Annotated in this window: 58 protein-coding genes and 1 pseudogene (1 of these 59 cut by a window edge); 33 read left to right on the top strand and 26 right to left on the bottom strand. The window is 62.5% G+C overall.

Annotated features, from left to right (window positions below; all coding sequences use genetic code 11):
- Together FJ934_RS10580 and FJ934_RS10575 are read right to left on the bottom strand one after the other, a co-directional pair.
- Positions 1-767 carry the 5' portion of an ROK family transcriptional regulator gene (locus FJ934_RS10580; protein ID WP_140609453.1) on the bottom strand. It extends 400 nt beyond the left edge of the window, so only the first 767 of its 1,167 coding nucleotides appear in the window; the start codon lies at positions 765-767; its stop codon lies beyond the left edge, outside the window.
- Positions 768-1,038: 271 nt separating this feature from the next.
- Entirely contained in the window at positions 1,039-2,343 is a 1,305-nt protein-coding gene (locus FJ934_RS10575) for a M23 family metallopeptidase (protein ID WP_140609451.1), read from the bottom strand.
- A 292-nt stretch (positions 2,344-2,635) separates the two neighbouring features.
- Between FJ934_RS10575 and FJ934_RS10570 the strand changes: the two genes are divergently transcribed.
- Positions 2,636-3,643, top strand: coding sequence for a sterol desaturase family protein (locus tag FJ934_RS10570; protein WP_181165582.1), 1,008 nt, complete (start codon positions 2,636-2,638; stop codon positions 3,641-3,643).
- A complete protein-coding gene (locus FJ934_RS10565) occupies positions 3,640-4,785 on the top strand; it encodes a GNAT family N-acetyltransferase (RefSeq protein WP_140609449.1) in 1,146 nt (381 codons plus the stop codon). Before FJ934_RS10570 ends, FJ934_RS10565 begins: the two co-directional genes overlap by 4 nt.
- A 32-nt stretch (positions 4,786-4,817) precedes the next feature.
- On the opposite strand, the gene FJ934_RS10560 is transcribed toward FJ934_RS10565, so the two are convergent.
- Positions 4,818-5,285: a peroxiredoxin gene (locus FJ934_RS10560; protein ID WP_140609447.1), complete on the bottom strand. Its 468-nt coding sequence runs from the start codon at positions 5,283-5,285 to the stop codon at positions 4,818-4,820.
- A 95-nt stretch (positions 5,286-5,380) separates the two neighbouring features.
- On the opposite strand from FJ934_RS10560, the gene FJ934_RS10555 reads away from it, so the two are divergent.
- Positions 5,381-8,767, top strand: a complete 3,387-nt coding sequence (locus FJ934_RS10555) for a DUF3971 domain-containing protein (RefSeq protein WP_140609445.1) — start codon at positions 5,381-5,383, stop codon at positions 8,765-8,767.
- 7 nt (positions 8,768-8,774) lie between these two features.
- Here FJ934_RS10555 and tyrS read toward each other — a convergent pair whose 3' ends face one another.
- Positions 8,775-10,028 (bottom strand): tyrosine--tRNA ligase, encoded by a 1,254-nt coding sequence (tyrS, locus tag FJ934_RS10550; protein WP_140609443.1) that lies wholly within the window; start codon positions 10,026-10,028, stop codon positions 8,775-8,777.
- 369 nt (positions 10,029-10,397) lie between these two features.
- On the opposite strand from tyrS, the gene FJ934_RS10545 reads away from it, so the two are divergent.
- The 4 genes from FJ934_RS10545 to FJ934_RS10530 all read left to right on the top strand — a co-directional run bounded on the left by FJ934_RS10545 (position 10,398) and on the right by FJ934_RS10530 (position 13,994).
- Positions 10,398-11,132 carry a glycosyltransferase family 2 protein gene (locus tag FJ934_RS10545; protein WP_140609441.1) on the top strand — a complete coding sequence of 245 codons (735 nt, stop codon included), beginning with the start codon at positions 10,398-10,400 and terminating at the stop codon, positions 11,130-11,132.
- The gene (locus tag FJ934_RS10540) at positions 11,125-11,457 is read left to right on the top strand and encodes a lipid-A-disaccharide synthase N-terminal domain-containing protein (protein WP_140609439.1); all 333 of its coding nucleotides are present in this window, start codon (positions 11,125-11,127) and stop codon (positions 11,455-11,457) included. Before FJ934_RS10545 ends, FJ934_RS10540 begins: the two co-directional genes overlap by 8 nt.
- Before the next feature lie 40 nt (positions 11,458-11,497).
- Entirely contained in the window at positions 11,498-13,147 is a 1,650-nt protein-coding gene (locus FJ934_RS10535; RefSeq protein ID WP_181165581.1) for a glycosyltransferase family 39 protein, read from the top strand.
- Between the two features lie 190 nt (positions 13,148-13,337).
- Positions 13,338-13,994 carry a phosphatase PAP2 family protein gene (locus tag FJ934_RS10530; protein WP_246671481.1) on the top strand — a complete coding sequence of 219 codons (657 nt, stop codon included), beginning with the start codon at positions 13,338-13,340 and terminating at the stop codon, positions 13,992-13,994.
- Between the two features lie 113 nt (positions 13,995-14,107).
- Here the strand turns inward: FJ934_RS10530 and FJ934_RS10525 are convergent, their stop codons facing one another.
- On the bottom strand, positions 14,108-14,782 hold the full coding sequence (locus FJ934_RS10525) for an alpha/beta hydrolase (protein WP_027042409.1): 675 nt from the start codon (positions 14,780-14,782) through the stop codon (positions 14,108-14,110).
- A gap of 237 nt (positions 14,783-15,019) precedes the next feature.
- Between FJ934_RS10525 and FJ934_RS10520 the strand changes: the two genes are divergently transcribed.
- From FJ934_RS10520 to sufA, 9 genes are all read left to right on the top strand, one after another.
- The gene (locus tag FJ934_RS10520) at positions 15,020-16,198 is read left to right on the top strand and encodes a cysteine desulfurase family protein (RefSeq protein ID WP_140609435.1); all 1,179 of its coding nucleotides are present in this window, start codon (positions 15,020-15,022) and stop codon (positions 16,196-16,198) included.
- A gap of 241 nt (positions 16,199-16,439) precedes the next feature.
- Positions 16,440-17,957, top strand: coding sequence for a Fe-S cluster assembly protein SufB (gene sufB / locus FJ934_RS10515; RefSeq protein ID WP_140609433.1), 1,518 nt, complete (start codon positions 16,440-16,442; stop codon positions 17,955-17,957).
- An 8-nt stretch (positions 17,958-17,965) separates the two neighbouring features.
- Positions 17,966-18,205, top strand: coding sequence for a hypothetical protein (locus tag FJ934_RS10510; protein ID WP_140609431.1), 240 nt, complete (start codon positions 17,966-17,968; stop codon positions 18,203-18,205).
- A gap of 5 nt (positions 18,206-18,210) precedes the next feature.
- Positions 18,211-18,498 (top strand): hypothetical protein, encoded by a 288-nt coding sequence (locus FJ934_RS10505; protein ID WP_140609429.1) that lies wholly within the window; start codon positions 18,211-18,213, stop codon positions 18,496-18,498.
- Entirely contained in the window at positions 18,491-19,246 is a 756-nt protein-coding gene (sufC, locus tag FJ934_RS10500) for a Fe-S cluster assembly ATPase SufC (protein ID WP_140609427.1), read from the top strand. Before FJ934_RS10505 ends, sufC begins: the two co-directional genes overlap by 8 nt.
- A gap of 19 nt (positions 19,247-19,265) precedes the next feature.
- On the top strand, positions 19,266-20,534 hold the full coding sequence (gene sufD, locus FJ934_RS10495) for a Fe-S cluster assembly protein SufD (protein ID WP_140609425.1): 1,269 nt from the start codon (positions 19,266-19,268) through the stop codon (positions 20,532-20,534).
- Between the two features lie 104 nt (positions 20,535-20,638).
- Positions 20,639-21,880: a cysteine desulfurase gene (locus tag FJ934_RS10490; RefSeq protein ID WP_140609561.1), complete on the top strand. Its 1,242-nt coding sequence runs from the start codon at positions 20,639-20,641 to the stop codon at positions 21,878-21,880.
- 5 nt (positions 21,881-21,885) lie between these two features.
- Positions 21,886-22,278 (top strand): SUF system Fe-S cluster assembly protein, encoded by a 393-nt coding sequence (locus FJ934_RS10485; RefSeq protein WP_140609423.1) that lies wholly within the window; start codon positions 21,886-21,888, stop codon positions 22,276-22,278.
- A gap of 101 nt (positions 22,279-22,379) precedes the next feature.
- Entirely contained in the window at positions 22,380-22,760 is a 381-nt protein-coding gene (gene sufA / locus FJ934_RS10480; RefSeq protein ID WP_140609421.1) for a Fe-S cluster assembly scaffold SufA, read from the top strand.
- Between the two features lie 182 nt (positions 22,761-22,942).
- Here the strand turns inward: sufA and FJ934_RS10475 are convergent, their stop codons facing one another.
- Positions 22,943-23,440 (bottom strand): GFA family protein, encoded by a 498-nt coding sequence (locus FJ934_RS10475; RefSeq protein ID WP_140609419.1) that lies wholly within the window; start codon positions 23,438-23,440, stop codon positions 22,943-22,945.
- Between the two features lie 88 nt (positions 23,441-23,528).
- Between FJ934_RS10475 and FJ934_RS10470 the strand changes: the two genes are divergently transcribed.
- Positions 23,529-23,852 (top strand): TfoX/Sxy family protein, encoded by a 324-nt coding sequence (locus tag FJ934_RS10470; protein ID WP_140609417.1) that lies wholly within the window; start codon positions 23,529-23,531, stop codon positions 23,850-23,852.
- 101 nt (positions 23,853-23,953) lie between these two features.
- Here the strand turns inward: FJ934_RS10470 and FJ934_RS10465 are convergent, their stop codons facing one another.
- Positions 23,954-24,871 carry a pseudouridine-5'-phosphate glycosidase gene (locus FJ934_RS10465; protein WP_140609414.1) on the bottom strand — a complete coding sequence of 306 codons (918 nt, stop codon included), beginning with the start codon at positions 24,869-24,871 and terminating at the stop codon, positions 23,954-23,956.
- A 71-nt stretch (positions 24,872-24,942) separates the two neighbouring features.
- The gene (locus FJ934_RS10460; protein WP_140609412.1) at positions 24,943-25,887 is read right to left on the bottom strand and encodes a carbohydrate kinase family protein; all 945 of its coding nucleotides are present in this window, start codon (positions 25,885-25,887) and stop codon (positions 24,943-24,945) included.
- Between the two features lie 280 nt (positions 25,888-26,167).
- Here FJ934_RS10460 and recA point away from each other — a divergent pair, with 280 nt between their 5' ends.
- The 4 genes from recA (at position 26,168) to FJ934_RS10440 (ending at position 31,969) form a co-directional block, all read left to right on the top strand.
- Positions 26,168-27,265 (top strand): recombinase RecA, encoded by a 1,098-nt coding sequence (gene recA / locus FJ934_RS10455; RefSeq protein ID WP_140609410.1) that lies wholly within the window; start codon positions 26,168-26,170, stop codon positions 27,263-27,265.
- Positions 27,266-27,526: 261 nt separating this feature from the next.
- Entirely contained in the window at positions 27,527-30,190 is a 2,664-nt protein-coding gene (gene alaS, locus FJ934_RS10450) for an alanine--tRNA ligase (protein WP_140609408.1), read from the top strand.
- A gap of 7 nt (positions 30,191-30,197) precedes the next feature.
- On the top strand, positions 30,198-31,493 hold the full coding sequence (locus FJ934_RS10445; protein WP_140609406.1) for an SDR family oxidoreductase: 1,296 nt from the start codon (positions 30,198-30,200) through the stop codon (positions 31,491-31,493).
- A complete protein-coding gene (locus FJ934_RS10440) occupies positions 31,490-31,969 on the top strand; it encodes a DUF2269 domain-containing protein (RefSeq protein WP_140609404.1) in 480 nt (159 codons plus the stop codon). The genes FJ934_RS10445 and FJ934_RS10440 overlap by 4 nt, the downstream gene beginning before the upstream one ends.
- A 35-nt stretch (positions 31,970-32,004) precedes the next feature.
- On the opposite strand, the gene FJ934_RS10435 is transcribed toward FJ934_RS10440, so the two are convergent.
- Both FJ934_RS10435 and FJ934_RS10430 read right to left on the bottom strand, forming a co-directional pair.
- Complete coding sequence (locus FJ934_RS10435; RefSeq protein WP_140609402.1) at positions 32,005-32,631, bottom strand: glutathione S-transferase family protein; 627 nt, start codon at positions 32,629-32,631, stop codon at positions 32,005-32,007.
- 82 nt (positions 32,632-32,713) lie between these two features.
- Positions 32,714-33,925 carry an NADP-dependent isocitrate dehydrogenase gene (locus FJ934_RS10430; protein ID WP_096445278.1) on the bottom strand — a complete coding sequence of 404 codons (1,212 nt, stop codon included), beginning with the start codon at positions 33,923-33,925 and terminating at the stop codon, positions 32,714-32,716.
- A gap of 213 nt (positions 33,926-34,138) precedes the next feature.
- Between FJ934_RS10430 and FJ934_RS10425 the strand changes: the two genes are divergently transcribed.
- Both FJ934_RS10425 and murI read left to right on the top strand, forming a co-directional pair.
- Entirely contained in the window at positions 34,139-35,053 is a 915-nt protein-coding gene (locus tag FJ934_RS10425; RefSeq protein WP_140609400.1) for an RNA methyltransferase, read from the top strand.
- Entirely contained in the window at positions 35,046-35,837 is a 792-nt protein-coding gene (murI, locus tag FJ934_RS10420; RefSeq protein ID WP_140609398.1) for a glutamate racemase, read from the top strand. Before FJ934_RS10425 ends, murI begins: the two co-directional genes overlap by 8 nt.
- Here murI and FJ934_RS10415 read toward each other — a convergent pair.
- Positions 35,794-37,014 carry an RNB domain-containing ribonuclease gene (locus FJ934_RS10415; protein ID WP_246671480.1) on the bottom strand — a complete coding sequence of 407 codons (1,221 nt, stop codon included), beginning with the start codon at positions 37,012-37,014 and terminating at the stop codon, positions 35,794-35,796. The two genes, murI and FJ934_RS10415, sit on opposite strands and share 44 nt — an antisense overlap.
- A 320-nt stretch (positions 37,015-37,334) precedes the next feature.
- Between FJ934_RS10415 and FJ934_RS10410 the strand changes: the two genes are divergently transcribed.
- A complete protein-coding gene (locus FJ934_RS10410; protein WP_140609394.1) occupies positions 37,335-37,523 on the top strand; it encodes a DUF3008 family protein in 189 nt (62 codons plus the stop codon).
- Between the two features lie 97 nt (positions 37,524-37,620).
- On the opposite strand, the gene FJ934_RS10405 is transcribed toward FJ934_RS10410, so the two are convergent.
- Positions 37,621-37,818: a hypothetical protein gene (locus FJ934_RS10405; protein WP_140609392.1), complete on the bottom strand. Its 198-nt coding sequence runs from the start codon at positions 37,816-37,818 to the stop codon at positions 37,621-37,623.
- 377 nt (positions 37,819-38,195) lie between these two features.
- Here FJ934_RS10405 and rpsD point away from each other — a divergent pair, with 377 nt between their 5' ends.
- The 4 genes from rpsD to FJ934_RS10385 all read left to right on the top strand — a co-directional run bounded on the left by rpsD (position 38,196) and on the right by FJ934_RS10385 (position 41,124).
- The gene (rpsD, locus tag FJ934_RS10400) at positions 38,196-38,813 is read left to right on the top strand and encodes a 30S ribosomal protein S4 (protein ID WP_140609390.1); all 618 of its coding nucleotides are present in this window, start codon (positions 38,196-38,198) and stop codon (positions 38,811-38,813) included.
- Between the two features lie 134 nt (positions 38,814-38,947).
- Positions 38,948-39,835, top strand: a complete 888-nt coding sequence (gene ttcA / locus FJ934_RS10395; RefSeq protein ID WP_140609388.1) for a tRNA 2-thiocytidine(32) synthetase TtcA — start codon at positions 38,948-38,950, stop codon at positions 39,833-39,835.
- Positions 39,825-40,652 (top strand): inositol monophosphatase family protein, encoded by an 828-nt coding sequence (locus FJ934_RS10390; protein ID WP_140609386.1) that lies wholly within the window; start codon positions 39,825-39,827, stop codon positions 40,650-40,652. The genes ttcA and FJ934_RS10390 overlap by 11 nt, the downstream gene beginning before the upstream one ends.
- 187 nt (positions 40,653-40,839) lie before the next feature.
- Positions 40,840-41,124 carry a hypothetical protein gene (locus tag FJ934_RS10385; RefSeq protein WP_246671479.1) on the top strand — a complete coding sequence of 95 codons (285 nt, stop codon included), beginning with the start codon at positions 40,840-40,842 and terminating at the stop codon, positions 41,122-41,124.
- Positions 41,125-41,199: 75 nt separating this feature from the next.
- Here the strand turns inward: FJ934_RS10385 and FJ934_RS10380 are convergent, their stop codons facing one another.
- The 6 genes from FJ934_RS10380 to FJ934_RS10355 form a co-directional block, all read right to left on the bottom strand.
- On the bottom strand, positions 41,200-42,468 hold the full coding sequence (locus FJ934_RS10380; RefSeq protein WP_140609383.1) for a multidrug effflux MFS transporter: 1,269 nt from the start codon (positions 42,466-42,468) through the stop codon (positions 41,200-41,202).
- 144 nt (positions 42,469-42,612) lie between these two features.
- Entirely contained in the window at positions 42,613-42,948 is a 336-nt protein-coding gene (gene grxD, locus FJ934_RS10375; RefSeq protein WP_140609381.1) for a Grx4 family monothiol glutaredoxin, read from the bottom strand.
- A 154-nt stretch (positions 42,949-43,102) separates the two neighbouring features.
- The gene (locus FJ934_RS10370; protein WP_056562227.1) at positions 43,103-43,336 is read right to left on the bottom strand and encodes a BolA family transcriptional regulator; all 234 of its coding nucleotides are present in this window, start codon (positions 43,334-43,336) and stop codon (positions 43,103-43,105) included.
- Positions 43,337-43,459: 123 nt separating this feature from the next.
- A complete protein-coding gene (locus FJ934_RS10365) occupies positions 43,460-43,984 on the bottom strand; it encodes a hypothetical protein (RefSeq protein WP_140609379.1) in 525 nt (174 codons plus the stop codon).
- On the bottom strand, positions 43,981-46,212 hold the full coding sequence (gene purL, locus FJ934_RS10360) for a phosphoribosylformylglycinamidine synthase subunit PurL (protein WP_140609377.1): 2,232 nt from the start codon (positions 46,210-46,212) through the stop codon (positions 43,981-43,983). The genes FJ934_RS10365 and purL overlap by 4 nt, the downstream gene beginning before the upstream one ends.
- Positions 46,213-46,363: 151 nt before the next feature.
- Positions 46,364-47,776 (bottom strand): PLP-dependent aminotransferase family protein, encoded by a 1,413-nt coding sequence (locus tag FJ934_RS10355; protein WP_140609375.1) that lies wholly within the window; start codon positions 47,774-47,776, stop codon positions 46,364-46,366.
- A 95-nt stretch (positions 47,777-47,871) separates the two neighbouring features.
- Here FJ934_RS10355 and FJ934_RS10350 point away from each other — a divergent pair, with 95 nt between their 5' ends.
- A complete protein-coding gene (locus FJ934_RS10350) occupies positions 47,872-48,123 on the top strand; it encodes a DUF1127 domain-containing protein (protein ID WP_140609373.1) in 252 nt (83 codons plus the stop codon).
- Between the two features lie 7 nt (positions 48,124-48,130).
- Here FJ934_RS10350 and FJ934_RS10345 read toward each other — a convergent pair whose 3' ends face one another.
- The 7 genes from FJ934_RS10345 to purC form a co-directional block, all read right to left on the bottom strand.
- Complete coding sequence (locus FJ934_RS10345) at positions 48,131-48,772, bottom strand: Pr6Pr family membrane protein (RefSeq protein ID WP_140609371.1); 642 nt, start codon at positions 48,770-48,772, stop codon at positions 48,131-48,133.
- Positions 48,773-48,775: 3 nt separating this feature from the next.
- Positions 48,776-49,183, bottom strand: a complete 408-nt coding sequence (locus tag FJ934_RS10340) for a hypothetical protein (protein WP_140609369.1) — start codon at positions 49,181-49,183, stop codon at positions 48,776-48,778.
- A complete protein-coding gene (locus tag FJ934_RS10335) occupies positions 49,180-49,845 on the bottom strand; it encodes a glutathione S-transferase family protein (protein ID WP_140609367.1) in 666 nt (221 codons plus the stop codon). The genes FJ934_RS10340 and FJ934_RS10335 overlap by 4 nt, the downstream gene beginning before the upstream one ends.
- 85 nt (positions 49,846-49,930) lie before the next feature.
- Positions 49,931-50,599, bottom strand: a complete 669-nt coding sequence (purQ, locus tag FJ934_RS10330; RefSeq protein ID WP_140609365.1) for a phosphoribosylformylglycinamidine synthase subunit PurQ — start codon at positions 50,597-50,599, stop codon at positions 49,931-49,933.
- On the bottom strand, positions 50,596-50,850 hold the full coding sequence (locus FJ934_RS10325) for a hypothetical protein (RefSeq protein WP_140609363.1): 255 nt from the start codon (positions 50,848-50,850) through the stop codon (positions 50,596-50,598). Before FJ934_RS10325 ends, purQ begins: the two co-directional genes overlap by 4 nt.
- A 19-nt stretch (positions 50,851-50,869) precedes the next feature.
- On the bottom strand, positions 50,870-51,112 hold the full coding sequence (gene purS / locus FJ934_RS10320) for a phosphoribosylformylglycinamidine synthase subunit PurS (protein ID WP_140609559.1): 243 nt from the start codon (positions 51,110-51,112) through the stop codon (positions 50,870-50,872).
- A 34-nt stretch (positions 51,113-51,146) separates the two neighbouring features.
- Positions 51,147-51,941 carry a phosphoribosylaminoimidazolesuccinocarboxamide synthase gene (gene purC, locus FJ934_RS10315; RefSeq protein WP_140609361.1) on the bottom strand — a complete coding sequence of 265 codons (795 nt, stop codon included), beginning with the start codon at positions 51,939-51,941 and terminating at the stop codon, positions 51,147-51,149.
- Positions 51,942-52,216: 275 nt separating this feature from the next.
- Here purC and FJ934_RS10310 point away from each other — a divergent pair, with 275 nt between their 5' ends.
- On the top strand, positions 52,217-52,537 hold the full coding sequence (locus FJ934_RS10310) for a DUF1476 domain-containing protein (RefSeq protein ID WP_140609359.1): 321 nt from the start codon (positions 52,217-52,219) through the stop codon (positions 52,535-52,537).
- Between the two features lie 170 nt (positions 52,538-52,707).
- Positions 52,708-53,481, top strand: coding sequence for an HpcH/HpaI aldolase/citrate lyase family protein (locus FJ934_RS10305; RefSeq protein WP_140609357.1), 774 nt, complete (start codon positions 52,708-52,710; stop codon positions 53,479-53,481).
- Positions 53,482-53,494: 13 nt separating this feature from the next.
- On the opposite strand, the gene FJ934_RS10300 is transcribed toward FJ934_RS10305, so the two are convergent.
- Positions 53,495-54,049, bottom strand: coding sequence for an alpha/beta hydrolase (locus FJ934_RS10300; protein WP_140609354.1), 555 nt, complete (start codon positions 54,047-54,049; stop codon positions 53,495-53,497).
- Positions 54,050-54,294: 245 nt separating this feature from the next.
- Here FJ934_RS10300 and FJ934_RS10295 point away from each other — a divergent pair, with 245 nt between their 5' ends.
- Both FJ934_RS10295 and FJ934_RS10290 read left to right on the top strand, forming a co-directional pair.
- The gene (locus tag FJ934_RS10295; RefSeq protein ID WP_140609352.1) at positions 54,295-55,107 is read left to right on the top strand and encodes a VOC family protein; all 813 of its coding nucleotides are present in this window, start codon (positions 54,295-54,297) and stop codon (positions 55,105-55,107) included.
- A 170-nt stretch (positions 55,108-55,277) separates the two neighbouring features.
- A pseudogene (locus tag FJ934_RS10290) lies at positions 55,278-55,522 on the top strand (helix-turn-helix domain-containing protein); the annotation flags it as partial.

Genomic DNA, 55,522 nt, shown 5'->3' with positions numbered 1-55,522 from the left:
TTGCCGCAGGGGCAAGCCTCGCCACCGGGAACGACCGGGATATGGCCGATCTCGCCGGCATTTCCCCAGGCGCCGCGCAGCGCGCCGCCGTCATGGACCATGACGCCGCCAAGGCCGACGCCGAAATAGAGGTAGTAATATTCGGAGAATTGAGCGCCGAGCCCGTAGAGACGCTCGCCCATCGCGGCCGCCGCCATGTCGGTCTCAAAGAAGGCCGGCAGCCCGGTCGAGGCCGCCAGCCGCTCGCGCAGCGCCACGTCCTTCCAGCCGGTCATGGTGGTCGGGCCGACAAAACTCATGGATTCCACACCGAACGGCCCAGGCAGCGCCATGCCGACCCCCAGAACCCGTCCGCCGACCCGCAATCTGGTCAATTCGACCACCATTGCGCCGATCAGGTCGAAGGCATGGTCCGGCGTCACATTGGGGGCTTCGCGGTAGGTGCTTTCGACCACGTCGCCGCTCAAGTTGGTCAGAGCGGCATCGATGCCGAGCGGCGTCAGGTGGATGCCGACGGCATAGCCACCTTCCGGGTTGATGCGCAGCGTCGCCGGAGGCAGCCCGCGTCCCTTGGGCTCCTCGCGCAGGGACAGGATATAGCCCTGTTCCTCCAGTTCGCGAACGATGGTCGACACCGTCTGGACGGTGAGGCCGACATGTGTGGCGATGTCGCCACGCGCAATGGGACCGTGCCGGCGGATGGACTCCAGCACGATGCGCCGGTTGTAAGGCCGCCCGAACTCCTGATTGGTCCCCCGCAATGCCATGCTTGCGCCCTCGGTTGACGCAAGGTTCGCACCAAAGATTTATTCAGTCAAATGGAATTCAAAAATAGATCGAGCCTAACACCGATGAAATGCATGTTCACCGGGGCGCGGTCGCAGTGGGGGTTGACGATACTGCCATGGTCGTGGGGCCAGTCGTCCGTCGGTCGGTCGAAACGGAGGCCGCATGGATGAGGAGTAGCCGGCTCGCCGGATTGGCCGCGGAGCGGGGCAGACTGTTCTGAATTCCCAGGCGGACGAACAGACCAGCGCCTCAGAGAAACTGTGCGACCTTCTTGCCGACTGTGAGAAAGCGCAGAGGATCAATCGCCTCGCCATTGTGGCGGACTTCATAGTGCAGGTGCGGGCCGGTCGAGCGGCCGCTGCTGCCGGTCTTGCCGATGATGGCGCCTGCGTCAAGTTTCTGGCCTACGCTGACGTCGATTTCGCTCAGATGCCCATAACGGGTCGCAAAACCGTTGCCGTGATCGACTTCCACCATGCGGCCATAACCGCCGTTCCAGCCGGCCTTGGTGACGACACCGGGCGCGGTGACCCGGGCGACCATGCCGATGGGCGCCCTGAAATCCATGCCCGAATGCAGCGCGGCGGTGCCGAGGATGGGATCGGTGCGCACTCCGAACGGGCTGGTGACGGAATGGCCGGGAGCGGGGTTGGCAAGCGGCAGCTGGCGCGCTTCCTTCTTGAGATGATCAAGCGTGTCCAGCGCTTCGTCCAGTTCCTTGACCTTGCTGTCGAACATCATTGAACTGTCGAGCGGGATCAGCGGTCCGCCGACATCGCTTTCGTTCTTGCCGAAATCGTTGTCGACCGGTAGTCCGGCCGCCTGCAGCGCCTGCTGGATGGCATCGGCGCTTCTATAGGCATTGTCCGCGAGCGTGCTGATGCGGGTGAGTTGGTCGTTCTCGATGGATTTCAGCGACTGGTTGATCGAGACGAACAGCTTGTCGGCACGATCGGCGGCTGAATCGCTGGGCAGCGGATCGGTGCGGGTCGACCACAGGGAGAACGGCCTCGTATCGGCAGCGCCCAGGTCGGCGCTCAGGCTGGCGACCGCATAATTCCGCGCCGGCTGGTTGATGCTGCCGGTCACCTCGGCGCGCTTGTCAGTCTTGGCAGCCGTTGCCGGATCCTCGGCGGGCACCGCTCCGACCTCGTTCTCGGCGCGTTCGAGCAGCGGACCGAGACGGCCGTGACGCTGGCTGAGCTGCGTCTGGCGTTCAAGCAGTTCGCTGACCTTGGTCTCCATCAATTGCTGGTCGAGAAGCTGCCGGCTGGTGATGCGGTCGACCTGCGCACGAAGCGCCGAAATGCGGTCTTCGTAGGCTTGCTGCATGCGCGCCTGGCGCGCGGTGGTGGCGCCGATCAGGTCGTCGCGCAGCACGAGATAGGACGTGGCCAGGAGGTAACCGATGGCGATGGCGGCCAGCGCGGAACCGATGAATGCCGCGAGCCAGGGTCGGATCGTGAAGTGCCTGATCTCATTGCCCCGGGCGATGATGACCGTGTGCGGTTCCTTGCGCTTGCCGAAGATTGCGGACTGACCGGTTGCGTTCACGGGACCAAGCTTTCGTCTACGACACCACGACAGCTGGATTACACATTATTAGGGTTAACAAAGGCTTGCCGGATCGAATGCGTGGCAACGAATGCACGCCGCGCGGGCGGAAGGTTGCATGAAGACCGCCAACTTGAGGCTCCGGTGTCGCGAAATCCTGGCGATCTGCACCAATGTGCTGGCAGGAAGAAGCGACTGTCGCTCGCGCGATAGGGGTTAGTTTCTTAACTGTTTTCGATTGCTTTTAGTTGACGGTTTTCGAGTAAAAGCGTGCCGGGATTTGGGATTCATCATGGCGGTGGGAATACTGAGCGATCTGGTTGGCAAGATCCTCGACAGGATTTCGGGCACTGGTCTGCTGGCGACGGGGCTTTTGCTGCTGACTGCCTTTGTCAGTGCGCTCGTGGCCTATTGGCGCACGGTCGAGAATAAGAGCTGGAAGGAGTTTTTCGAGTTCGTCATCCCGCACGAGGTCATCACCCATCCCTCGGCGAAGGCCGATCTGCTTTTCTGGGTGACGAAGAAGGCCCTGATGCCCTTCCTGATGCTGCCTGCCGGCATTGTCTTCGTCACTGCGGTTGGCTACGCAACCAACTGGCTGTTTTCGACACTCTTCCAATTCCAGCCGCCTCTGGTCGAGGGGCCGGCGGGGCCGGTGACGGTGCTGATCTTCACCATCACCATGCTGCTTGCCTATGACATTTCCTATTATCTCTATCACGTTGCCCAGCATCGCTATCCGCTGCTTTGGGAGTTGCACAAGGTGCATCACTCGGCCGAGGTGATGGTCGGGATCACCAAGGACCGGGTCCACCCGCTCGACGAGCTGATGAATCGGGCTTGGGACGGCCTCATCGTGGGAGTCTGCTTTGGCATCTGGTCGCTGATCTCGCTGAACCTTGTCGAACTGACCGTCTTTGGCGTGAACGTCTATGTCATGCGCAACATCCTGATGATGGATTTCGTCAGGCACACGCATTTCAAGATCTCGTTCGGCCCGCTCAACAATGTGATCCTGTGTCCTCATTGGCACCAGTTGCATCACAGCACCGATCCACGCCACTACGACAAGAATTTCGGCCTGCTGTTCTCGTTCTGGGACCGGCTGTTCGGAACATTGTACGTGCCGAAGCCCGACGAGGACTTCAAGTTCGGACTGATCGACCGCGATGTGCGCGATTATCAGTCGCTCGCAGGCCTCTATGTCATGCCGCTGAAGCGGATGTGGAGGCATATCGCCAGGCGCATGCGCCCTGGAAAACCACGGACCTCACGATCATCGGAAGGGACACGGCCATGAACGCTCCTCCTTTCGTGCTCGCCATCCCGCCGACACGCACCTTCGAAGTCGTAACATCGGCGGAGCGGCTTGCCGAGATCACGCCGGCCTGGAGCGCACTTTGGCGGCGCGTCGGCGGGCTGGTCTTCCAGCACCCAGAATGGATCGCGGCCTGGTGGCGCACGACCCCGCACCAGGAACTGCGCACGCTCAGGATCGGACTGGCCTGGAACGGCGACCGGCTCGATGGCGTGATTGCGCTCGCCACTTTCAAGCGCTCCGGCATCCGCATGCTCGAATGGGCGGCGAAGGATCACAGCGACTATGGCGACGCGCTGTTTGCTCCCGACAACGACCCGCAAGCGCTCTCCCGGCTCTGGCAGTATGTTCTTGATCAGGGTGGCTTCGACCTGATCTATCTCAACCGTCTGCTGCCGGATGCCAGTGTTCGTGCTCTGCTGAACCCGGCCTCGCGCCATGGCAATGCGCTACGGCCCAACCACCGCAGCGAAATCAGCTACCGTGTCGCCGGTCCCTGGCAGGGTGGGGCGAAATGGTTCGAGACGCTGTCCAAGAAGGCCCGGCAAAACTACCGTCGTGGCCGCAAGTTCATGGGGGAAGGCGGCGAATTGTGTTTCCGCCTGCTGGATGCGGACGAGCCGCGCGAGCCTGTGCTCGCGCGGGTTGCGGCGCTGAAGCGCCTCTGGCTCGCCCGGCATGGCCGCGTCTCGGACCTGTTCGATGAGGGCTCGCCCGTTCTCGCCGCGCTTGTTTCCGTGCTGGCCGAACTCGGGCTGTTGCGCATCTTCGTGCTGGAGCTTGACGGCACGATTATCGCCGTCTCCATCAATTTCGAGCAGCACGGCACGATGATGGCTTTCGTCACCACCTACGATCCCGAATACGAGCGCGCCTCGCCGGGTATGGTGCTGATGATTGACTATATCCAGTGGTCGCTCGACCGCGGCTTGGCCAAGGTTGACTTTCTCTGCGGCGGCGAGGACTTCAAGCGCCGCTTCGCCACGCAATCAGTCACGCTATGGTCGATGATGGGCGCGCGCGGTCTGCGCGGCCATCTCGCCGCGCTCGCCGATCATGCGAACCATGTTGCGAAATCCTGGCGGCCGCAGCGGCAGCCGAAGGCGGAAACACCCGACGAGTAAGGCCGGCGCGTGTGAACGTGGCATCGCCGCGCTCAAAGGGCGCGAACCGCCGCGAGCACTTCCTCGGCATGGTCCTTGACCCGGACCTTGCGCCAGATCTGGGCGATCCGGCCGTCGCGGCCGATCAGGAACGTCGCGCGCTCGACGCCCATGTATTTGCGGCCATACATCGATTTTTCGACCCACAGATGGTAGGCCTCGATCACCTTGCGCTCCTCGTCGGCGGCGAGGTCGATGGTGAGGTTGTATTTCGACTTGAACTTGTCGTGCTTCCTGACGGGGTCGGGCGACAGGCCGATCACGACGGCGCCGGCCTTCTCGAATTCCGGTTTCAGCTGTGAAAAGCTGATTGCTTCCTGCGTGCAACTCGTCGTGTCGTCCTGCGGATAGAAATAGAGCACCACCGGCTTGCCGGCGGATGCGGCAAGGCTGAGCGAGCCGCCACCATCCCGCGGCAGGTCGAATTGCGGCGCAAGATCACCCACGTCGAGGTCAGCCATACCGATGCCCTTGTTTGAGGTTACGCGCGAAGCCACACCGATATAGTGTCGACCGGGGATTCGTCCACGAGCGAATTCGTACAACGGAAGATTGCGTGGATCAGGAGCAACCGCAGCACGAAAAGATCAGGTTCCGGCGGGATGAAATCACCGACCTGGGGGCCATGCCGTCCGCGTGCCGCGTTCCGCCGCTCGGCCAGGCGTCGATCGGCCGCGGCTTCCGCATCCTTTCGCGCGTGTTCGCCGGCGCGGTCGCGCTCACGCTGCTGGCCGCGGTGGGCGTTTATCTCATAGGCCTTTCCGGCATCGGGGCAGACCGGCTGCGCATCGAGGCGGAGAGCGCCATCGAGAGGCTGGCGGGCGTCGATGTCCATGTCGCGATCGGGCCTGCTCGCATCACGCTCGACGGTTCGAGCTTCATCGCTCTCCAGGTGAGCGATGTCAGTCTGAAGGCCAGCGACGGCAACGCCATGGCCGATGCGGGGCGCGTGCGCTTCGGCGTTCGCCTTGTGCCGCTGCTATGGGGTGAGGTGCGGCTGACCAGCGCCAGGATCTCCGATGCGCGCATCGTCACGGCGGCCATGCCGTCGGGCGGCGACTGGACCGCTGAATTGCGCAATGGCGATGGGCTGATCGACCCGGAAAAACTGTCCGATGTGGTGTTCGGCAACATTGGCAATGCACTCGATGCGGTGCGCGAGGAATCGATGCATCGCATCGATCTTCACAATGTCGAATTCGTCTTGCCCGAGGCTGGTACGATCAAGTCGATCAAGGTGGCCGACGCCACCGTCGTTCAATCCGGGGCTGGCGGTATCGAGCTGTCGTCGCAGGTGGATCTGGACGGCAAGGCGGTGACCATTGCCGCATCCGCGGCACGCGATGCGATAAACAGGCGCGTAACGGCACTGGATGCCACGATCGGGATTGCCGGCGACGGCAACGAAGTCGCGGCGGCGGGTGGTGGCAAGCTGGGCGCGCTCACTCTGAAGCTCAAGGGAGCGCAAGGGGCGGGCGACACCGCCGCGCGGCTGAAGGCGTCCCTGTCGTCCACCGGCTCGGTGCTCGATCTGGGCCCGCGCGGGCTGCTGCCGGCCGATCTCGATGTCGATGCTACGCTTGTCCACGGCAGCAACAAGATTCAGGTCGACCGGCTGTTGCTCAAGACCGGTCGCTCGACCTTCGATTTCGCCGGCTCGATCGGGCCTAAGCCCTCGACTGGCGCCGCGGGCGAGGAGCCAGCCTACCGCTATGACCTGACCAGTGACGGCTCTACACTGGCGCCTTCGGAATCACCCGAGCCCGCACTGACCTTCCTCGCCCGCATCGCCGGCGTCTATCAGACGAAAAGCCACAAATTGGTGGCCGAACAGATCGCCGTCCGGTCCGCCGCTTCCAGCGAGGTGCTCGGCACCGCGGCCGTGGAATTCGTCGACGGCAAGGCTCCCGGAATCAATCTGGCGCTCAACATCCACGATATGCCGGTCTCTCACGTCAAACAGCTTTGGCCGTGGTTTTCGGCGCGCAATGCGCGGCTCTGGGTGCTGGACAATCTGTTCGGCGGCCGCGTCGTCGATGCCAACCTCCAGTTCCAGGTCGTGCCGGATCGCCTGGGCAACGGCGTGCCGCTTTCGGCGGACGAGGTGTTCGGCCGCTTCCAGATCGAAGGGTCGCGCTTCGACACGGCCGGCCGCATTCCGCCGATACGCGATGCGGTGGGCGTCGTCGGCTTCCACGGCAATGATGTCGATATCGCGCTCTCTTCGGGCACCGTCTTCATGCCCAGCGGCCGCACCGTGGCGGCGAGCAACGGCACGCTGACGATCAAGGCGGCGAACCGCCCGCCGGTCATCGGCGCGCTCGATATCGACGTCGCCGGCGATGCATCCGCCGTCGCCGAACTTGCCTCCTACGAGCCGATCAATGCCATGCGCCATGTCGGCTTGCTGCCCGAAGACCTCTCCGGCGGCGTCACCGGCCATGTCAGGGCGGACATCCCGTTGCAATTCGGCGTCGATACCTCGAAGCTCGATTGGCTGGTGTCGCTCGACTACACCGGCCTGTCGCTGGCCAAGCCGTTCGAGGGGCAGACCGTGACGGCTGCCGACGGCTCGATCACGGTCGACCCGGAAAAGGCTGTCATTTCCGCCAAGGCGTCGCTGAACGGCATTCCGGCCGAACTCGATCTCGTCGAGCCGCTGGCGGATGATGGGCCGGCGCGCAGCCGCAAGGTGGCGCTGGTGCTCGACGACAAGGTCCGTGCCGCCGCCATGCCCGGCCTGACGCCGCTGCTCGGCGGAACAGTCAAGGTCGCGATCGACAAGAGCGGCAGCGGCAACCAGAACGTCTCGGCCGACCTGACCAATGCCAGGCTGGACATTCCCTGGGCCGGCTGGAGCAAGGGGGCAGGGGTTCCCGCCAACGTCACCTTCGTCATGACCAAGTCCGGCGACACCACGACGCTGTCCGACTTCAACCTCGACGGCAAGACATTCTCCATCGACGGCGGCATCGTGTTGGTCAACGGTGCCCTGTCATCGGCAAAATTCAGCAAGGTCACCTTGAACAGGGGCGACGATGTCGCGGTTTCGGTGAAGCGATCGGGCAAGGGCTATGCGGTCAACATCAGCGGCAACGCCCTGGACGCCCGCTCGCTGATCAAGCAGTTCACCTCGGATGTGGACACGGCCACCAAGACCACCGGCGCTGACGCCATTTCGGTCAGCGCCGATGTCGATCGACTCACCGGGTTCCACGACGAGCAACTGTCCAACCTGAAGCTCGACTACAGCGCGGCCGGTTCGAGGGTGAACGGCCTCAAGGTCAGCGCCACGGCGAGTTCAGGCGCCGCCATAGCGGTCAGCAACACGACCGGCGACGGCCGGCGCGCGCTCAACGTGCAATCGGCGGACGCCGGCGCGATCCTCAGGTTCCTCAACATCTACGAGCATATGGAAGGTGGCTCGATCACGCTGGCGCTGACGGGGGCCAGCGACGGGCCGATGAAGGGCAAGGTCGACACCACCAATTTCTTCGTCGTCAACGAACCGAAACTGGCCTCCATCGTCTCGACTACGCCGGCAGGCGACAGCCGCAGCCTTAACCAGGCGGTCAAAGGCTCTCTCGACACCTCGCGGGTCAAGTTCGAGCGCGGTTATGCCGAGATCGAGAAAGGCAGCGGCTACCTGAAGCTGGCCAACGGCGTGCTGCGCGGCCCGCGCATCGGCACGACGTTCCAGGGCATCCTTTATGACCAGAACAACAATATGGACATGACCGGCACCTTCATGCCGGTCTATGGCCTCAACCGCATCTTCGGCGAACTGCCCATCGTCGGCGCGCTTCTGGGCAACGGCCGCGACCGCGGCCTGATCGGCGTCACCTACCGGCTGAGGGGCAACGCCAACAAGCCGGTGCTCGACGTCAATCCGTTGTCGGTGATCGCGCCGGGCATATTCAGATCGATCTTCGAATATCGGTGAGGGGCCCTCAGACTGGCCGCACCAGGACGTGTTTTTTCCTGCCCAGTGAAAGCTTTACCACGTTTTCCGGACTCAAATCCTGGAGTGTGACCATGCGGCGACCATCGCTGACCGACTGATCGTTCAGGCGCACGGCGCCACCCTGGATGTGCCGCCGCGCCTCGCCATTGGACGAAGCCAACCCAGCCGTGACCAGCAGCGACAGGATGCCGACGCCGGCCTCCAGAGCGGCCTTGTCGGCCTCCACGGTCGGCAATGTTTCGGCGAGCGCGCCTTCCTCGAACGTCTTGCGCGCTGTCTCTCCGGCTTGTTCCGCGGCGGCGCGACCGTGCAGCAAAGCGGTGATTTCGGTGGCGAGGATTTTCTTTGCCTCATTGATCTCGGATCCACTGAGCCGCTCGAGCCGCGCGACCTCGTCCAATGGCAATGTCGTGTAGAGTTTCAGGAAACGGGCAACGTCGGCATCCTCGGTGTTGCGCCAGTACTGCCAGAACTCGTAGGCGCTCAGCATTTCCGCGTCGAGCCAGACCGCGCCCGAGGCCGACTTGCCCATCTTGGCGCCGGACGAGGTCGTCAGCAGCGGCGTCGTCAGCGCGTAAAGCTGCGCATCCTCCATGCGGCGGCCGAGATCGATACCGTTGATGATATTGCCCCACTGATCGGAGCCGCCCATCTGCAGGCGGCAGCCGAGACGTTTGTAGAGCTCGACGAAATCATAGGCCTGCAGGATCATGTAATTGAATTCGAGGAACGACAGCGACTGCTCGCGATCGAGCCGGAGCTTGACGGAATCGAAGGCGAGCATGCGGTTGACCGAAAAGTGCCGGCCGACGTCGCGCAGGAAATTGACGTAGTTGATCTCCATCAGCCAGTCGGCGTTGTTGATCATCACCGCGTCGTTGGGACCACTGCCGAATTTCAGGTATGGCATGAAGTTGCGGCGGATGCCGGCCAGGTTGTCGTCAATGTCCTGCGGCGTCAAAAGTTTGCGCGCCTCGTCCTTGAAGGACGGATCGCCGATCATCGAGGTGCCGCCACCCATCAGCGCGATCGGCCGATGACCGGTCTTCTGCAACCAGTGCAGCATCATGATCTGGATGAGTGAACCAGCATGCAAGCTCTTGGCGGTCGCATCGAAACCGATATAGGCCGTTACCGTCTCCGTGGCGAAAAGCTGGTCGAGACCGGCATCATCCGAGGTCTGATGGATAAAGCCGCGCTCGCTCATCGTGCGCAGGAAGTCGGATTTGAAGGCGGACATTTTTTCTTTCCCGAGAGCGTCGGCGCAATCCGGCGCGGACATATGAACGCGCGCGTTTAGCACCCAAGCGCGATCAGCAAAAGTGGAATCCGGTTTTGCGCCTGTTCGCGGCACCAGGAGTTCGTGAGCAGCAAAAAATGGAATCCGGTTTTGCTGGTGCGCCGACCCGGAGTTCCCGATCAGGAAAGCGGCAACGCGATCAACCCTTGTTGAAACGGCGTAGCGCGCCATGGGGCACGAATGCTTGCTTCATCGTTTCGGCTGGCGTAATGAGGCGCCGCGCCACAAGGTTCCTGCAACCCCACGACCTCCAACGGCACCGCATGGCATCCATCGAATGCCATACCCGACGACAGAGCCCCACGCGACATGCCGGACGCATTGATATCCATCGTCATTCCTTGCAGGAACGAGGCGGCAAACCTGCCGCTGCTGATCGACGAGATCGAGACGGCGATGACCGGGCGTGATTTCGAGCTGATCATCGTCAATGACGGTTCGACCGACGAAACCGCTGCGGTGCTTGCCGAGCAGGCGGCACGTCGGCCATTCCCGGTGCGGGAATTGCGGCACCCGAAATCCGCCGGCCAGAGTCTCTCGGTGCGTTCGGGCGCCTGGGCGGCGCGCGGCGGCATCGTCGCAACGATCGACGGCGACGGACAGAACGATCCGCAATACATTCCCGTGCTCGTCGACGCATTGCGGCAGGCCGGCCCCGATTTCGGCGCCGCGCAGGGACAGCGCCTCAAGCGCCGCGACAGCAAGGTCAAGCAACTGGCGTCGCGTTTCGCCAACTGGCTGAGAAACGCCATCCTGCATGATGAGACGCGCGACACCGGCTGCGGCCTGAAAGCGGTTCATACCGATATCTTACGCAAACTGCCGTTCTTCGACGGCACCCATCGCTTCGTTCCGGCCCTGGTTATCCAAGAGGGGTATCGCGTCGTGCATTGCGACGTCATCGATCGCTCGCGCCGGCACGGGAAATCGAACTACGGCATTTTCGATCGCGGCCTGCAAGGCGTGCTCGATCTTGGCGGCGTCTGGTGGTTGCGCCGCAGGCGTCGCAGAATGCCAAAAGTAGAGGAAATCAGGCGTGGTTAACGTGTTACAGGAACTGGTAACCTGGCTTCACCAGGTTTTCATCAAGCAATTCGACGCCTGGGTTCTGCTCGGTTTCATCGCCCAGTTCTTCTTCACCATGCGCTTCGTCGTGCAGTGGCTCGCTTCGGAAAAGGCCAAGCGCAGCGTCGTGCCGGTGGCGTTCTGGTTTTTCTCGTTGTTTGGCGGCGGTCTGCTTCTGATCTACGCCATCCAGCGCCAGGATCCGGTGTTCATCGCCGGCCAGGCCATGGGCATGTTCATCTATGTCAGAAATCTCTGGCTGATCGCCAATGAGCGCAAGGCGGCTATGACCAAGGTCGATTGAGCGGCCCGTCACTTCGAAAATCCATCACAGAGGCTAAAGCATGGCGTTGAACAGGAACTACATTCTTCTCTTCCTGTTCAGCCTGCTGATGACGATGTCGGGATTGGCATCGATGCCGCCGCTCGACCGCGACGAACCGCGCTTCGTCCAGGCCACCAAGCAGATGGTCGAGAGCGGCGACTATGTCGATATCCGCTTTCAGGATGCCTCGCGCTACCAGAAGCCGATCGGCATCTACTGGCTGCAATCGGCGGCCGTGGCACTCAGCGGGCAAGGCGCCGGGGCGCCGATCTGGATCTACCGCACGGTCTCCGCGCTTGGCATCGCCATTGCCGTGCTGGCGATTGCATGGACAGGGACCAATCTGTTTGGAGCGAGTGCCGGTATTGCCGCCGGCCTGGTGATGGCCGCGATCTTCGCCACCGCTTTCGAAGGCCGCGACGCAAAGACCGATGCGATGCTGCTGGCCTGCTGCGTGGCGGCACAAGGCGCGCTGGCGCAGATCTATCTGGCATCGCGCCGCAACGAGCCGGTTGGCGGCCATCTCTGGTGGATCTTCTGGATCGCCCAAGGGGCGGCGATCCTGATCAAGGGCCCGATCGCGCCGCTGCTGTCGGCGCTGACCATCGCGGTGCTGTTCGCCTTCGAGCGTGATGGGCGCTGGCTGTCGAAGCTCAGGGTCGGGCGCGGACTGCTGCTCGTCGTGCTGATCGCGCTGCCTTGGCTCGCCGCGATTACCTGGAAGAGCCACGGCGCCTTCCTGCAGCAGGCGGTCGGCAAGGACATGCTCGGCAAGGTCGCGTCGGGCGAGGAATCGCACGGCCTGCCGCCCGGCTTCTACATGCTGACCTATTCGCTGTTCATGTGGCCGTTCGGGTTGATCGCGGTCGGCGCCGGCCTTCAGGCCCTGAACCGTCTGCGCGACGATATCAGGCTGCGCTTTTGCCTTGCCTGGTATATTCCATTCTGGCTGGTGTTCGAACTGATCCCGACGAAGCTGCCGCATTACGTGCTGCCGGCCTATCCCGGCATGGCGCTGCTGATCGGCTGGTTGCTGACGTTGCAGCCGCAGGACGCCAATGCACCGCTCAAGCGCTGGCAGCAATGGCTGTGGTGGTCGACCGCGTTTGGTCTGGTGGTGGTCAGCCTCGGCCTTGCCGCGGTCTGCATCGGAGCGCCGATTTACCTCACCCACGCTTTCTCCTGGTGGAGCATTCCGGCGGCAGCCGCCGCGCTCGGCACCGGCTATCTCGCGTTTTCCCGGCAGCTGCAGGTGCCGCTGCCCCGCATCGGCGCCGTCGCAGCTTGTGCTGGCATCACCTATGCCTTGCTGTTCGGGGTCATCGCGCCGTCGCTGAAACCGATATGGCTGAGCCCGGCGATCAAGGCGGCGGTGCTTGCCAATAAACCTTGCGACACGACGGTGCTGGCCTCGGCGCGCTACCAGGAACCGAGCCTGGTGTTCCTGGTCGGCACGAAAACGGTGCTGACGGATGTCGGCGGCGTTGCGGAACATCTGCTTGCCGACCCTGCCTGCGCGCTGGGGCTGGCGCCGATCGGCGACGAGCAGAAACTCAATGGTATGCTGTCGGTGCGAGGCAAATCGGTGAACCGTGTCGCCGAGATCGATGGCCTCAATTATTCGTCGGGAGACAAACTGTCGCTCGGCCTTTACCGTGTCGCGCAATGACTTCGATGATGGTGTCGAGTTCCCAATGCTCGTGAAATCGCGCCTACCCTTTTCTGGCAAGCTCCTGGGGGTGGGGCGGCGGTCGGTCGACAATTTTCGCGACACGATGCGCATCGCGAAGGGCCGCTTTGCCGCTCGTCCTGCCCGATACCCAGATATAGTGTGGCCGGTTTGGGCAATTGTTTGGGTCTTGCTGACGGCTGCCGCGTTCGTTCGGCTCGACACGCTGGCGGGGCAGATTCATGGCCAGTGGTCGCCCGGCGTCGGCAGGCTCGCAGAATTCCTGACGCAGTTCGCGCTCGGTGGCTGGTACCTGATCCCGTCGGCGCTCCTGCTTGTCGCGGCCAACCTGACCGATTGGCGGAGCCTTTCGCGCCGGCGGTTGATGCTTGTTTACAACTGGACCTGCCTGGCGTTTCTCGTGCTCGCCTCGGTCGGCCTGTCCGGCTTGCTGGTGAACGTCCTCAAATATGCGATCGGACGTGCCCGCCCGCTCTATTTCCAGGATTTCGGTGTTCTTGCGCTGCATCCTTTTGCCTTCGACGCCCGCTTCGCCGGATTTCCCTCCGGCCACGCCACGACGATGGGCGCCGTGTTCGGCATCCTGCTGCTCTTGTTTCCGCGGCGCTGGTATATCGCCCTGGCTGTGACGGCCTGCATCGCCTCGACCAGGGTCTTCGTCGGTGCGCACTATCCGAGCGACACGGTGGCCGGCTTCGGCCTCGGCTGCGCCTTCGCGCTTGTCTGCGGGTTGGTTTTTGCCCGCCTCGGCTTCATCTTCCGGCCGGCAGCGACGGGCCTGCCGGTCCGCAAATCGTCATTCCGGCTGGTTGCGCCAGAAAGATAGGCGGTGCCGGGCGCGTCGATGAGCGAAAAGCTTGCCTGATGTGGCCGGCACGCCCGCAAAGCAGATACCGGCGAGGCGGACATTGTCCGCCCGCCATGGCATGACCTGACGTCTTAGCGCAGCCGCTTCGGCCGAGGATCCGACAACTCGCCGGCGAGCCGCCGATCGAGATAGTCGGCACATTCCTCGATTAAAAGGTCGGCGTCATTGGCGAAGAAATGGTTGGCGCCGGGCAAGGTCTTCTGGGTGATGGTGATGCCCTTTTGCGTGTGCAGCTTGTCCACCAGGCCTTGCACATCCTTGGGCGGCGCCACCTTGTCGGCATCGCCATGGATGATCAGGCCGGATGACGGGCAGGGCGCCAGGAACGAGAAATCATAGGTGTTCGGCTGCGGCGCGATCGAGATGAAGCCTTCGATCTCGGGCCGGCGCATCAGGAGCTGCATGCCGATCCACGAACCAAACGAATAACCGGCGACCCAGCAGCTCTTGGAATCCGGATGCAGCGACTGCACCCAGTCGAGAGCGGCGGCCGCGTCAGACAATTCGCCGGTGCCGTGATCGAATTCGCCCTGGCTGCGGCCGATGCCGCGGAAATTGAAGCGCAGCGTGGTGAAATCACGCTTCTGGAACATGTAGAAGAGGTCGTAGACGATCTTGTTGTTCATCGTGCCGCCGAACTGCGGGTGCGGATGCAGGACGATGGCGATCGGCGCGCTCTTTTCCTTGGAGGGCTGGTAGCGTCCCTCCAGACGGCCGGCCGGACCGGTGAAAATGACCTCAGGCATGAAATACTCCACTTGGTATACGAATGCGCGGCGCCCGGAACGTGTCTTCCTCTGGCCTTGACGCAGGGCGAGCGTCTTCCTAGAAGCTAGTTTAGAACTATTCAAAACTAAGTGGCCAGGCGTCGAGCCTGGCTACCGCGCCGCAAGCCGCGTAAATAGGACGGCTCGCCTTGGAATTTCAAGGAAATAACGCCATACGACAGCGGAATGGCTTCTGAAGGGACCGACTGGACGAAAATGGCCGCAAAACGCGCCTATCTCGACTACAATGCCAGCGCTCCGCTGCTCGCGGCGGCACGCGAGGCTATGGTCGCGGCGCTGGACGTGACCGCCAATCCGTCCTCGGTCCACGCCGAAGGGCGCGCGGCGCGACGCCTGATCGAGACTGCGAGGCGTGAGGTTGCGGCGCTGGTGAATGCCAGGCCCGAGCATGTCGTGTTCACCTCCGGCGCGACCGAAGCGGCCTCGACGCTGCTGACCCCGGACTGGCAGATGGGGCGTGGCAGCGTTCGCATGAGCCGGCTTTACGTGTCGGCGGCCGACCATCCCTGCCTGTTGAATGGCGGGCGCTTCCCGGCAGCGCAGGTGACGCGCATCGGCGTCGATGCCAGTGGCATTGCCGATCTTGTCGCCTTGGCTACCGCGCTTGACGCTCACGACGAGGCCGATGGCCTGCCGCTGGTGGCGATCCATGCCGCTAACAACGAGACCGGCGTCATCCAGCCGATCGATCGTATCGCAGGGATCGTGAAGGCCGCGGGCGGCGTTCTCGTCGTTGATGCGGTTCAAGCCGCGGGCCGTGTTTCAATCGATATGTCAGCGGGTTACGCCGATTATTTGATTCTGTCTTCGCACAAGATCGGTGGCCCCAAGGGCGTTGGGGCCATTGTCGCCGCCGCCGATCTGATGATGCCCAAGCCCCTGATCAACGGTGGAGGCCAGGAAAAGGGCCACCGCGGCGGAACGGAAAACCTCGCCGCCATCGCCGGTTTTGGCGCGGCCGCGCGTGAGGCTTTGGCCGAATTGCAGGCTATGGATGCGGTGCGACAGCGCCGTGACGAGATCGAGGCCATCGTGAAAACGCTGGTGCCCGAGGCGGAAATCTTTGGAACCGGCGCGCCAAGGCTTGCCAACACGACATTCTTCGCTATTGCGAACGTCAAGGCGGAAACCGCGCAGATCGCTTTCGATCTGGCCGGTGTGGCGCTGTCGGCCGGCTCCGCCTGCTCGTCGGGCAAGGTCGGGCCGAGCCATGTGCTGAAGGCAATGGGCTACGGCGACAGTCTCGGCGCCTTGCGCGTGTCGATCGGTTCGGCGACGGGCGCCGAGGACATCGAACTGTTCCGCGCCGCGCTGGCGGGGATCGCCGCGCGCCAAGCCGCCAGAGACAAGGCGGATAGGGATAAAGCCGCGTAGCGGTTGGGAGCATCGGACCGAAAAGTGCGTAGCGGTTTTCGGGAAAATCCGATGTTTGGGTAACGTATTCGGGCCTTCGGGCCTGGTAGAGCCGTGCGTTTCATGCTGGCCGGGTGAATTTCCGGTCGAAGCGCACTATATGAAACTACGCTGCCGCGAATGCCCCTTTTGGTGTCCATTTCGGCGGTGCCATAGTTTGAAAACTGTCGGGCCTTGACCCCGGCGTGGATGGAGAACGCTTATGCCTGCTGTGCAGGAGACGATCGATCGAGTCCGCAAGATCGATGTCGACCAGTATAAATATGGATTCCAGACCGAAATCGCTGTCGACAAGGCCCCCAAGGGCCTGAGCGAAGACATCATCCGTTTCATTTCGGCAAAGAAGGACGAACCGTCCTGGATGCTGGAATGGCGCCTGGAAGCCTATCGCCGCTGGCTGACGCTCGAGGAGCCGACCTGGGCGCGCGTCAACTATCCCAAGATCGATTTCCAGGACATCTATTACTACGCGGCGCCCAAGAGCACGCCCGGCCCGAAGTCGCTGAGCGATGTCGATCCCGAACTGCTGAAGGTCTACGAGAAGCTCGGCATTCCGCTGAAGGAGCAGGAAATCCTGGCTGGCGTCCAGAAGACCGATGCTTCCGAACTCGAGGAAGTCAGCGACAATGTCTATAAATCGGGCCGCGTCGCGGTCGACGCGGTGTTCGATTCCGTCTCGGTCGTCACAACCTTCAAGAAGGAGTTGGCGCAGGCCGGCGTTATCTTCTGCTCGATCTCGGAAGCCATCCGCGAGCACCCCGAACTGGTACAGAAATATCTGGGCTCGGTGGTGCCGACATCCGACAATTTCTACGCCACGCTGAATTCGGCTGTCTTCACCGACGGCTCGTTCGTCTTCGTGCCCAAGGGCGTGCGCTGCCCGATGGAGCTGTCGACCTATTTCCGCATGAACGAGAAGAACACCGGCCAGTTCGAGCGCACGCTGATCATCGCCGAGGAGGGGGCCTACGTCTCCTATCTCGAAGGCTGCACGGCGCCGCAGCGCGACGAGAACCAGCTTCACGCCGCTGTCGTCGAACTGGTGGCGCTCGACGATGCCGAGATCAAATATTCGACCGTGCAGAACTGGTACCCCGGCGATGCCGAGGGCAAGGGCGGCATCTACAATTTCGTCACCAAGCGCGGCGACTGCCGTGGCGACCGTTCGAAGATCTCGTGGACGCAGGTCGAAACCGGCTCGGCCATCACGTGGAAGTATCCGAGCTGCATCCTGCGCGGCGACGATTCCTCGGGCGAATTCTATTCGATTGCGGTGTCGAACGGCTATCAGCAGGTCGACTCGGGCACCAAGATGATCCATCTCGGCAAGAACACGTCGAGCCGCATCATCTCCAAGGGCATCGCTGCCGGCTTCTCGCAGAACACCTATCGCGGCCAGGTCTCGGCGCACCGCAAGGCGACCAACGCCCGCAACTTCACCAATTGCGACTCGTTGCTGATCGGCGACCAATGCGGCGCGCACACCGTGCCCTACATGGAAGCCAAGAACTCGACGGCGCAGTTCGAGCACGAGGCGACGACGTCGAAGATTTCCGAGGACCAGAAGTTCTACGTCATGCAGCGCGGCATTCCGGAAGAAGAGGCGATCGCGCTGATCGTCAACGGCTTCGTCAAGGACGTCATCCAGCAACTGCCGATGGAGTTCGCGGTGGAGGCGCAGAAGCTGATCGGCATCTCGCTGGAAGGAAGCGTGGGCTAGTCGAGAATATGCTGAAGTTCCTGGGAAACATGCTACTTGGTGCCTTGGCGGTAGCGCTGTTCCTTGCGGTCGCCGGTGCCGTGTTGGCGCTCGTCGGCTCTATCGGCGACCTTCCGGTTCTGAAGCAAGTCGGCGGCTCGCTATCCGTCTTGGGAGTGTCCTGCTTTTTTGCTGCCTTTTTAGTGTTGGGCCTTGTTAACCGGATGAGACCAATGGGGCAGCACAAAGTCGATGGCGGTGCTGGGTGATATCGATGAGCGCGCCCATTCTCAGAGAGGACATCTGGTTTGCCGTCCGCTGGCGGCGACTTTGGGCTGTTCGCCGCGAGGGCAACATCGCCATGGCGAAGTATGCCGGGGCGACCGTCGTCTCGGCATTTGCCGGCATCCTGCTGGCCGCCTTCGTCAACCTCTATGTCGGCCTCGCCGTCTTCGCTATCGCCTTCGGCCTGTCCTTCTGGTGGTTCAAGGCGCTGCAGCGCCGTCACACCGATTACTCCATCACTTACGACGACTATTTCAGAGAAAAGAACAATGCTTGAGATCAAGAACCTGCATGCCCGCATCGTCGATGACGGCACCGAAATCATCCGCGGCTTGAACCTGACGGTGAAAGCCGGCGAGGTCGCCGCCATCATGGGCCCGAACGGCTCGGGCAAATCGACGCTGTCCTACATCCTGGCGGGGCGAGAGGACTATGAGGTGACGGAGGGCGACATCCTCTACAACGGCCAGTCGATCCTCGAAATGGATCCGGCCGAGCGCGCTACTTCCGGAATCTTCCTCGCCTTCCAGTATCCCATGGAGATACCGGGCGTGGCGACCATGGAATTCCTGAAGGTGGCGATGAACGAGCAGCGCAAGGCGCGCGGCGAGGAGCCGCTGAAGATCCCGGAATTTCTCAAGCGCGTGAAGGAAGCCGCCGCCTCGCTCAACATGGACATCAACATGCTGAAGCGGCCGCTCAACGTCGGTTTCTCCGGCGGCGAGAAGAAGCGCGCCGAGATCCTGCAGATGAAGCTTCTGGAGCCGAAACTCTGCGTGCTCGACGAGACCGATTCCGGCCTTGACATCGATGCGCTGAAGATCGTGTCCGACGGCGTCAACGCGCTGCGTTCGCCCGACCGGGCCTTCCTGGTCATCACCCACTACCAGCGTCTGCTCGAGCACATCGTGCCCGACAGCGTACACGTGCTCTACAAAGGCCAGGTCATCAAGTCGGGCGACAAGTCGCTGGCGCTCGACCTCGAAGCCAACGGCTATGCCGGCGTGATCGGCGAAGCCGCGTGAAATGGCGGAGGCAAGACTGATGAACATGCACGCACAACCGCAGCGGACACCGGCCGAGACAGCGTTGATCGACGCGTTCGGCGATCGGCTGTCGCTGCTGCCGGGTGACGGCGCAGTGATGCTGAAGCGCGACGACGCTATCGAGGCGATCAAGCACGGCCTGCCGACGCGGCGCGTCGAATCCTGGCACTACACCGATCTGCGCCGGTTGTTGAACACGGTTCCGGATTTCGATCCGGCCGCCGCGGCGAAAGCCATTGCGCCAATCGTTGAAGGCTCGACGGTTCTGGCCATGCTGAACGGCGCGTCGAGCGCCAAGGCGCCCGTCGTCGAGGGCGTCAGCGTGCAACGCCTATCGGAAAAGCTGACCGACGGTAGCATTGCGCCGGGCCTCGCTCCCTATGGCAGCGACGACGCTATCGGCGCGCTGAACACGGCCTTTGTCGCCGACGGTTATTTCATCGATATTGCCGACGGCGCCGAGCTGGAAAAGCCGCTCGAATTGCAGAATTTGCAGGCAGGCGGCCAGACCCATGTGCGTTTACCTGTACGCGTCGGCGCTGGCGGCAAGGCAGTTATAGTCGAGCGTCAGGCAGGTGAGGGCGTGGCGCTGGTCAGCTCGGTGAGCCAGCTCGTGCTCGGCGAGGGCGCCGAGGTGACCTGGCTGATCGTGCAGGAGCAGCCGGACACGGCCACGCATCTGGCGCAGTTCAAGGCCCATATCGGCAAGAACGCGAAGCTGACGCTGTTCGTCATGAACGCCGGCGGCAGATTGGTGCGCCAGGAGATCGTGATCAAGACCACCGGCGAGGGCGCCGACTTCAAGTTGCGTGGCATCAATCTGTTGGCGGGCGACACACACACCGATGTGACGATGGTGCTCGACCACGCAGTCCCGCATACGACATCGACGGAAGTGATCCGCAATGTCGTCACCGGCAAAGCGCGCGGTGTCTTCCAGGGCCGCATCAACGTCCATCAATATGCGCAGAAGACCAACGCCAAGATGGCCTGCAACACGCTGCTTCTGTCGGACGATGGCGAGTTCTCGACCAAGCCCGAACTCGAAATCTTCGCCGACGACGTCGTCTGCGGCCACGGCGCGACGGTCACCGAGATCGACCACGACCATCTGTTCTACCTGATGGCGCGCGGCGTCGACGAGAAGACCGCACGGGGCCTTCTGGTGAAAGCGTTCGTCGCCGAGGTGATCGAGGAGATGGATGACGAGACGATCGTCGAGGCGCTGGAAGCGCGGCTCGATGAATGGTTCGTGACACACGGGTAAGCACTCTTCCTTCCCCCTTTGTGGGAGAAGGTGGATTGGCGCGAAGCGCCGAGACGGATGAGAGGTGCTGGACGGAATGAGGCGATGCCTCGGAAGAGCTTATGATGGACCAGAAAGTCGAAACCATCCCCTACGACGTCGAGGCGATCCGCCGCGACTTTCCGATCCTGTCGCGGCAAGTCTATGGCAAGCCTCTTGTCTATCTCGACAATGGCGCCTCGGCGCAGAAGCCGCAGGTGGTGCTGGACACGATCCAGCACGCCTATTCCCAGGAATACGCCAACGTCCATCGCGGCCTGCATTTCCTGTCCAACGCCGCGACCGACGCCTATGAAAAGGCGCGTGAGACGGTGCGCCGTTTCCTCAATGCGCCAAGCACCGACAACATCGTCTTCACCTCGAATACGACCTCGGCGATCAACACGGTGGCTTATGGCTATGGCATGCCCAATATCGGCGAGGGCGACGAAATCGTGCTGTCGATCATGGAGCATCATTCCAACATCGTTCCCTGGCATTTCATCCGCGAACGGCAGGGCGCCAGGCTGGTCTGGATGCCGGTCGACGATCTCGGTGTCTTCCACATCGAGGAATTCGAAAAGCGGCTGACTAACAGGACAAAGCTTGTCGCCATCACGCAGATGTCGAATGCGTTGGGCACGGTGACGCCGATCAAGGAGATCGTGCGCATCGCGCATGCGCGGGGCATTCCAGTGCTCGTCGACGGCAGCCAGAGCGCCGTGCATATGCCGATCGACGTGCAGGACCTGGATTGCGACTTCTTCGTCTTCACCGGCCACAAGGTCTATGGCCCCTCGGGCATCGGCGTTCTCTACGGCAAGAAGGACATTCTCGGGGGTATGCGCCCCTTCATGGGCGGTGGCGAAATGATCGAGGAGGTGACGGAAGACATCGTCACCTACAACGAGCCGCCGCATCGTTTTGAGGCCGGCACGCCGCCGATTGTGCAGGCGATCGGGCTGGGTGCTGCGCTCGACTACATGGACTCTGTCGGTCGGGAACGCATCGCGGCGCATGAGCAAGACCTCAAGAACTATGCCCATGAACGGCTGCGCGCCATCAATTCGCTGCGCATCTTCGGCGACGCGCCGGGCAAGGGCGCCATCATCTCCTTCGAATTGCAGGGCATTCACGCCCATGACGTGTCGATGGTGATAGACAGGCAGGGTGTGGCAGTGCGCGCCGGTACGCATTGCGCCCAGCCGCTGTTGAAACGCTTTGGCGTAACCTCCACATGCAGGGCATCGTTCGGCATGTATAATACCAGGGCCGAAGTCGACGCTTTGGCCGAGGCGCTTGAAAAAGCGCGCAAGTTTTTCGGGTGACGACCATGGAAGATATCAGCACAGCCACAGAGGCCGCGCCGGAAGCCGGCGTCAATGGCGTCGTCTCCGCCACGGCCATTCCCGCCGACGAACTGGCGCGGCTGACCGACGACATCGTCTCGGCGCTGAAGACCGTCTACGACCCGGAAATCCCGGCCGACATTTACGAGCTCGGCCTCGTCTACAAGATCGACATCGAGGACGACCGCTCGGTCAAGATCGACATGACGCTGACCGCCCCCGGCTGCCCGGTGGCCGGCGAAATGCCCGGTTGGGTGGAAAACGCCGTCGGCGCCGTCGAAGGCGTATCAGGCGTCGAAGTCAACATGACCTTCGACCCGCCATGGACGCCCGACCGCATGTCGGAAGAGGCGCAGGTCGCGGTTGGCTGGTACTAGCGTTGAGCTTGGCACACTTGCACCATGGATAAAACTTCACCATTTTAGGTGAGAATCATTCGGCAGACCTTGAACCTGCACGGAATGGAGAAGGAAAAAGAATGGGACGCTTTGCCGTCATCACCATGACCGAAAAGGCCGCCGAGCGGGTGCGCGAGATCGTCGCCACACGCGAGAAGGCGCATGGCATCCGCCTCGGCATCAAGAAGGGCGGCTGCGCCGGCATGGAATACACGATCGATCTGGTGACCGAGCCCAACGCCAAGGACGACCACATCGAGCGCGACGGCGCACACGTCTATGTCGCGCCGGAAGCGGCGCTGTTCCTGTTCGGCACGCAGATGGATTTCGAGCAGACGACTTTGCGCACCGGCTTCACCTTCCACAATCCGAACCAGAGCTCGGCCTGTGGCTGCGGCGAATCGGTCGAGCTGAAGCCGGCCGACCTGAAGGCGCTGGCAGAGGCGCGCGCCTCCGCCTAAAGCACTTCCTTCGCCCCATTTACGGGGAGGTGAGGAGTGGTCCGCGCAGCGGGCGAAAAGCCAATTGCTTGGCTTTTCGAATGACGAAGGGCCCGAAGGCCGGATGAGGGGCAGCGCCAGCCTCTCCAACATTTGCGCAGTCTGCCTGCCGGCATCTTCGCCCGGTAAATGGGCGAAGAACGTTACGCAACCCACATCCCCACCCGCTTGTGCCAGTCGGCGATCGATTCCTCGGGATAGATGTCGAACGTCTTGTCGCCCTTGCCGACATCAGGCTCTACCCAGCTCGCCTTGTATTTCAGCATCAGGTGCACCTTCTCAGGTGGTTTCGGCAGGTCGCTGTCGATCGCCGAGGCGAAGGGATGCACCAGATCCGGCCATGTCGGATCGTAGAGCCACAACGCCGATCCGCATTTGCGGCAGAAATTGCGTTCCCCCGTCGAGATTTCGCATTGCAAATGCTCGTCATCCTCGATCTCGGCCCGATAGACGCCGAGGCTCCTCTTGCCCCTGATGTTGAGCGTTTTGTAGTCGGCGCCGAGATTGATGGCGAACCCGCCGCCGCCTTGCTGCTTGCGGCAGATCGAGCAGTAGCAGAGCATGAACGGCACGGGCGTATGGCTTTCCACCTCGAAACGCACGGCATTGCAGCGGCAGGATCCCTTGAGCAGAACCGGCATGATAAAAACTCCGACGAAATGTTCCCAGCCCGTCAGCATGATTTGGTTGCGCGATGACAATGTCAAATGCCGATGACATGATCGCGGCATGGACAATGAACGCATCGCCGAACTGTTCGAAGGCCTTGGCCCGGTCAGCATCCGCAGGCTGTTCGGCGGCAAGGGCATCTATTTCGATGGTGTGATCGTCGCCATCGTGCTGCGCGGCGAATTGCTGCTCAAGGCCGACGAGCAAAGCGCGCCCGATTTCGAAGCCGCCGGTTGCCGGCAGTGGACCTATACCGGTTCGCGCCACGGCAAGCTGGTCGCCATGCCTTATTGGAGCATTCCCGACAGCGCTTTTGATGACCCGGACGAAATGACTGTCTGGGCCCGGCGAGCCTATGAGGCCGGGCGGCGCGCGGGCAAGTAGCACGTTGCGGCAGTGCAGGCTTTCTCGGACATGTCGAGGCGCAGAGGGGGGGCGGGAACTCGGCTGATAAGTTAATTCTTGCACCGCCTCACATTTGAACCCTACAGCGCCTTGGCGATCTTCGCCGCCAATCTTGCATTGTTCTCGACCAGCGCGATGTTGGTCTTCAGGCTCCGGCCGCCGGTCAGTTCCAGGATTTTTCCCAGCAGGAACGGCGTCACCGCCTTGCCGCTCACGTTGAGCGCCTCGGCGGCCTTCTGTGCTGCTTCGATATAGCCGGCCATCTCTTCCGCCGGGATTTCATGGTTTTCGGGCACCGGGTTGGCGATCAGCACGCCGCCGCCGAGACCGAGCGCTGCCCGCGTCTTGTAGAAATGCGCGATGTCTTCCGGTTTGTGCAAGGTCAACGGCGCGCGGAACGGCGATTGCCGCGACCAGAAGGCCGGCATTGTCTCGCAGCCATGGCCAACCACGGGCACGCCGCGCGTTTCCAGCACCTCAAGCGTTTTTTCGATATCGAGGATGGCCTTGGCGCCGGCCGAGACGACGATGACCGGTGTGCGCGCCAGTTCATCGAGATCGGCGGAAATGTCGAAACTCTTTTCCGCACCTTTGTGCACGCCGCCAATGCCGCCGGTGGCGAACACTTTTATCCCCACCATATGCGCCGCGATCATGGTCGCGGCGACCGTGGTGCCGCCGGTGCGCCCTTGCGCCACTGCAAAGCCGAGGTCGGCGCGCGACAGCTTCATCGCATCGCCGGTCATGGCCAGCGATTCACGCTCGCCGTCGGAAAGACCGATCTTGATGCGGCCGCCAACCACGGCGATCGTGGCGGGCACGGCACCGCCATCGCTGATGATCTTTTCGACATTGGCCGCCATGGCACCGTTGTCGGGGTAGGGCATGCCATGGGTGATGATGGTGCTTTCCAGCGCCACCACGGGACGCCCGGCAGCCAGGGCTTGCGCCACGGGAGCATGGACATCGATGAAGGGGTGGGCGCTCTCTGGGGTCATCTCGAATCTCCAATCGCGGCGCATCCATCAGGACGCGTAAACATCCCTGCGGCGCTGTGAATTTGCCGGTCTCATGCCATTTCCCGCGCATCCGGCACAAGGGCCAGTGCTTCCGCGAAGCTCGCCGCGGTGAATTCTGGCACGGCGTTGGCGCTTTCGATGGCCAGCGTTGCCGCCGCGACGCCTTCGCGCAAGGCCTGGCGCAGTGGCAGACCGCGCAACAGCGCCGCGACCGTCGCACCCGCCAGCGCGTCGCCGGCGCCGGTGACATCGGCGACTTTCCTCGGGGCAGGCGGCAGGATCGAAAACGCGCCTGCTTCATCGAAGCCCAGCACCGGCGCGCTGCCTGCCGTGACCACGCCACTGGCAAGGCCGTTGCATCGCAACCCGTCGATCATCTCTCGCTCGGAGGCACTCGAATTGACGCCAGCCAGTACAACGGCCTCTCGCCGGTTCATGAAGAGTTGCGCCAGTTCGCCGAGCACCGGTATCAGCCGCGTCACCTTGGCCGGCGAAATGGCAATGGCGAAAACCGGTTTGCCGGCGGCGAGCGAGACCAGCCGCTCCAGAGCCGACGCCGGCAGATTGGCGTCGCACAGGATGGCGTCGGCGTCGGCGACCACCTCCCGCATCTTGGAGCGCCTGATCTGCTTGGGGAAGGCCAGATCATAAAGCACCATGTCGGCAAAGCCGACGATCAACTCGCCCTCGCGGTCAATCAGCGCCGTGTAGCTCGGCGTGGTGCGATCGAGGAACACTGCCGATAGGTCTTTAATGCCGGCTTCCGCTATACCGCGTGACACGGTATCGCCCGCGGCATCGCCGCCGCGCACCGACAGCAGCGAAGCCGAGACACCTCGGCGCACCGTGCTGCGCAACGCGTTGAATACGCCGCCGCCGACATCCTCGCGCATTGTGCCGGGATTGGACGCCGCTGGCACGTACGGACCGGCCACCTGGCCACGCCGATCGATATGGGCGCCGCCCACGGCCAGTATCTTCGCGGATTTCACCATGGCGGCGATATGACCTTTGTTATTGGCGCCACACAAGCGCTACACTGCGCGACAGAGCTTCGCATGCAAGGCAGCGATTCGGCGGATCGATACAATCGAGCCGTCTGGCTCAATGCGAGGACATCGCTGCCTCGGTCTGCGAGACAAAAAAAGAACAGATCAGGATATCTCTTGTTTTTCAGTTGGTTGTCTCCCCTTGCCAAATGAGAACAAAAAAGGTACAAAATGACAGGGATTGCGGATTGTCCGGCCTTCATTGACGACCAAGGGGTGATGTATCATGGCTCAGAATACTTTGCGGCTTGTAGAGGATAAGGCAGTGGACAAATCAAAGGCTCTGGATGCGGCGCTGTCGCAAATCGAGCGGGCTTTCGGCAAGGGCTCGATCATGCGGCTCGGCGCCAACGAGCAGGTCGTCGAGATCGAAACAGTGCCGACCGGGTCGCTCGGCCTCGACATCGCGCTCGGCGTCGGCGGCCTGCCGCGCGGCCGCATCATCGAGATCTACGGGCCGGAAAGCTCTGGCAAGACGACGCTGGCCCTGCACACCGTGGCTGAAGCCCAGAAGAAGGGCGGCATCTGCGCCTTCGTCGATGCCGAGCACGCGCTCGATCCTGTCTATGCCCGCAAGCTCGGCGTCGATCTCGAAAACCTCCTGATTTCACAGCCCGACACCGGCGAGCAGGCACTGGAGATCTGCGACACGTTGGTGCGCTCCGGCGCCATCGACGTGCTGGTGGTCGATTCGGTGGCAGCGCTGACGCCGCGTGCCGAAATCGAAGGCGAGATGGGCGATTCGCTGCCCGGCCTGCAGGCCCGGCTGATGAGCCAGGCGCTGCGCAAGCTGACCGCTTCGATCTCACGTTCCAACACCATGGTCATCTTCATCAATCAGATCCGCATGAAGATCGGCGTCATGTTCGGTTCGCCCGAAACCACCACGGGCGGCAACGCTTTGAAATTCTATGCATCGGTGCGCCTCGACATCCGCCGCATCGGCTCGGTCAAGGACCGCGACGAGGTCGTCGGCAACCAGACCCGCGTCAAGGTGGTCAAGAACAAGCTGGCGCCGCCCTTCAAAGTGGTCGAGTTCGATATCATGTACGGCGAAGGCGTGTCCAAGACCGGCGAACTGGTCGATCTTGGCGTCAAGGCTGGTGTGGTCGAGAAGTCGGGCGCCTGGTTCTCCTACAATTCGCAGCGCCTCGGCCAGGGCCGCGAGAATGCAAAACTGTTCCTGCGCGACAATCCCGACACCGCGCGCGAGATCGAACTGGCGCTCAGGCAGAACGCCGGATTGATCGCCGAGAAATTCCTTGAAAATGGCGGTTCTGAAGGTGGCGAAGACGGTTTTGAGGACGAAGCCGGCGCGATGTAGGGCAATGGCCAGAGTTCGGCCATAAATTCAGCCTATCACCTGATGCTTAAGTAACCGAGTTCTTTAATACCGCGTTCCAAACCGCCGGCCTTCGAGCCGGCGGTTTTCGTTTTCGGCAGACCGGTAAGCTCCTGGATTGGCCCAATTCCGTGTTTCTGGACAGGGTCGGGCGTGCCCGCTAAAAGGCCAAGTCTATTTTCTAAGACGCAGAGACCAGTTTCCGCCGGCTGTGCCGGCGGTTTTCGCGAAAAGGCAGCAGTCATGAGTGGCGTGAACGAGATCCGGTCGACATTTCTCGACTATTTCCGCAAGGAGGGCCATGAGGTCGTGGCCTCGAGCCCACTCGTGCCGCGCAACGATCCGACCTTGATGTTCACCAATGCCGGCATGGTGCAGTTCAAGAACGTCTTCACCGGTTTGGAGAAGCGGACTTATTCGCGCGCCACCACCGCCCAGAAGAGCGTTCGCGCCGGCGGCAAGCACAATGACCTCGACAATGTCGGCTACACCGCGCGCCATCTCACCTTCTTCGAGATGCTCGGCAATTTCTCCTTCGGCGACTATTTCAAGGAGCGCGCCATCGAGCTTGCCTGGAACCTGATCACCCGGGAGTTCGGGCTGAAGAAGGACAAGCTGCTGGTCACCGTCTATCACACCGACGACGAGGCGGCCGGCTTCTGGAAGAAGATTGCCGGTTTCTCGGACGATCGCATCATCCGCATCGCGACCTCGGACAATTTCTGGGCGATGGGCGACACCGGTCCCTGCGGGCCGTGCTCGGAAATCTTCATCGATCGTGGCGAGCACATCTGGGGTGGACCTCCCGGCAGTCCTGAGGAAGACGGCGACCGGTTTCTCGAATTCTGGAACCTGGTGTTCATGCAGTATGAACAGGTGACGAAGGAGCAGCGCATCGACCTGCCGCGCCCGTCGATCGACACCGGCATGGGCCTGGAGCGCATGGCCTCCATCCTGCAAGGGGTGGAAAGCGTCTTCGAGACCGACCTGTTCCGCCACCTGATCGATGCGGCGTCGTCCGCGCTTGGGCGGGCGCCTGGCGCGGAAACGGTGGCGTCCTACCGCGTCATTGCGGATCACCTGCGCTCGTCCTCCTTCCTGGTGGCCGACGGCGTGCTGCCGTCGAACGAAGGCCGCGGCTATGTGCTGCGCCGCATCATGCGCCGCGCCATGCGCCATGCGCAGTTGCTCGGCGCCCGCGATCCGCTGATGTGGAAGCTGGTGCCGGCGCTGGTGCGCGAGATGGGCCAGGCCTATCCCGAGCTGGTGCGCGGCGAAGAGATGATTACCGAAACCCTGAAACTCGAGGAAACCCGCTTCCGCAAGACGCTGGTGCGCGGCCTTGGCCTGCTGTCGGAGGCGACGGAAAAGCTCCATGCCGGCGACATGCTGGACGGCGAGACTGCGTTCAAACTTTATGACACCTATGGCTTCCCGCTCGACCTGACGCAGGACGCGCTGCGGCAGCGCAACATCTCGGTCGATCTTGCCGGCTTCACCGACGCGATGGAACGGCAGAGGACCGAGGCGCGCGCTCACTGGGCAGGCTCCGGCGAGGCCGCGACCGAGACGGTCTGGTTCCCGATCCGCGAGAAGACCGGCGCCACCGAATTCCTCGGCTATGAGACAGAGCAAGCGGAAGGTCTCGTCCAGGCGCTGGTCAGGGAAGGCAAGACCGTGGACAGCGCCGGCAAGGGTGAAGCTGTTGCCGTGGTTGTCAACCAGACGCCGTTCTATGCCGAATCCGGCGGCCAGATGGGCGACACCGGCGTCATTTCGGGCGAGGGGTTCTCGATGGAGGTCTCCGACACGCAGAAGAAGGCGGATGGGCTGTTCGTGCATATCGGCAAGGTGATTAACGGCACGGTCAAGACGGGCGCCGCCGTCGAGCTGAAGGTCGACCATAACAGGCGCTCCAGGTTGCGCGCGAACCATTCGGCGACGCATCTCATCCATGAGGCGTTGCGCGAAGTGCTGGGCACCCATGTCGCCCAGAAGGGCTCGTTGGTCGCGCCCGAGCGGCTGCGCTTCGACATCTCGCACAACAAGCCGATCTCGGCCGAGGAACTCGAAGAAGTCGAGCGCATGGCCAACGAGATCGTCGTTAAGAACAGCCCGGTGACCACGCGGCTGATGTCGGTCGACGACGCCATTGCCGAGGGCGCCATGGCGCTGTTCGGCGAGAAGTACGGCGACGAGGTGCGCGTCGTGTCGATGGGCACTGGACTGCATGGCGCCAAGGCCAACCGGCCCTATTCGGTCGAGCTTTGCGGCGGCACCCATGTCAGGGCGACCGGCGATATCGGCCTTGTGCGCATCGTCTCGGACAGCGCGGTCGCCGCCGGTGTGCGCCGGATAGAGGCGCTGACCGGCGAAGCCGCGCGTAAGCATCTCGACGAGCAGGATCGGCGCCTTAAGACGGCTGCGGCGACCCTGAAGATTTCACCGGCCGACGTGCCGGCGCGTGTCGAGGCTTTGCTCGAAGAGCGCAAGAAGCTCGAGAAGGAACTGACCGAAGCGCGCAAGAAACTGGCGCTGGGCGGTGCGGGGGCTGGTGCGCCAGCTGAAAACGAAGTGGTGGCGGGCGTCGGCTTCCTCGGCAAGGCGGTCTCCGGTGTTTCGCCGAAGGATCTGAAGCCGCTGGCCGATGCCGGCAAGACCTCGCTCGGCTCCGGCGTCGTCGTCTTTGTCGGCGCCAGCGAGGACAACAAGGCGAGCGTCGTCGTCGCCGTGACCGATGACCTCGTCGGCCGCTTCAGCGCCGTAGACCTGGTGCGCGTGGCGTCCGCCGCATTAGGTGGGCAGGGCGGCGGCGGCCGGCCCGACATGGCACAGGCCGGCGGTCCGGATGCGTCGAAGGCCAATGACGCGATCGCGGCGGTGAGGGCGGCGCTCGAAGCAGCATGAAAGTCCGATGAACGTCCTCGTTCTAGGCGGCTATGGACTGATCGGAGAGGCCGTCCTTGAACGGTTGCTTCAAGATGGCCACCACCTACTCGGCCTGGGCCGCGATATCGGACAGGCGCGGCGCCGCAGACCCCGCGTCCAGTGGATCGCGGCGGATATGTCGCGACTGCTCTCAGCGGCCGACTGGATTCCCCTGCTTGCCGGCGTGGAAGTGGTGGTGAACGCCGCAGGCGCTTTGCAGGATGGTCCTCGTGATCAGCTGGATGCGATCCACCGGCGTTCGGTCGCCGCGCTCATCGCCGCCTGTGAACAGGTGGGTGTGAACCAATTGGTGCAGATTTCCGCGATTGGCGCAGACCTCGCTTCCGACAGCGCCTTCTTCCGGACCAAGGCGGAAGGTGACCGCGCCGTCGCTTCGTCGTCTCTGAACTGGACGATCCTGCGGCCCGGTCTTGTCATCGCTCCCGCTGCCTATGGCGGGACGGCTTTGTTGCGGGCGCTTGCCGCAGCTCCAGCGGTTGTGCCCGCGGTGCTGGTGGATCGGCTGATCCAGACCGTGTCGGTCACGGATGTCGCCGAGGCGGTATCGCGTGCGGTCGCCGGACGTCTGGCGCGCGGGCAGATTATCGATCTGGTCGAGCAACGGGCCAGGCCTCTTGCCGACGTCCTGCTTGAGTTTCGTGCTTGGCTCGGCCTGCCCAAGGCGCCGGTCGTGACGGTGCCGGCAATCGTCGGGAGGCTCGCCAGCGGCATCGCCGATGGACTTGGCGCTCTCGGGTGGCGGTCTCCCTTGCGCAGTGCGGCACTTGCCGCGCTGAAGCAAGGCGTTACCGGCAACGCCAAGGCCTGGACCGAAATTACCGGCCGTCCGCCGCAGCCGCTGGAAGCTACGCTGGCGGCGATGCCGGCGCATGTTCAGGAGCGGTGGTTTGCGCGCCTGTGGCTGCTGAAACCGGTGGTGTTTGCCGTCCTATCGATGTTCTGGTTGGCCTCCGGCATCGTCGGCTTCATCAGACAGGATGCAGCTGCGGACATTCTGGCATCGCGCGGCCTGTCGCCCGCTCTTGCGCTCTGGATGGTTCTCGCCGGGAGCGTCGCCGACATCCTGGTCGGCGCCGCCGTTTTGGTACGTTGGCTGGCTCGGGCGGGGCTGATGGCGATGATTGCCATCACCTTGGTTTATCTTGGCGCAGCGACCGTGCTTGCTCCCGATATCTGGCTCGATCCGCTCGGACCGTTGGTCAAGACCGTACCCGCGCTCTGCCTCGTCCTGGTGGCGCTGGCGATCCTGGAAGAGCGATGAACCTCTGGGCCGACATTCTGCGCTGGGTGCATGTCATCGGTGCAACGGTGCTGTTCGGCACCGGCGCTGGAATTGCCTTCTTCATGCTCATGGCGCAGCGTACCGGCCGGCCCGAGATCGTCGCCCATGTCGCAGGCACCGTCGTCATCGCCGATGCCATCTTCACCGCCACGGCTGTTGTGGTCCAGCCAATCACCGGCGCGTTTCTAGCCCGTGAGATCGGGTGGCCGCTGTCGCAGGGCTGGATCGTGCTTTCGTTGCTGCTTTATGTCGCCACCGGCGCGTTCTGGCTGCCGGTTGTCTGGATACAGATGCGCATACGTGATCTGGCTCGGCAGGCAGCACGTGAAAACGCGCCGTTGCCGGACGAGGAAAAGCGCCTCTTCCGCACCTGGTTCGTCTGCGGTTTTCCAGCCTTTGCCGCGGTGCTTGCAATCCTCTGGCTGATGGTGACCCGGCCCGAGATCAGATTGTAGCCTACCTCTCCTGAGCGTGGCCTCCAAGCTTGGTGCTAACCGACCTTCTCGGTTTTGGCAAAGCTCGGGCGAGCGGCGATGCGCGTATACCAGTCGCTTATGTCAGCAAACCGCGCCAGCAGCTCGCGCCCGTCGGCAACCTTGACGAAATAGCCGATAATCGGCGCCCCGTGCAGATCGGCCAGCGTCAGCTGGTCGCCAAGTAGCCATGGTCCTTCGGCTTTCAGCGATGTCAGCACCTTGAGCACCGTCTCCGCCCGGCGCAGGCCGTCGGCGATCAAGTTCTCATCGGGCACCGCCTTTTCCAGCCGTTCGACCGCCACATCCCAGACCATGGCCCGATAGGCATAAGCGTCAAGCATGCCGATGATCTGGCCGATCCTGGCGCGGCCGCGCGCGTCGGCAGCCTGCAACGCCGGACCGTCGAACGCCTCGTCGACATAGCGCGTGATCGCACTGGTCTCGAAGAGCCGGAACCCATCGTGCTCGAAAGCCGGGATGCGGCCGAACGGATGGTGTTCGAGATACCACGCCGGAATGCCGTCAGCGGCAAAGATGTCGAGCGGCACAAGCTCGTAGTCGACGGCTTTCTCTTCCAGCGCCATCCGCGCGATGCGTACGTAAACGCTGTAATCCGCGCCGTAGAGAACCGGTTTGGTCACGCTGCCAGCCCTTCGCTTTTGCTCTCGTTGGCTCAAAAAGCGAAGGCTCCTTTCGGAGCCTTCGGCATGCCGAAATCGGGGTTTACGCCATCGCCTTCTGCAAATTCTCGTCGATCTTGTCGAGGAAACCGGTGGTCGAGAGCCAGGGCTGGTCGGGGCCGATCAGCAGCGACAGGTCCTTGGTCATGAAACCGGACTCGACAGTCTGGATGCAGACCTTTTCCAGCGTCTCGGCAAAACGCTTCAGTTCGGCGTTGTCGTCGAGCTTGGCGCGGTGGGCGAGACCGCGCGTCCAGGCGAAGATCGAAGCGATCGAGTTGGTCGAGGTCTCCTCGCCCTTCTGGTGCTGGCGATAGTGGCGTGTGACGGTGCCGTGCGCGGCTTCCGCTTCGACCGTCTTGCCGTCCGGCGTCATCAGCACCGAGGTCATCAGGCCGAGCGAGCCGAAACCCTGCGCCACCGTGTCGGACTGCACGTCGCCGTCATAATTCTTGCAGGCCCAGACATAGCCGCCAGACCATTTCAGGCTCGAGGCCACCATGTCGTCGATCAGGCGGTGTTCGTACCATAGCTTCTTCGCCTTGAACTCGGCCTCGAATTCGGCTTCGTAGACCTCCTGGAAGATGTCCTTGAAGCGCCCGTCATAGGCCTTCAGGATGGTGTTCTTGGTCGACAGATAGACCGGGTAGTTGCGCAGCAGGCCGTAATTCAACGAGGCGCGGGCGAACTCGCGGATCGACTCGTCGAGATTGTACATGGCCATGGCGACGCCGGCGCCGGGCGCGTCGAACACATCGTGTTCGATCACCTGACCATCCTCGCCGACGAACTTGATCGTCAGCTTGCCCTTGCCGGGAAAGCGGAAATCGGTGGCGCGGTACTGGTCGCCGAAAGCGTGACGGCCGACGATGATCGGCTTGGTCCAGCCGGGCACCAGGCGCGGCACGTTCTTCATGATGATCGGCTCGCGGAAGATGGTGCCGCCGAGGATGTTGCGGATGGTGCCGTTCGGCGACTTCCACATCTTCTTCAGCTTGAATTCCTCGACGCGCTGCTCGTCGGGGGTGATGGTCGCGCATTTCACGCCGACGCCGTATTTCTTGATGGCATTGGCCGAATCGATGGTCACCTGGTCGTTGGTGGCGTCGCGGTGTTCGATGCCGAGGTCGTAATATTCGAGCTTGAGGTCGAGATAAGGGTGGATCAGCTTGTCCTTGATGAACTGCCAGATGATGCGGGTCATCTCGTCGCCGTCGAGTTCGACGACCGGGTTCGCCACCTTGATCTTCGCCATGGAAAGAATGCCTCATTGCTGGGAATGGACGGCCTTGCCAGCATGGCATTCGGCCGGGGGATGCCGCCCGTATATCAAAGCGCTTTTGGCCGCGCAAACGGCGATCGGTCACGAATTGGAGCCTGGACGGTCGCCATTTGCGAATGCTTCATTTTCGCGGCCGAATATGGCAGGGGACGCTGAAATGCCGCAAACAGCAGTTCATTGACAATCATGCCCGTCACCAAAGATCCCGATAACGCTTCAGCCGCCGGTCCGGCGATCATCCTCGTCGAGCCGCAACTCGGCGAGAACATCGGCATGGTCGCCCGCGCCATGGCCAATTTCGGCTTGGTCGAACTGCGCCTGGTCAATCCACGCGACGGCTGGCCGAGCGAGAAGGCGCGCGCCGCCGCCAGCCGCGCCGACCATGTCATCGACGCCGTCACCGTGTTCGACGATCTGGCCTCGGCGCTTGCCGACCTGAACTTTGTTTTCGCGACCACGGCCAGGCAGCGCGATGGCTTCAAAGCCGTGCGCGGGCCGGTGGAGGCGGGCAGGGTGCTGCGGGCCCGTCACGGAATGGGGCAGCGCACCGGCATCCTGTTCGGCCGCGAGCGCTTCGGCCTCTACAATGACGAGGTTGGGCTCGCCGACGAGATCGTCACCTTTCCGGTGGATCCTGATTTCTCCTCGCTCAACATCGCCCAGGCGGCCTTGCTGATGTCCTACGAGTGGATGAAGTCCGGCCTGGAAGACGAGACCAAAACCAACTTTGCCGGCCCGGACATGAAGCCGGCGAGCAAGGAAGAACTGCACGGCCTGTTCGCCTATCTCGAAGGTGCGTTGGAGGCGCGCGGCTATTTCCGCCCCGCACCGAAGAAGCCGAAGATGGTCGACAATCTGCGCGCCGTGCTGACGCGGGCCGGCTTTGCCGAGCCGGAACTGAAAGTGCTGCGTGGTATCATTTCCTCCCTCGACAGGTTTTCGCCGGCCATGCCGCGCGGCGACGGCTCTCCGGGCGATGATCCGAGACGATTGCCGGCCGCCGCCGCGCGTGCGCGCAAGGCGGAGGTTGATCGCCCGGCGCCCAATGGCGACGACAACGACGCGCCGCCGCTGGGTGGCAAGGGAACCGACAATGACTGACCGGCCGATCCTGATGTTCGATTCCGGCGTTGGTGGGCTGACAGTGCTGCGCGAGGCGCGCGTCCTGATGCCGGACCGGCGCTTCATCTATGTCGCGGACGATGCGGCCTTTCCTTTCGGTGCCTGGGAAGAGCCGGCGCTGCGGACCCACATACTCAATCTCTTCGCCAAGCTGCTCGACCGCTTTGCGCCGGCAATTTCCGTCATCGCCTGCAACACCGCCTCGACGCTGGTGATCGATGCGCTACGCGACAGATTTCCTGACCATCCCTTTGTCGGCACCGTGCCGGCGGTCAAGCCGGCGGCCGAGCGCACGCGTTCGGGCTTGGTCTCGGTGCTGGCGACGCCGGGCACCGTGAAGCGGCAATACACACGCGACCTGATCAGCAAATGGGCGCAGAAATGCCATGTTCGCCTGGTCGGCAGCGACAGGCTGGCGGGGCTTGCCGAAGTCTATATGCGCGAGGGCTTTGTCGACGAGGAGGCCGTACGCGCCGAGATCGCGCCCTGCTTCATGGAACATGACGGTCTCAGGACCGACATCGTGGTGCTGGCCTGCACACACTACCCCTTTCTGGTCAACCGCATGCGCAAGACCGCGCCCTGGCCGGTCGACTGGATCGATCCGGCCGAAGCGATTGCCCGGCGAGCCCTTTCGCTGTTGCCGCCTCTCGATGGATCGCCGCCGCAAGGCGAGCCCGATATCGCAGTATTCACCTCCGGCAAGGCGGATTTCGCCGTCAGCCGGCTGATGCAGGGCTTTGGATTATCCGTCCGCCACTAGAGCAATTCCAGGAAAAGTGCGTGGCGGTTTTCCGTTCGGGATTGCGTAAAAACAAAGGGCTAGAGCGGGTCAACTGAACGCGCACGCCGTGGTCGACGAAGTCGGTGACAGCGGCTTTGAACGTTTCCCCCTCGCGTCCCTTCAGCATTACCGCCTCCGCAAGATCGATGGCCGCATGGTTGATCTGCGAAGCGCGGCTATCCGCGCGTCCCATCACCTTCGGCAATCTGGCGAACGCATCAATGACGGCCTGCGGCACGGGCTGGCCGTTTGCGATGGCCAGTGCGCAGCGCACGACATGGCGATCGGCCAATCGCCTGAGTGGCGCGGTTGCATGGGCATAGGTTGCGGCCATTGCCTCATGCCAGGGGACAATGCCCTCCTGGTAGGGCTGGTATGACGCGCCGGGGCTAGCATGTCGGATTTCCAGCATTAGCGCCGCCTGTTGCGGATCGCTGGGATCGAGGGTTTGCTGATAGTCCCGCAAGCTGGTGGAGTCTGGCCAAGACAGGCCGAGGGCCTGTGCGGCGTTGCGCAGTCTTTTCACCTTGAAGGCGTCCGGCTCCGACATCACCCGGAACAACCCGGTATGGTGCGCAAGCATGGCGTCGGCAATCGCCATGTTGGTCGCCAGCGAAAGCGCGGCATTGTCTTGTTCGGATTGGAGCAGAGGTCTGAATGAAAGCCGGAATGTGCCGTCTGCCAGCCTTTCAACCTCTTGCTCGGGAGGGTCGACGCGCGAAGCGCCACGACGCTTCTCGTTCATCGCCATGCGCCGCGCCAGCTCGGCGAAGCCGAACGGGAGATCGGAAGACTGCACACTTTCATAGGCGAGCTTAGCGCGGCTTTGAATGATCGACCGCTCCGCGCCGTCCAATGCCGCCGCGCCATCCTCGGCAACCCGAACGGTGAAGACGACCGCTGGGCGTGGTCCATCCGACAGCAGACTCGCCGCCCCCTCGGCAATTATCGGCGGGTAGAGTCCGGCCTTGCCGTCCGGCAAGTACAGCGTCTCGCCCCGCGTCCAGGCTTCGAGATCTATTGCGTCGCCGTCCGCGACGAACCAAGCCACGTCGGCAATGGCATACTGCAGCAGAAGATCACTGCCGCTCACCTCGATCGAGAACGCCTGGTCAAGATCGGTGGAGGCAGCCGGATCGAGCGTGACGAACGGCATCGCCGTTCGATCGGCATGCTGGTTCGGCACACGCCTGGCCGCCGCCTGCGCCGCTGCCAATACGTCAGCCGGAAACCCGTCAGGCACGTGGAGTTCGTCGCGGATTTTCGCCAGGCCGGTGGAAAGAGCTTGAGGGGGATCTGTCAGAGACTTCATCCAGCCGTCCTACACCGGAGCTTTGGACACGGGAAGGCCGCCAGGAAAATTGCCAAAGCCGGCCGGCTGCCGGCCTGGCAGCAGCGGATGTGGAACCGGGCCGCTGCTGCTGGAACTAAGGCCGGAGGCTCGGCGTTTTCTCCTGACAGCAAAGGAGAACGGCCATGCCAGCCACCTCGAAAGCCCAACAGAAAGCCGCCGGAGCCGCACTCTCCGCCAAGCGCGGCGAGACGAAAAAGAGCGAACTCAAGGGCGCTTCCAAGGGAATGTACGATTCCATGAGCGAGAAGCAGCTCGAGGAGTTCGCCGAGACGAAGCGCAAGGGACTTCCCGAGAAGAAATCGAAAGACTGAAATCCTGTCGGCTGCGTTTGAAGACGTAGCGCCGAACAAACGAAAGCCCGCAGCGCAACTGCGGGCTTCATATCAGAGGCTGAAATTCCCGCCTAGATTACCAACGGTGGCAGCGCCGCACTCTTTCGACGATCACCCGGCGGTGACCATGCCGCCACACCACCCTCTTTTTCACGATGACGCGGCAGACCTGTTTATGCCCGTGCCAGTGGCGGGCCATTGCCGGTTCCGGCGCCACCGCCATCGAACCTGCAAGTACCGCGGCGCCTGCCAGGGTAAGGAATAACTTCTTCATAAGAATTGCGCTCCTCTCGCTCCAGTCCCTTCCTGGTGCCGTTGGCGCAACAACCTCCCGCCACATCCGGCACTGCATCAACGCGCGAAACGCTATATCGTTGTTTTGCCCGGCACCAGTCATAAGCTTGACACCGGTTAAATCTCGGTTTAACCAGCCGCCAACGCCGGGCAGCGATGTCCGGTGTTTGTTTTGTATACGCAAGATCAGTTACCCCGGTTGTCTCTGGTCTTGTTTGAACTGACGTGTCCCGTGGGTTTTCCGCCGCGTTGCGTGGGAAAACCCTGTCAGGTCTCGAAAACGGAGGCCAGAGGAGGGCGCGTTTCCTTCACCCGGACCATGAGGTGCCGGGTGTGTTGTTTTGAAAAGGGAATGCGATGAGCAAGCGCGAATCCGCGAAATACAAGATCGACCGCCGTCTTGGCGAAAATATCTGGGGCCGCCCGAAGTCCCCGGTCAACAAGCGTGAATACGGCCCCGGCCAGCATGGCCAGCGCCGCAAGGGCAAGCTTTCCGATTTCGGCCTGCAACTGCGCGCCAAGCAGAAGCTGAAGGGTCACTATGGCGACGTTTCGGAAAAGCAGTTCCGCAAGGTCTACGAAGAGGCCGACCGCCGCAAGGGCGACACTTCGGAGAACCTGATCGGCCTGCTCGAGTCGCGTCTCGACGCGGTCGTCTACCGCGCCAAGTTCGTGCCGACCATTTTTGCCGCCCGTCAGTTCGTCAACCATGGCCACATCAACGTCAACGGCAAGCGCGTCAACATCGGCTCGTATCGCTGCAAGCCGGGCGACGTCGTCGAAGTGCGCGAGAAGTCGAAGCAACTGGTGATCGTTCTGGAATCGGTCGCACTCGCCGAGCGCGATGTGCCTGATTACATCGAGGTCGATCATAACAAGATGGTCGCGACCTTCGGGCGTATCCCGGGCCTGTCGGACGTTCCGTTCGCCGTCCAGATGGAGCCGAACCTGGTCGTCGAATTCTACTCGCGCTAAGCGAACATCTTTTGCCATACCATCGAAAGGCCGCCCCTCGAGGCGGCCTTTTTGTTCGCGCATTCGCTTTGGCGTTTCGATTTTCCAACCGATGCGCTAATCCGGGCGAAAGTCACATCCGGGGCCGCCGCGCCATGAACATGCAGCCAGACATCGAGACGCTTGAACCGATCGCCGAGGGCGGCTCCCATCCGTTGTTCGCCGATGTGCCGTCCTCGGTCGAATTCAACAAATTGCGCAAGCGGCTGCTGCGGCTGACCCGCCAGGCGATCGAGGATTTCTCGATGGTCAAGCCGGGCCAGCGCTGGCTGGTTGCACTGTCGGGCGGCAAGGATTCCTACGGTCTGCTCGCAATGCTGCTCGATCTCAAATGGCGTGGCCTGCTGCCGGTCGAACTGCTGGCCTGCAATCTCGACCAGGGCCAGCCGAATTTTCCCAAGCACATCCTGCCCGATTATCTCGACGCCAACGGTATCGCGCACCGCATCGAATACCGGGACACCTATTCAGTCGTCACCGATAAGCTGCCGCAAGGCAGCACCTATTGCTCGCTCTGCTCGCGGCTGCGGCGCGGTCATCTCTACCGCATCGCACGCGAGGAGGGATGCTCGGCGCTGGTGCTCGGCCATCACCGAGAGGACATCCTCGAAACCTTCTTCATGAACCTGTTCCATGGCGGCCGGCTTGCCGCCATGCCGCCAAAACTGCTCAACGACGAAGGCGACGTCATGGTGCTGCGGCCGCTGAGCTATTGCGCCGAAGCAGATCTCGAGAAATTCGCAGCGGCGATGCGGTTTCCGATCATTCCCTGTGACCTCTGCGGCAGCCAGGAAGGCCTCCAGCGCAATGCCATGAAGGCGATGCTGGAGGATATAGAAAGACGCATGCCTGGGCGCAAGGACACGATGATCCGCGCGCTGTCCAACACCAGGCCGTCGCATCTCCTTGACAGGAACCTTTTCGATTTCGCCGCTCTGAACCAAACCCTCATCACAGGACAAGACGCTTCCGATGACATTTGATGATAACGCGATCGACTGGCTGGCCAGCTTGCTGGCCGAGGCGGCCGACATCGAAATCATGCCCCGCTTTCGCCGGCTGGGCGACGGCGACATCAGACAGAAGACCTCGGCAGCCGATCTGGTGACGGAAGCGGACGTGAATGCGGAGCGGCTCATCACGGCCCGGCTGCGCAGCCATTACCCCTCCGCCATGGTTGTCGGCGAGGAAGCCTGTTCCGACAATCCGGCGCTGCTTGATGGCCTGGGAGAAGCCGACCTGGCTTTCGTCATCGACCCGGTCGACGGCACGTTCAACTTCGCATCCGGCGTGCCGCTGTTCGGCGTGATGCTTGGCGTCGTCGTCAAGGGCGAGACGGTCGCCGGCATCATCCACGATCCCGTCGGCAAGGACTGGCTGATCGGCGCCAGGGGCTCCGGCAGCCACATCCGCCACGCACACGGCGCGCTGGAGAAAGTGCGGGTTGCCGCGCCCGCGCCGATTTCACAGATGACAGGCGCGGTCTCCTGGCAGTACATGGCGGAGCCCGAGCGCACGCGGCTGGCCTGCAACCAGACCAAGACGCTGTCGCAATTCAACTATCGCTGCGCCGCGCATGAATACCGCTTGCTGGCAAGCGGCCATGGCCATTTCGTCGTCTACAACAAGCTGATGCCCTGGGATCATCTCGCCGGCGTGCTGATCCACGCAGAAGCCGGTGGCCATGCCGCGCGTTTCGACGGCAGCGCCTATCTGCCGGCGCATGTCGGTGGCGGCTTGCTGGTCGCGCCGGACAAGGAAAGCTGGCAGGAGCTGCGCCGCGAGCTCTGGGCGGAGTAGGATCGACCGGGTTGTGCGACCGAAGGATAGATGCGATCTCATGCCAATCGAGAGGGTTCCGTAGATGAAGTCTCGGTCCACGATTGTCGTAGCGGCCCTCGCCATCATCTTGGTTGTCGGCTCCAACCAGGCGAGATCGCAGCAGCGCCCATGCCGCAGTCCCGATCCTGTTGATACGATAAAGGAGATGTCCGCCGCGATCTTCGCTTGTTGGCAGCCGCCGCCTGGAACAGCAGGCATGTCCCTGACGTTGCGGTTTTCGCTTCGCCGAAACGGTACGCTGATTGGCAAACCTCGCGCCACCTATTCCAAACTGGGAAGCGACGACGCGCTCAGCCGCGCTTTCGTCGCTTCCATTCTCGAGGCTCTCGACAAGGCCTTGCCGTTGCCCGTTTCAGACAGCATGGGCGAGGCAATCGCAGGACGTATGCTTGCTCCTCGCTTTACGGCAGCCCTTGTAGGCTCATCCTGATGCACCTCGCTCGAGAGCGTGTCGCCCGCCCAGAGCGTGCCGTGGTTGGGGCAACGACACGCGCAAAACGACAATTCAATGCAGATCGGTGACGTGCCCTGAAACGGGTGGGTTGTGTGGCTGGAACATCTTGCCGCGCTCGGCAACAAAAATCATCAGCAGCGCCGCGACCGAGACGCCGCAGAAGCCCGCCGCAAGCGGCGTCACCGTGCCGTTGAAGGCTTGGCCGATCAGCGTGCCGAGAATGCCGCCAAGAAAAGTCTGCATGAAACCCAGGATTGATGACGCCGTGCCGGCCAATTGACCGAGCGGCTCCATGGCCAGGGCGTTGAAATTGGCTCCAAGCGCACCAAAGGGCAGCATGGCGCCGGCAAAGAAGGTGATGAACAGCCAAAGCGGCATCTTCGTTTCCAGCGAAACGACCAGCCACGCCAGGCTGATGACCAGAAACAGCAGCAGCGCGCTCTGCGACAGGCGGCGCATGCCGATACGGCCGACAAGGCGCGAGTTAAGGTAGTTGGAGAAGGCGAGCACGCCGGCGACCCCGGCGAAGATCACCGGAAACATTTCGCCGACGTTGAAGACGTTGACGTAGATCTGCTGCGCCGAGGCGATGAAGCCGAACATGGCGCCGAAAATGAAAGTGCTGGCAAAGGCGTAGCAGAGCGCGATGCGGTTGGTGAGCACGATGCGGAAGCCGCCGAGGATGGAGGAGGCCGTCAATGGCCGGCGATATTCAGGATGCAGCGTCTCGGGCAGACGCAGCAGCGACCATGCCGAGACGATCAGGGCACCAATAGCCATGGTGACGAAGATCCAATGCCAGGTCGCGAACAGCATGATGAACTGACCGATGCCGGGAGCAATGACCGGTATCGCCATGAACACCATGAAGATCAGCGACATCACTTCGGCCATGCGGCGGCCATCGAATGTGTCGCGTACGATCGAGACCGCGATGACGCGCGTCGCCGCCGCGCCAATACCCTGCACGGCGCGGCAAAGCAGAAGGGTTTCAAAACTTGGTGCAATGGCGGCCGCGGCGGCCGCCGCCACGTAGATGATCAGGCCGGCGACAAGTGGCGAGCGGCGCCCGTAACGGTCCGAGATCGGGCCGAAGAAGAGCTGGCCGCCGCCAAAGCCCAGAATATAGGCGGTGACGACATATTGCCGGTGGTTTTCATTCTCGACGCCGAGCGAGGCGCCGATCTGTTGCAGCGCCGGCAGCATGATGTCGATGGCCAGTGAATTGAGCGCCATCAGAGCCGCGCACAGCGCAATGAACTCCCAGCGCGGGATGGGCAAAATGGTTGCCCGTTGCGGCGCTTCTTTCTGCTGGTCCACGGCAAGTCCGATCTCTCAAACGAAAACGCGCCGGCGGGCCGGCGCATTGGCTCGTCTTGGTCCTAGCGTCAGGACATAAAAAATTGCGGCGGTGGGGTCGCCCGGATGCTCAGTGCAGTCGTTATGACATGCCCGAAACCGAAATCAGGCGGCGCCTTTGACGCTGACGCCCTTTTCGACCAGGAAGTCCTGCAACTCGCCGGCCTGGAACATCTCGCGCACGATGTCGCAACCGCCGACGAACTCGCCCTTGACGTAGAGCTGAGGGATGGTCGGCCAGTTGGAATAATCCTTGATGCCCTGGCGCAGTTCGGCTGAGTCCAGCACGTTCACGCCTTTGTAGTCGGCGCCGATATAGTCGAGGATCTGCACGACCTGACCGGAGAATCCGCACTGCGGAAAACCGGGCGTGCCCTTCATGAAAAGGACAACGTCGTTGCCCTTCACTTCATTGTCGATGTAGTCGTTGATACCGCTCATGGAAAATCCTTTCCCGCCTGTGGGAGTCAGGCTCGAAACATGTCCTTCAAATAAACCCATAGGTTGCCCGAAACAAGACATTAGCCGCGCCGGGGCCGAAATGGCGCAAAGGATGGGCCGTTTTGGGCCAAGCGGGTATCGAGTTGGTTGATCCTCAGTCGGGAACGCTGGTCTGCAGCGCAAGTGCGTGCAGCACGCCGCCCATATTGCCCTTCAGCGCGTCATAGACCATCTGGTGCTGCTGGACGCGGCTCTTGCCGCGAAAGCTCTCGGCCACGACTTCGGCGGCGTAATGGTCGCCATCGCCGGCGAGGTCTCGGATCGTCACGCGGGCGTCCGGAATGCCGTCCTTGATCAGTTTTTCGATGTCGCGGGCGTCCATTGCCATTGCAGAATTTCCTGTTTCGAGCGGGCGGCGACGTGGCTGCCCATGCGATGAGAGTCGGGGTAAACCTAAAGCCTTTCCAGCCGGGATTGAAGCCGTTCCGTCCACCATCGGAGCGATTGTCGGCTACAAGGCATTCTCATCGTGATGGATCGCATCGTCTGTGGGCTCGTCTTCGCGCATCGAGAAGGCGCGGCCAAGGCTGAAGACCAGCACATAGAGTGGAAGATTGACCGCCAAATTAGCGATCGGCAGGTAGCTGGTCATCCGCCAGGCGGGCGAGAAAAACGGTTGGCCGTAGCCATCGCAGACAAGCGAAGAGCCATATTCCCACAATGCCCCCAGCACGGCCGCTAGGGCGAAAAGCTTGATGCAGATGACGACCTGACCTGTTCGCGTGTTGTCTGGCAGAAGCCGGGTCCAAAGCAGCAGACAGATGATCGGAACCGCGTAGATGAGGTTCTGCAGCACCAGCATCGGAAGCGCGCCATTGGCCGCCGCGAGGAACTCGGCGCGCGTTTCCAGTCTGGGACAAACCTCGCTCGAGGTCGTCGACAGCAGGAAGAAGACGAACGGTCCGAGGAACCAGAAGAAGAACAGCGACGGCCAGAAGACGACTGCGAGCAGCGCCCGGGCGGCCAGTCTCGTCAACTGGCCTGGTCCATGAAGCGCGGGAACCAGCCTTCATGCGCGGCGGTCAAGTCGCTGACCGGGATCGCCCTGGCGTCACCGAGTTTCAGCGCGGCGCCGCCGGTCGAGCCGATCCAGGGCGCGAAGATGCCGAGTTCGCCCTGCTGCTTGCGGATGGCGTCCCATTCGTCGCCATGCGGGTCGATCGACAGCGTCAAGAGATAGCGGCCCTGATCCTCGCCGAACCAGACCGGGATCGGATCGGTGCCGACCAGTCCGGGAACGGTCGCGCCGATGCCCGACGCCATCGCCATTTCGGCCAAGGCGACCGCAATGCCGCCGTCCGAAACATCATGCGCCGCCGTGACGGTACCGGACGCGATCAGCGAACGCACATGGTCGCCGACGCGCTTCTCGTGCTCGAGGTCGACCGGCGGCGGCGGGCCGTCGGTGCGGCCATGGATGTCTCTGAAATAGACGGACTGGCCAAGATGCGTGCCCCAGGAGGCGGGAGCACCGACCAGCAGAATCATCTGGCCCTCGGCCGCGAAGCCGATCCGTACCATCTTAGACCAGTCGGCGATCAGTCCGACGCCGCCGATGGTCGGCGTCGGCAGGATGCCTCGGCCGTTGGTCTCATTGTAGAGCGAGACATTGCCCGACACGATCGGGAAGCCAAGCGCGCGGCAGGCATCGCCGATGCCTTTCACCGAGCCGACCAGCTGGCCCATGATCTCGGGCCGTTCCGGGTTGCCGAAATTGAGGTTGTCGGTGGCGGCTAGCGGCAACGCGCCGGTGGCGGTCAGGTTGCGCCAGCATTCGGCCACGGCCTGCTTGCCGCCCTCATAGGGATCGGCTTCGCAATAGCGCGGCGTCACGTCGGAGGAAAAGGCGAGCGCCTTGGTCGGATGGCCCTCGACGCGGACCACGCCGGCATCGCCGCCGGGAAGCTGCAGCGAATTGCCCTGGATCAGCGTGTCGTATTGCTCCCAGACCCAGCGACGCGACGAAAGATCCGGTCCGCCAAGCAGTTTCAGCAGTGCATCGGCGACATCGGCCTGCGGAATATCGTTGGCGGCAAGCGGCGCCGGCTTCCTGGGTTCGATCCAGGGGCGGTCGTATTCGGGTGCCTTGTCGCCGAGATCCTTGATCGGCAGGTCGGCGACCTGATCCCCCTGATGCAACACACGGAAACGCAGATCGTCGGTGGTCTTGCCGACAATGGCGAAGTCGAGGCCCCATTTGTGGAAGATCGCCTCGGCTTCCTTTTCCTTTTCGGGACGTAGCACCATCAGCATGCGCTCCTGGCTTTCTGACAGCATCATCTCGTAGGCGCTCATGCGCTCTTCGCGCACCGGCACCTTGTCGAGGTCGAGCTCGATGCCAAGGTCGCCCTTGGCACCCATCTCGACCGCCGAACAGGTAAGCCCTGCGGCACCCATGTCCTGGATGGCGATGACGGCGCCGGAGGCCATCAGCTCGAGGCAGGCCTCCAGCAGGCATTTTTCGGTGAAGGGGTCGCCGACCTGCACGGTCGGGCGCTTCTCGTCGATCTTGTCGTCGAATTCCGCCGAGGCCATGGTGGCGCCGCCGACGCCGTCGCGGCCGGTCTTGGCGCCGAGATAGACAACCGGCAGGCCGACGCCCTTGGCTTCCGACAGGAAGATGGCGTTGGTCTTGGCAAGGCCGGCCGCGAAGGCGTTGACCAGGATGTTGCCGTTGTAGCGGGCATCGAAATTGACCTCGCCGCCGACCGTCGGCACGCCAAAGGAGTTGCCATAGCCACCGACGCCGGAAACCACGCCGGCGACGAGATGCCTGGTCTTGGCGTGGTCGGGAGCGCCGAACCGCAACGCATTCATCGCCGCGATCGGCCGCGCCCCCATGGTAAAGACGTCGCGCAGGATGCCGCCGACGCCGGTCGCGGCTCCCTGGTAGGGCTCGATGAAAGACGGGTGGTTATGGCTTTCCATCTTGAAGACGACGCAGTCGCCGTCGCCGATGTCGACCACGCCGGCATTCTCGCCCGGTCCCTGGATGACCTGCGGCCCGGTGGTGGGCAGCGTGCGCAGCCATTTCTTGGAAGATTTGTAGGAGCAGTGCTCGTTCCACATCGCCGAGAAGATGCCGAGTTCGGTGAAGCTCGGCTCGCGCCCGACGAGATCGAGAATGCGCTGGTACTCATCGGGCTTCAGCCCATGCGCGGCAATGAGTTCTGGGGTGATCGGCACGGAATTGGAAATGGTCATGGGCGGCGATGTATGTCCATGGAGCTTGGATTTTGAGTCCCCTCTTATCGCAAGCTTTGTGGCCGATACACCCGTCGATTGGCGAAAACGCACGAAAACCCGACAAAGCCACAGGGCAGCCTGATGGCTGGCTTCCGAAGCGCTTCGCGGTTCAGGAGAAGCTGTCGTAGCCCGCGCGGCCCTCATCGAGGAGGCGCCTGATGACCGCAACGCCGTCGGCGACGTCTCCACGACGTCTCGGCTGCGAAACACCGAAACGGACGCCATGAAAGACCTGTTCCGAGCGGCCGGCCTTGAACTCGTCCTCGTCGTCGATCAGCACGCCGTGTTCCAGGCAGGCGTTCTTGAAGGTGCCGGAAAGCCAGGGGTCGGGCAGGGTGAGCCAGACAAAGGGCACCTTGTCATGTGACTTGAACGCGAAGCCGGCCAAGGTTTCGCGAACGATCGCGATGCGGGCGCTGATTTCGGCGATGCTGCGCTTGCGGATATCGCTGGCCTGTCCCGAAAGCACCAGACGGGCATTCACCTCCGCCAGCAGGAACGGCATGCCGCCGGTCATCATCTTGTGGGCGACGCGGATACGGTGGCGATAGGCGGGCGGGCAGGCGAGCCAGCCACCGCGCATGCCGGCCGCCACCGATTTCGACAGGCCGCCGGCAACGATGGTGCGTTCGGGGGCGAATTCGGCCAGCAGCGGTGTCGGATCGTCGGTCAGATTGCCGTAAAGGTCATCCTCGATCATGACGACATTGTAGTCGCGTGCAACCCGCGCCATCGCCTCGCGGCGCGCGGCCGACAGTGTCGCCAGTGTCGGATTCTGCGCGGTCGGCATCAGGAAGATCATCCTGGGATGCTTTTGTGCGCAGACGCGCTCGAAATCGTCGGGGTCGATGCCTTGGTCATCCGATGCCACCAGCGCGGTGCGCCGGCCGATCAGCCCAGCACTGCGGGATATCTGAGAATAGGTGAGGTGTTCGAAGGCGACATAGTCGCCAGGCGTTGTCAGCGCAGCGATCGCGCCCATCACCGCGGCATGGGTGCCGAGCGTCGGAACGATGGCGTCGGCGGCTGGTCGAAAGGAATTGCGCGACAGCCAGCGGACGCCGGCTTCGTACCAGCGGTCCGGAAAATCGCGCGTATAGCTCGAAATTTCGTGCGGATGATCCTGTGCGGTGCGCGACAGCACATCGGCAACATCAGCGCCCTGGCCGATATCGGGTGCCGCGGTGCTGTCGAAACGCAGCTTGTCCTTGGGCGCGTCGACATAGCGCGTGCCTTCCACGCTGACGTCGGGGGCCTCCGGCTTCACGCCGCCGGCACGCTGGCCGAGCACATAGGTTCCTCGCCCCACTTCGCCGCTCACCAGCCCGCGCTCGTGCAGCAATTGATAGGCCCGGCCGACCGTGCCGACGGTGGTGCCGATGTCATAGGCGAGGTCGCGCTGCGGCGGCAGTTTCGCGCCGGCATCGATCACGCCCCGGTCGATATCTGACTCAATGCTGTCAGCAAGGCGCTGATAAAGAGGACCGGAACCGGCAGTGAGGTCTGGAAGCCAACTTGTCATGGTGACAATTTTGTATATTGCACCGCATTGTGAGTCAATACATATCGAAAAAGCGTGCCCGAGAGGGGTACAATCGAGAAGTCTGGTTGATAAAAATGGATACAATCGCGACAATCCGTCATTCGAGACCCGAGCTATCAGACCAGGCGCTACGCCCGTCCGGCCAGCGCGGCTTTGTCGGCAGCATGGTGCGTGTGATCAGGTCATTGGCGAGATGGATCGACCATTTGCTGGAGCGCCGACGCAGTCGGCTGGCGTTGCTGGAGATGACCGACGATCAGCTCAAGGACATCGGCATCTCCCGCTGCGATGCCCACCGTGAGGCCATCAGGCCTTTCTGGGAGTAGGCTGGTCTTAGCGGACATCGTTGGTCCGCAGACGCGCGACGCCGTGATCGACGAAAACGGCGACAACGCAGATCATCAGAAACATCGCCGTGACGGCCAGCGCCGCCGTGGCGACACTGGCTGCACCGTTCTTGGCGACGTCGAGGAAGGGGTAGGGCACCTCGCCGGCAAGCGGCGCGCGCGTCAGCGCATAGGCCAGATAAGCGACGGGATAGAGCATCCACCACGAAATGTCGCGCCAACGCGTTCTGCCGTCGGCGCCTGCTATCAGCCACCACAGCACGAACAGCACGGGCGTCACGTAATGCAGCAGCACATCGCAGAGCAGAAAGAGGCCCTGCGGGTGCCATAGCCGCGCCAGGACCGTGACGTAGACGATGGAGACCAGGGTGATGGAAACAGCGACGCCTGCACGCATCCTTGGTCCAGCGAAGGCCGGCAGCCACGCATAGCCGGCCGGTGACAGCAGCGACGTGTGCACCAGCACGGCGCCAATGTTGGTCAGGATGGTGAAGAAGCTGAAATAGAACACGATGGAGCCAAGCAGGCCGCGGCCGGCTTCCATCGACGCCGGAATGGTGATGCAGAACTGCAGGACGAGCGCGATCAGGCCGAAGGCCAGACCCGCCACCTGCAGAAAGCGGCCCATGGATTAGGCAGTTGCCGCGCAGGCCGGGTTGCCGGCCTGCCAGCGGGCGATGTCGGCGCCGATGCGTGCGCCAAGCGGGTCGTTCATCAGCGGTCCGAACACGTCGACACGGCTCGAATTGCCTTGCGCCTGCACGACCAGCAAAGGCTTGCCGCCATAATGCTTGGCCGGCACCAGCAGGAAGCGCGGCGTGCCGCTGAACGAGTTCAGCTCATTGGCCATCTGATATTGCCTGAAGGCCGGGTCCTTGCTGGCGATCCAGCATTTGTGGGCCGCGATCGCCACCTGTTCCATGGCCAGCAGCGCCGCACTTTTGCCCGAGGGCACGGGCGTGCTCTTCGGGCTCGATTGGCACGATGCCAGGGCAAAGCCCGCTGCGGCAACGAAGGCGATCGTCTTGCTCTTGATCAAGCGGCACCCATCTCGAGTTCGGACAGAAAGATCTTCAGGCCGTCGGTCATCTCGCCCAATACACGCGACAATGCCGGATGCTGCAGGGCGATCTGCTCATAGGCATCGAACTTGGGATAGGCGTCGAGCAGGTCGTGGCGGCCTGTCATGGCGCGGAAGTTGTTGAAGATGAAGCGCGTCGGCGTCAGCCAGGCGTCGGCGAAGCTGATGTCGCTGCCGAGCGCGAAGGGACCTTGCGCCATGCGCGCCTCGATCGCCGCCAGCCCGTGGTGCAGGCGGGCGAATTGGGCTTCGATCTCGGCGTCGTTGCGCTTCGGCACGAAATGCAGCTCGAACAGCTTCATCGTCGGCGTCAGCACATCGAGATCGGTGATGCGGGCGAACATGCGCACCAGCGCGCGATCCTTGGAATCAGCCGGCAGCAGCGCCGGTTCAGGAAACCGTTCCTCCAGATACTCGGCGATGACGACCGATTCGACGATCGTTTCGCCCGAGCCGGTGATCAGCACCGGAATCCGGTTCATCGGCGAGATGGCGCGAAATTCTTCGGGGATTGGAAAACCCGGCGGTGGCGCGATGATCTTGACCGGCACGTCCTTGATATAGGCCAGCGCCCGCACGATCGAAGAGTAGGGCGACAACGGTCGCGAATAGAGTTTCATGACAGTCTCTCCCCAGTGACGCGGACTTTTCCATTGGAATGGCTGGAATGCCCGGCTTGTTTCAAGGCTTTCGCCTCAGTGGTTATCAGGCGGCGATGCCGAGGGCGCCTTCGAAGAGCGCGCGGCCGTCGCTGCCGCCATGGGCGGCCTCGATCAGGTTTTCAGGATGCGGCATCAGGCCAAGCACATTGCCTTGTTCGTTGATGATGCCGGCGATATCGTTGATCGAACCGTTGGGATTGGTGCCTTCGGCATAGCGGAACACCACCTGGCCTTCGCCTTCGACGCGGGCAAGCGTCTCTGTGTCGGCAAAATAGTTGCCGTCATGGTGCGCCACCGGCGAGCGAATGATCTGGCCGGGCTGATAGCGGCGCGTGAACATGGTGTTGGCGTTGGCAATCTGCAGTTTCACCTGCCGGCAGACGAATTTCAGCGATGAGTTGCGCATCAAGGCGCCCGGCAGCAGTCCGGCCTCGACCAGGATCTGGAAGCCGTTGCAGACGCCGATGACCATGACGCCCTTCGCCGCCTTTTCGGCAACCGCCCGCATGACCGGCATGCGCGCGGCGATCGCGCCGCAACGCAGATAATCGCCGAAGGAGAACCCGCCCGGAATGGCGATAAGGTCGACGTCGGGGATTTCGGTATCGGTCTGCCAGACGGTAGCCGGCGCATGTCCCGAAATCTTGGTCAGCGCCGCGATCATGTCGCGGTCGCGATTGAGTCCAGGCAGGAGGACGACGGCTGATTTCATTTTGGTTCGAAAGGCCTCTGAGATTCGGCGAGTTCGCGCAGGTCGAGACGGCGGTCAATGCGTTCAAGCCGATCATCCTGGCGGGCGAGAATTCCGTAGATGTTGTGGATATCGCTTTGCGTTGCCACCATGTGACCTCGCATTACATTCAATTCCCGTTTCGTCTCGGAGACATCCTGACGAAGTTCGCCGATTTCGTGATGCACACGCTTCATAAGCTCAAACATCAGTTCGTTCGTGACTTCCGCCATCATGCCCTCCGACACAACCTCAGGTAAGCGTCACACTATAATTCTCAATCACCGTATTCGCCAGCAGCTTGTCGCACATGGCCTTGAGATCAGCCTCGGCCTTGCCCTTGTCGGCCCCGGCCAGCTCGACATCGAACACCTTGCCTTGCCGCACCGTGCCGACGCCATCGAAGCCAAGCCCCGACAGCGCGTGTTCGATCGCCTTGCCCTGAGGGTCGAGCACGCCATTCTTGAGGGTGACGGTAATGCGGGCCTTGATCACGCTGGACATGCTCCTGCTCGAATAGTGGTCTTGGTTAGTGCGGCTTGCCCTTGAGGCCATCGGTCGAGGCGACGAGCACCGGACCGGTCGGGCGAGGCGGCTCGTTCTCGTTCATGATGCCCAGGCGGCGGGCGACTTCCTGGTAGGCTTCGACGAGGCCGCCCATGTCACGGCGGAAACGGTCCTTGTCGAGCTTGTCCTGCGTCGCCACGTCCCACAGGCGGCAGGAATCCGGCGAAATCTCGTCGGCCACGACGATGCGCATCATGTCGCCCTCGAACAGGCGGCCGCACTCGATCTTGAAGTCGACGAGCTGGATGCCGACGCCCATGAACAAGCCGGAGAGGAAATCGTTGACCCGGATGGCGAGTGCCATGATGTCGTCGATCTCCTGCGGGCTCGCCCAGCCGAACGCGGTGATGTGCTCTTCCGACACCATCGGATCGTCGAGCGCGTCGGCCTTGTAATAGAATTCGATGATCGAGCGCGGCAAAACGGTGCCTTCCTCGATGCCGAGGCGCTTGGACAGCGAACCGGCGGCGACATTGCGCACCACCACTTCGAGCGGGATGATCTCGACTTCCTTGATCAGCTGCTCGCGCATGTTGAGCCGGCGGATGAAATGGGTCGGGATGCCCATGCGGTTCAGATGGTTGAAGATGTGCTCGGAAATACGGTTGTTGAGCACACCCTTGCCGTCGACGACCTCGTGTTTCTTCTTGTTGAAAGCGGTGGCATCATCCTTGAAGAACTGGATGAGCGTGCCCGGCTCGGGCCCCTCATAGAGGATCTTGGCCTTGCCTTCATAAATGCGGCGGCGATTTTTCATCTGATTTTTTCTCTGGATTTGCGGGCAGGCGGCAAGCGACCAGTTCCTGTCCGTCTGCCTAAATTAGTGCGGCGACGGGGGCGTTCAATGCCGGGTCTATCCCAATCACATCGTTTGCTCAATCGGCAAATCCTTTCAATCAACCGCTTTCAGGACTGAAATGCCGCAGCGCAGCATGCGACGAAGCATATTGACCGGCTCGCGACCTTTTGGTTTGTGCTTTGGCAATACACATATCCATCGCCAACGAATCGGATTTGACCCGGAGGGAAGCCATGAGCAGCATGAAGGATCGCGAAGAGGGCTTTGAGCGCAAGTTTGCCTTCGATGAGGAACTCCGGTTCAAGGCCTCGGCGCGCCGCAACAAGGCGCTTGGTCTGTGGGCTGCTGAAAAGCTTGGAAAATCGGGCGCCGACGCCGATGCCTACGCCAAGGAAGTCGTTGTTTCGGATATCGAGGAAGCCGGCGATCATGACGTGTTCCGCAAGATCCGCAGGGATTTCGATGCCGCGGGCGTCGCCCAGTCGGACCATCAGATCCGCCGCACCATGGACGAACTGATGGCGCAGGCCATCGAGCAGATCAAGAACACCTGATCCGGGCCGAGGCAGGTTTCCGCAAAAGCGTCCCACGGTTTTGCGGCAGAACCTGCGACGAACCCAGGAATGACTGGACCAATCGACCGCCCGGCCGTTCCGGGCGGTTTTTCTTTGCCTTTGTCGCACTTTCCGGCTGAACTGCTCATGCTAACAAGGAAAGAGATTAGATGTCCCTGAAGTCCCGCCTTGCCGCCGATGAAACGCTGGTTACCGCCTGGTCCGGCGTGCCGGATGCCCTGACCGTCGAGATTCTCGCCAAACAGGGGTTCGATGCGGTTACGCTCGACATGCAGCATGGCGGCCATCACGAGGACAGCGTGCTTCGCGGGCTCATGCCGGTGCTCGCCGCAAATAAGCCGGCGCTGGTGCGCATTCCTGTCGGCCGTTTCGATATGGCAAGCCGGGCGCTCGATTTCGGCGCCGAGGTGGTCATCGCGCCGATGGTGAATTCGGTTGCCGACGCAAGGCTGTTCGCCGCGGCCATGAAATATCCGCCGCTCGGCGAGCGCTCGTGGGGCCCGACCTATGCCTTCCCGCGCCATGGCAAGGGCGACCAAGCCGAATGGCTGCGCGACACCAACCAGCGCACGATGGCTTTTGCAATGGTCGAGACGCGCGCCGCACTCGATGCGCTCGACGGGATCCTCGACACGCCGGGCATTGACGGCATTTTCCTCGGGCCATCGGATTTCTCGATCGCCTGGACCAATGGCGCCACGGTCAATTCCACGCTGGAAAGCATGATGGAGACGGTGGCGTCGGTTGCCGAGCGCACCCGCAAGGCCGGAAAACATGCCGCGATCTATGTCGTCGAGCCAGCAATTGCCGGCCGCGTCGTGTCGATGGGCTACCGTCTGCTCGCCACCGGGTCCGAGCATGCGCTGATTTCGCTGGGGGCAAAGACCCTGCTCAAGGGCATCAAGGATTCGATCGACGCCTGACGCGGCGCGACCGCTAAGCCTTCAGGTCCGTCAGGAACTTGGCGAAGGTCATGGATCCTTCGGGCCAAGGGCCGAAGCCTGAATCCTCGCTGAGATGGCCGGTCTCGCCGGCGTCGATGAACAGCGAGCCCCAGGCGCCTGCAATGTCCTCGGCGATGTCGAAAGCACAGAACGGGTCGTTGCGGCTGGCGATCACGATCGACGGAAAGGGCAGCGGCTCGCGCGGGTAGGGGCCGAAGGTCATCAGGTGCTTCGGCTTGATCTTCGGATTGGCGACATCGGGCGGCGCCACGAAGAAGGCCCCGGCGACCGGCTTCACGAATTGCGGAATGGCTTGCACGACCGCCGCGACTCCGAGCGAGTGCGCGACGATGACCACCGGTTTCTCGGCCTCGTTGACCGCTCTGGCCACGCTCGCCGTCCAGTCCTCGCGCACCGGCTTCGACCACTCCGCCTGCTCGACGCGCCGCGCCGTCGACAGTTTCGATTGCCAGCGGGTCTGCCAATGCTCGGGTCCGGAATTGGTGTAGCCCGGAACGATCAGAATATCTGCGTCTTTGACTTTCATGGTGGTGAGATAGCGAGCGCGATTGCCGCATGCAACCGTTGATGGACGTGCTCCTGCTCGTAATGGTGAACACCATGTTCGCTTTTCGGCGTCTTGTGTGAACGATCGCGATGGACGATCTGTCGTCAGGAGAGAACCAGCCGTGGAGGACCGGGATTTTGGCGCTGACACGGCGTACAATGATCGGTGGCGCCGGGTTCCTGGCTTTGGGAGCTTCCTCGAGTGTTGCCAAAACGGAGACAAGAATGAGCGAACTGCCATTTGCCGCCACCACGCCGGTGAGCGTTGCCCGTGTCGGGCTGAAGGCGCGCGATGCCGAAAGCCTCGCTGCCTATTACCGCCGGGTTGTCGGCCTGCAGGAATTGAGCCGGGCCGGCGGCGCGATCACACTGGGCGCCGCCAACCGTGCATTGCTCGTCCTAGAGCCGGATGCCTCCGCCAAGCCGGACGACCCGCGCAGCGCGGGCCTGTTCCACACGGCTTTCCTGCTCCCCAGCCGTGCCGATCTCGGCCGTTGGATCAACCACGCCATATCAGACAAGATCGCCGTCGAGGGTGCTTCGGACCATCTGGTCAGCGAAGCGCTCTACCTGACCGACCCGGAAGGCAACGGCATCGAGATCTACGCCGACCGCCGTCCACAGGACTGGACGTGGAACGGCGACAGGATCGCCATGGCGACCGAGCGGCTGAACATTCCTTCGGTCGTGGCCGAGGTGCCGGCCGGCGATGCAGGCTGGCAGGGCGCGCCGGAAAACAGCATTGTCGGTCACGTCCACCTGCGCGTCGGCAGGCCGGAAGAGGCCGAGGCCTGGTGGAACCAGGAATTCGGCTTTGACACGGTGGCTAAATATGGCGGCCAGGCGGTGTTCCTGTCGTCAGGCCATTACCATCATCATATTGGCGCCAATGCCTGGCAGAGCGCCGGCGCCGGCCGCCGCGACCCCGCCCGCTCGGGCCTTGCCTGGGTCGAGATGCGCTCGGACAATGTGACCAGCGAAACGACCCGCCAGGATCCTTGGGGCACGGTGATCAGGACAGTCCCAGGCAAGGCCTGATCGGGCGCCAACACAGCTTCTTCTCCCCGTCACTATACCAGGGGAATCGCAGATGGACTCTTGCGAAGAGGAACCCCCACCCTAACCCTCCTGTAGAGACCGGGGAGATGGTGGACAGGCGTTCGGAGACATCGTGGACACTTCCCGAGCATCGAATCGGGAGGGACGGAATGCCGTTTTGCGAGGTGTCCGCGATGGCTCAGAAGCGAGAGTTCGTGATGTTTGCCTTGAATGAGGGGGCGAACGTTCGAGAGCTTTGTCGACGGTTCGGGATCAGTCCGACGACCGGCTACAAATGGATCGAGCGGTATCAGGCGGAAGGGCTGGCCGGGCTGACCGCGATCGCGCCGCCCGCACTCGAGTCCGCAGCGCACCGCTTGGCAGGTTGAGGCGAAGGTGTTGGAGGTACGCGACA

This window comes from Mesorhizobium sp. B2-4-12, assembly GCF_006441575.1.
GTDB lineage: Bacteria > Pseudomonadota > Alphaproteobacteria > Rhizobiales > Rhizobiaceae > Mesorhizobium.
The sequence above is the reverse complement of the archived record's forward strand: the minus strand, read 5'-3'. Positions and strand labels throughout refer to the sequence as shown.

Coding starts and splice junctions, on each gene's coding strand:
- FJ934_RS10570 (WP_181165582.1), top strand. CDS start 2,636: ATGGCGGTGGGAATACTGAGCGATCTGGTTGGCAAGATCCTCGACAGG.
- FJ934_RS10565 (WP_140609449.1), top strand. CDS start 3,640: ATGAACGCTCCTCCTTTCGTGCTCGCCATCCCGCCGACACGCACCTTC.
- FJ934_RS10560 (WP_140609447.1), bottom strand. CDS start 5,285: ATGGCTGACCTCGACGTGGGTGATCTTGCGCCGCAATTCGACCTGCCG.
- tyrS (WP_140609443.1), bottom strand. CDS start 10,028: ATGTCCGCCTTCAAATCCGACTTCCTGCGCACGATGAGCGAGCGCGGC.
- FJ934_RS10545 (WP_140609441.1), top strand. CDS start 10,398: ATGCCGGACGCATTGATATCCATCGTCATTCCTTGCAGGAACGAGGCG.
- FJ934_RS10535 (WP_181165581.1), top strand. CDS start 11,498: ATGGCGTTGAACAGGAACTACATTCTTCTCTTCCTGTTCAGCCTGCTG.
- FJ934_RS10525 (WP_027042409.1), bottom strand. CDS start 14,782: ATGCCTGAGGTCATTTTCACCGGTCCGGCCGGCCGTCTGGAGGGACGC.
- FJ934_RS10520 (WP_140609435.1), top strand. CDS start 15,020: ATGGCCGCAAAACGCGCCTATCTCGACTACAATGCCAGCGCTCCGCTG.
- sufB (WP_140609433.1), top strand. CDS start 16,440: ATGCCTGCTGTGCAGGAGACGATCGATCGAGTCCGCAAGATCGATGTC.
- FJ934_RS10510 (WP_140609431.1), top strand. CDS start 17,966: ATGCTGAAGTTCCTGGGAAACATGCTACTTGGTGCCTTGGCGGTAGCG.
- FJ934_RS10505 (WP_140609429.1), top strand. CDS start 18,211: ATGAGCGCGCCCATTCTCAGAGAGGACATCTGGTTTGCCGTCCGCTGG.
- sufC (WP_140609427.1), top strand. CDS start 18,491: ATGCTTGAGATCAAGAACCTGCATGCCCGCATCGTCGATGACGGCACC.
- sufD (WP_140609425.1), top strand. CDS start 19,266: ATGAACATGCACGCACAACCGCAGCGGACACCGGCCGAGACAGCGTTG.
- FJ934_RS10490 (WP_140609561.1), top strand. CDS start 20,639: ATGGACCAGAAAGTCGAAACCATCCCCTACGACGTCGAGGCGATCCGC.
- FJ934_RS10485 (WP_140609423.1), top strand. CDS start 21,886: ATGGAAGATATCAGCACAGCCACAGAGGCCGCGCCGGAAGCCGGCGTC.
- sufA (WP_140609421.1), top strand. CDS start 22,380: ATGGGACGCTTTGCCGTCATCACCATGACCGAAAAGGCCGCCGAGCGG.
- FJ934_RS10475 (WP_140609419.1), bottom strand. CDS start 23,440: ATGCCGGTTCTGCTCAAGGGATCCTGCCGCTGCAATGCCGTGCGTTTC.
- FJ934_RS10470 (WP_140609417.1), top strand. CDS start 23,529: ATGGACAATGAACGCATCGCCGAACTGTTCGAAGGCCTTGGCCCGGTC.
- FJ934_RS10465 (WP_140609414.1), bottom strand. CDS start 24,871: ATGACCCCAGAGAGCGCCCACCCCTTCATCGATGTCCATGCTCCCGTG.
- FJ934_RS10460 (WP_140609412.1), bottom strand. CDS start 25,887: ATGGTGAAATCCGCGAAGATACTGGCCGTGGGCGGCGCCCATATCGAT.
- recA (WP_140609410.1), top strand. CDS start 26,168: ATGGCTCAGAATACTTTGCGGCTTGTAGAGGATAAGGCAGTGGACAAA.
- alaS (WP_140609408.1), top strand. CDS start 27,527: ATGAGTGGCGTGAACGAGATCCGGTCGACATTTCTCGACTATTTCCGC.
- FJ934_RS10445 (WP_140609406.1), top strand. CDS start 30,198: ATGAACGTCCTCGTTCTAGGCGGCTATGGACTGATCGGAGAGGCCGTC.
- FJ934_RS10440 (WP_140609404.1), top strand. CDS start 31,490: ATGAACCTCTGGGCCGACATTCTGCGCTGGGTGCATGTCATCGGTGCA.
- FJ934_RS10430 (WP_096445278.1), bottom strand. CDS start 33,925: ATGGCGAAGATCAAGGTGGCGAACCCGGTCGTCGAACTCGACGGCGAC.
- FJ934_RS10425 (WP_140609400.1), top strand. CDS start 34,139: ATGCCCGTCACCAAAGATCCCGATAACGCTTCAGCCGCCGGTCCGGCG.
- murI (WP_140609398.1), top strand. CDS start 35,046: ATGACTGACCGGCCGATCCTGATGTTCGATTCCGGCGTTGGTGGGCTG.
- FJ934_RS10415 (WP_246671480.1), bottom strand. CDS start 37,014: ATGCCGTTCGTCACGCTCGATCCGGCTGCCTCCACCGATCTTGACCAG.
- FJ934_RS10410 (WP_140609394.1), top strand. CDS start 37,335: ATGCCAGCCACCTCGAAAGCCCAACAGAAAGCCGCCGGAGCCGCACTC.
- FJ934_RS10405 (WP_140609392.1), bottom strand. CDS start 37,818: ATGAAGAAGTTATTCCTTACCCTGGCAGGCGCCGCGGTACTTGCAGGT.
- rpsD (WP_140609390.1), top strand. CDS start 38,196: ATGAGCAAGCGCGAATCCGCGAAATACAAGATCGACCGCCGTCTTGGC.
- ttcA (WP_140609388.1), top strand. CDS start 38,948: ATGAACATGCAGCCAGACATCGAGACGCTTGAACCGATCGCCGAGGGC.
- FJ934_RS10390 (WP_140609386.1), top strand. CDS start 39,825: ATGACATTTGATGATAACGCGATCGACTGGCTGGCCAGCTTGCTGGCC.
- FJ934_RS10385 (WP_246671479.1), top strand. CDS start 40,840: ATGTCCGCCGCGATCTTCGCTTGTTGGCAGCCGCCGCCTGGAACAGCA.
- grxD (WP_140609381.1), bottom strand. CDS start 42,948: ATGAGCGGTATCAACGACTACATCGACAATGAAGTGAAGGGCAACGAC.
- FJ934_RS10370 (WP_056562227.1), bottom strand. CDS start 43,336: ATGGCAATGGACGCCCGCGACATCGAAAAACTGATCAAGGACGGCATT.
- purL (WP_140609377.1), bottom strand. CDS start 46,212: ATGACCATTTCCAATTCCGTGCCGATCACCCCAGAACTCATTGCCGCG.
- FJ934_RS10355 (WP_140609375.1), bottom strand. CDS start 47,776: ATGACAAGTTGGCTTCCAGACCTCACTGCCGGTTCCGGTCCTCTTTAT.
- FJ934_RS10350 (WP_140609373.1), top strand. CDS start 47,872: ATGGATACAATCGCGACAATCCGTCATTCGAGACCCGAGCTATCAGAC.
- FJ934_RS10345 (WP_140609371.1), bottom strand. CDS start 48,772: ATGGGCCGCTTTCTGCAGGTGGCGGGTCTGGCCTTCGGCCTGATCGCG.
- FJ934_RS10335 (WP_140609367.1), bottom strand. CDS start 49,845: ATGAAACTCTATTCGCGACCGTTGTCGCCCTACTCTTCGATCGTGCGG.
- purQ (WP_140609365.1), bottom strand. CDS start 50,599: ATGAAATCAGCCGTCGTCCTCCTGCCTGGACTCAATCGCGACCGCGAC.
- FJ934_RS10325 (WP_140609363.1), bottom strand. CDS start 50,850: ATGGCGGAAGTCACGAACGAACTGATGTTTGAGCTTATGAAGCGTGTG.
- purC (WP_140609361.1), bottom strand. CDS start 51,941: ATGAAAAATCGCCGCCGCATTTATGAAGGCAAGGCCAAGATCCTCTAT.
- FJ934_RS10310 (WP_140609359.1), top strand. CDS start 52,217: ATGAGCAGCATGAAGGATCGCGAAGAGGGCTTTGAGCGCAAGTTTGCC.
- FJ934_RS10305 (WP_140609357.1), top strand. CDS start 52,708: ATGTCCCTGAAGTCCCGCCTTGCCGCCGATGAAACGCTGGTTACCGCC.
- FJ934_RS10300 (WP_140609354.1), bottom strand. CDS start 54,049: ATGAAAGTCAAAGACGCAGATATTCTGATCGTTCCGGGCTACACCAAT.
- FJ934_RS10295 (WP_140609352.1), top strand. CDS start 54,295: ATGAGCGAACTGCCATTTGCCGCCACCACGCCGGTGAGCGTTGCCCGT.